The sequence below is a fragment of the Methylosinus sp. LW4 genome (genome assembly GCF_000379125.1).
Classification (GTDB): domain Bacteria; phylum Pseudomonadota; class Alphaproteobacteria; order Rhizobiales; family Beijerinckiaceae; genus Methylosinus.
Genome location: NZ_KB900627.1, coordinates 596,663 through 654,333 on the forward strand (window position 1 = coordinate 596,663; position 57,671 = coordinate 654,333).

Consider the following 57,671-nt stretch of genomic DNA (forward strand, 5'->3'; position numbering starts at 1 on the left):
ACCCGGCGGCCGCTCTTGCCGGCATGGGCGAGCGCGTTGCGCATGAAGTGCACCCGGCAACGCTGCCAGCCGGCGTGCATCACCTTGGCGACCGCGGCTTTTATTCCCTCGTGGGCGTCGGAGACGACGAGCTTGACGCCGCGCAGGCCGCGCCGCCGGAGCTTGCGCAGAAAATCGGTCCAGAAGGTTTCGGCTTCCGAAGGGCCGATGTCCATGCCGAGCACCTCGCGCCGTCCGTCGTTGTTGACGCCGATAGCGACGATCACGGCCACCGAGACGATGCGGCCGTTCTGGCGGACTTTGACGTAAGTCGCGTCGATCCAGACATAGGGCCAATCGCCTTCGATCGGGCGATCGAGAAAGGCTTTGACCTTTTCGTCGATCTCCTCGCAGAGCCGGCTGACCTGGCTCTTGGAGACGCCGGAGCCGCCCATGGCTTTGACGAGATCGTCGACGGAGCGGGTCGAGACGCCCTGCACATAGGCCTCCTGGATCACCGCCGTCAACGCCTTCTCGGCCACGCGGCGCGGCTCGAGGAAGCAGGGGAAATAGGTTCCCTTGCGGAGCTTGGGAATGCGCAGCTCCACCGTTCCAGCGCGCGTCTCCCAGTCGCGATCCCGATAGCCGTTGCGCTGGGCCACGCGATCGGGCGAGCGCTCGCCGAGCGTGGCGCCGGTCTTCGCGCCGACCTCCAGCTCCATCAGCCGCTCGGCGGCGAAGCCGATCATCTCGCGAAGGAAATCGGCGTCGGGGGACTTTCCCAGAAGCGCCCGCAGGCTCATCATCTCGTCGGTCATCGGTGGGTTCCTCGGTTGCGTTGAGATTCGCAAACCGACCCTAACCGGAGAATCGCCGGTGGCCGCCGCAAGCCGCTCGCTCGCTACCGCGCTGTGAAAAGCGCGCGTCGCGAGCGGTTTGCTCCCGAACTGCTACACCATCAGAGGGGACACGACCCCGATAGAAGCGCCGAGCAGAGTAGTCGCCGAGAAAATCACCTTGCAAAAGCGGGAGCATCCACACACGCCCCGCCGCGAGCTGTTCCGCAGACCTGAAAGCTGCGCTTTGCCAAATCGATCGCCAAGACCTGGACTTCCACCATAATGACATCCTTCGTCGCGCCCCCTTCCGGGCGCCCTCCGACATCATACGACGCCGGCCGAAGGGGGCATCCACCCCATCAGTTCAGATTATGTCCCGCTCTCGCCGTTTGCCCCAGAACCCATGCTGAAGCCGATGCCGCTATCATACTCGCTCAAATCGGATTAACTTACACGAGCTCACTCATTCATGGGTATGAAGTCGATGTCGTTGAAAGATCGTATTTTGTCTCCCGGACCCAAGAAGCTTCTCGCCATCGACGGCGGCGGCATTCGCGGTGTGCTGGCGCTCGAGATTCTGGCCAAGGTCGAATCCATCTTCGCAGCGGGGCGCAAAGACTATGTCCTGGCCAATGATTTTGACTACATTGCCGGAACCAGCACCGGCGGCATCATCGCCGCCGGGCTTTCAATTGGTATGCGCGTCAGCGAGATCATGGACTTCTACAATGTCGCCGGCCCTCGGATGTTCGAGAAGCAGTGGCTTTTGAAGCGTTTGAATGCAAATTACAGTAGCGAGCCGCTGGCTGAGAAATTGAAGGAGGTGTTCGGCGCCGGCACGCTTCTTGGCTCGGAAAAGCTGCGCACGCTGCTGCTCCTCGTCATGCGCAATGCGACAACGGATTCGCCTTGGCCGCTCTCGAATAATCCCTTCGCAAAATATAACGACCCTGAGCGCGACAACAGCAATCTCAAGATTCCGCTGTGGCAACTGGTCCGGGCCAGCACCGCCGCGCCAACCTATTTTCCTCCCGAGGCGATTGAGATCGGCGGGAAAATCCATCTTTTCGTCGACGGCGGCGTCACGGTCTACAATGATCCCGCCTTTCAAATGGTGTTGATGGCGACGCTCGATCGCTACTGGCCACGGGCACCGGAAGGACAGCGCGGCTGGGCGACAGGCGAGAACAACATGCTTGTCGTGTCCGTCGGTACGGGACTCGTGCCCATCGCCGACGAAAGTCTGTCGGCGGCAGGCATGCACCTTCTGTACAACGCGAGCCATGTTCCATCGGCTCTGATGAACGCCGCGCAGTTTGAGCAGGACCTGTTGTGCCGCGCCCTCGGAAAATGTCTTTGTGGCGATCCGCTCGATCGCGAATTGGACGATATGCACGGCGTCCAGGGGCTTGTTCCGCAAAAGCGCTTCACCTATGTGCGCTACAATGCCGAGCTGACGCGCGACGGGTTGGCCAGACTCGAGTGTGGCGACATCGATCCCGCGCCGATTTGTGATCTCGCCTCGGTGGCGGCCATTCCCCAGTTGCGTCGCGTCGGCGCCGCCGTCGCGGAGAAACAGGTGCAGGCAACGCATTTTGCTGGATTTCTGAACTAAGAGATCGCCGCGGAGCCTACCGCCGCTCGGCCGCGTTTCTCCCGGCGTTGCCCGTTCACCAGAATCGTGAGACGCAACGGAGCGTACAGTCTCCGCAGAGGCCCCCAGGCGACCACGAACGAAAGCGCTTCCTTCCCGAGGAGAGACCCTGCCGGCAAAAGTGAGCCCTGAGTGAAAGGACTGACTGGGCCTCAACCTATTCCGTGGACGATGCGCCAAGGCTAGAGGGTGGCCCGATGAGTCTGAGGCGGCGACGCTCTCAAAAGCTCTGCTCGGCCTCACCGCCGGATGGAAACTCTCTATCTAGACGGAGGAGCGGCCTGAGCCGCCGTGGAAAGGGTCGAGCCAACATGAGGGATACAAATCCTTCCCCTCCCAGAAAGGTAATCTTGTTCAGCGGCCACATGATCGACGCGCCCGGTCGCGAGAAGGCCCGCTTCCCCGCGGATAAGGAAGACATTGCGGCGCGCGCGATCGCAGCGGCTATGGACGAACTCGGCGTCAATTCGGCGGATCTGGCGATTTGTAGCGGAGCCTGCGGCGGAGATCTGCTTTTCGCCGAGGCCGCGTTGGCGCGAAAGGCGCGGCTGGAGCTCTATATTCCCTTCGAAGAAGCTACGTTTATCGAGAAATCGGTCGATTTTGCCGGGGACGACTGGCGAGTACGTTTTCTTGCCGCGAAATCACAGGCCGAGCTGCATACCGTGCCACTCGAGCACAAAATCAGAAATGACGCCGACCCGTACGAAGAAGTCAATTTATGGATGCTGGAGCGGGCGGAGCGGTTCGGCGCCGATAAGGTCGAATTCATTTGCCTTTGGAACGGCCAAGAAGGGGACGGTCCCGGCGGCACGCGCCATATGATGAACGAATTAAAGAAGAAAGGCGGGCAGACCCACTGGCTCGATACGACAAAGCTCTGGAGATAAATTCGCAGAGTTCATCCCGGAAGCCTGGATCCTCGAATAATTTGCCGCGAAACCGCATCAGCTTTACGGTCGTCACAGGATTATTGGCAAAAGGGGGAACGTTATGAATCCGCCGATATTGAAACCCATATGCTTCATGGTCATGCCGTTTGGCGAAAAGAACACGGGCGCGGAGCCGCCCGCTCCCGGCAAGATTGATTTCAACGCGCTTTGGGACGAGGTCTTTCGGCCGTTCATCGAGGATTTGGGCTACATCGCCGTCCGCGCCGACGAGGATATCGGCGGCTCGATCATAGCGGATATGTTGGAGCGGCTATATTTCTCCGATCTCGTGATCGCCGATCTCACGATTCCCAACGCGAACGTCTATTACGAAGTGGGCGTGCGCCACGCGCTCAAAAACAGCGGGTGCGTTCTGGTGAGCGCGGACTGGTCCCGCCAGCTGTTCGACCTCAATCAGATCCGTCAGGCGCGCTATCCTCTGCCGGACGGCAAGTTCACGGAAGAGGCCGTCAAACTGATCCACGCCGCGCTCGCCGCTGCGGTGAATCATCTCGCAAAGGGCGAAAACCCCGTCTATCAGACATTGCCGGGCCTGCCCTCGGCGGTGGACGAGAGCCGAGCGACCGTCATCCGGGAGCAACTCGACAGATTGTCGAAATTTCAGGCAAGCGTTCGGGCCGTTCGGGCCGCGCCGAGCGGCGAACGCGCCGTACAGGCGCGCGCGCTTGCAGCCGCGTTCCCGCCTCAAGGCGTGAAGCTCTCTGGAGTCGCTTTGGAGATCGTGCGGCTGCTGCGCGACTTCGCGGGCTGGAAGGAGACGGAGGACTATATTGAGGGGCTGCCGGCGGAAATGCGGGCGCTTCCCTATTTGCGCGAGCAATATTGTCTTGCACGCTCCGAGCAAGGCGATCGTATCGCGGCCGTCGGCGCGCTGGAAGAGTTGGTAAAGACCAGCGGCGACACCTCCGAACGTCAGGGGTTGTTGGGCGGTCGCTACAAACGTCTGTATCGGGATGCGAACTCAGAGGGTGATAAGCAGCGTTTCCTGGGAAAGGCGATCGAACATTACAATCGCGGCATGATGCTCAATCTCAATGACTATTTCCCCTCCTGCAATCTCCCGGTGCTTTATCGAGAGCGCGGCAGACGCGGCGATGACGCGCGCGCCAAGGCCGCTGCGACCCTCGCCCGCCTTGCCTGCGATCGCGCGATTGCCTTGGGCTGCGAGGACGAATGGACGCGACCAACGCTGCTCGTCGTCGCCTTTTTCGAAGGCAACCTCGACGAGGTTGACGAGCTTTGCGACAGGGTCATCGAGGACGGAGCCGCCAAATGGCAACTAGACACGGCGCTCAAGGATCTCGCGGCGACAATCGCTTCCACACCGGACGAAGACGTCAAGAAGGGATTGAGCGCGGTCTTAGATCGGCTCAAGGCGCTTTACAGCGAAGCGTAACTGTGAATGGGGGCGATCGAAGGGAAAGGGGGTTGCGGTGCAATTTTTGTCGATAGCTACGCGACGGGGTCCTTGCAGTTCGTTCGGATCAGGCCGCGAGCACCGCACTCCAGATTTCGAGCGCAGTTGTCCCCGCGGCTCTAAATCTGCTCAGCGCGAATTGATTCTTCCTGATGCGATGCATGAGTTCGACGCCGGCGAGCGTGATCGCCGCATGTCGGAATCGCTTGAACCCGAGCATCGGCCCCAAACGAAGCTTGATGGATCGGTGATCCTGTTCGATCAGATTGTTCAGGTATTTCGAAGATCGAATGCGAGTCCGTGCGCCGCCTCGATTCTGTGCGAGAAGTTCGCACGCCGCCCGATGTGACGCCTGATATCCCGGCGGCCGTCCGTGGCTCGCGAACGCGCGACGGAAAAACGCTTTGGCGGTGGCGACATCTCGCTTGGCGCTTCACGGCCGTTCGTGAAACTTGCACCACAGCCGGATCAACAACGCTGATTAAGCGGTCTATAGGGACCAAGGAGTTTATTCTTGACGAAAAATTCGTCTGCCATTTCTTTTCCTCCGAGGCAGGCGGCTTGCTCCGCCATGGCTGCCGCGCGTTGCCGTCTGTTTTCTGTTGAAAGATCAGCATCAAGATTTCCGATCAGGATATGTTTTGCATGCGCAATATACGAGCGCGGGTTTCCCCTTTGTTTTGCCTGTTCCAACAATTTTATCGCAGCGATCACGTCATCCCGATTTGTCGCTTGCCCATTTGATTCCAATAAACTTCCGGCAAGGTTTACCATCGCTACCGAATTTCCATTGTCGACGGCCTGCTTCCACCACTTTTTTGCCTCGTCTCGGCGTCGGTTCTCAAAGTAATTCTCGTCTGGAGCTTTGAGTTCGCGTCCGTATACCCCGTCGTAATATGCACCGAGCATGTTCATTGCATAAGCAGACCCGGATTTCTGCGCCGTCGACCAGTTTGCCAGCGCATCTTTCATCGCGACCAAGGCACCGCTCCGATCGCCGATATTCGCATATATTTCCGCTAACGCGGCGCTGGCTCGACCCAACTGAGCGAAAATCTGCCGGTGCCGCGTGCGCGAACCCGCGCCCTTGGCGGCGATCCCACAGACTCGGATGGCGTCCTGGATTTGCGTCGCCGTGAGCGCCGACATGTCGAGCGGTCCGTCGTGCGAACCGTTGTCGTCGTCGAAGCGATTTCCGGCCAGCCGTGTGCAATCGTTATAAGCGACCGCCTCGGTTCGCGGTTCCGTTTCCGTTGGTCGTTGGCTTTTTCGGGCGGGCACTTCCCGTAGCTCGCTTTCAACCGCATTCGGGGGAATCTTCGCCCGCACCGTATCGCGTTCCTTGATCGCGACTTCCAATGTTTCTTTCACTTTGTCACGTTCATGCTCGGCATTTTGCAATTTTGTGAGTAACTTCTCATTTTCGCGCCGTGCTATGTCGTCGACCGCCGCCTTCGTCACGTTCACCGCATTTTCAAATGATTGATATAAGTTATTTTTTTCTTTCTCGATTTTTTCTTTTTCTAGCTTCATCGCCGCAAGCTGTGTTTGGGCGTCGGACAGTTCTGATTTCATGTCGTTCGTGTTTATGTTGCAATCGGCATGAAAAAAAAATGAGCCAATGACAACCCCCGCAATACCTGTCATTCCGCCGGCGACGCCTAACCATCTCGATCGGACGGCGGACGCGTGGCGATCGGTGCGCAGCCGATCCAGCTCGACAAGAGCAGAATTGTAGTTTTTCTTCAAACTGTCGTTTTCGATTTCGAGGGCGTTCCGCTTCTCATCCATTTTGGATATTTCTGCGGCATAAAACGTTCCATCCAGAGACAATATCGATTTTGCAATACTTGGCCTATCGCCATAAGAGGACGCATTCAATTCATTTAGCCAGCTATTAAATAAATTAGCAACCTCATCGATCGCTTCCATTACCCTAGAAGTTGAGCGATTAAGAGCAGACTTGATTTCACTCTTTGTATTATTCAATTCTTTTTCGAACGTTAGCCGCTCGTTTGTTTTTACGTCTCCAACGATCGACATAACTTCGGGATCATCCGGATGCGATTGCACCCAAACAAGAAGGTCCTGATTACCTCCTAGCATTTTTGCAGTAAATAACTCTGAAATTCCCGGCCTTCCGATGCGTACAGAAATGGCAGAAAGAATTTTCTGCCACCCGTCATGCGGAATTGTACTGTCCCATCCGGACAAGTCTTCCGTCTGTTCATATTGAAATTGAATTGGGGGCTTACAAATTTCGAGGAAACAGGGGACAAGCTTGTCATGATCCAACGCATGACTCGCTTCCGCCTTGACCCATTTCGATTTTACGGCGGATGCACTCCAGCACACAAGAACAGCTCGCGACCTTCCGAGATGCTCTTCCAACTCCTCGTCCCAATGCGCGCCAACACCGATCCGGGCGTCGGACCAGACAGAAACTCCGAGTAGTCGCAGCGCATCGACAATTTTCCGAATGCTTTCAGCGTCTTCCCTCGCATAACTAACAAATACATCGTCCATTGCACTTCCTCGGGCGGAAACACAGAAGCATCACAAATCCGTCGTGTGGAATCAAGCGTAAAGCAACAACGCGGCAGGGCGATCGGGTGAAGATGTAGGTGACAAGACGCGTATGACCTGAATCTGTCGGAATCCTCTGATTCGATCTTTAGGGGATTGCGACGGACGCGAGCGGACGCGACTTCGAGGCTCTGGCCGAGATGACGGCTTTTCTAGCCTATTTCAAAGATCTGCCTGATCGTCGGCAGGCCGGGGAGGTCGTCTATCCGCTCGACGAAATATTGCTCTTGTGCCTGCTCGCCGTGCTGGCCGGGGCGGAGGCCTTCACCGATATCGCGCGTTTCGGCGAGAAGAAGCTCGACCTGTTGCGTCGCTTCCGCCGGCGATGTCCCGTAAACTCGATACAGGCGCGTTGACGCCACGCGGGCTGATTTCAAGCGGCCGTCGTCACGGGCTTCCACTCAGCCATCGCCCTGAGGCGATGCAGACGGACGGCAATGGCGGAACGCCTGGAAGGTCTAGATGGAACGAAGAGATTGCGCCCCCTTCTTCTGGGATCTCAGGGGCGCAAAATCAATAGCTTATATTGATGAGCCCACACCGATCGGCGTCCTGGCCCCGCGCCGATTTACAGCCCAGAAATCTGCGTAGATGGACAACCGCGCCGTCCTTGGGACCGAGTGGCCGATAGACCGTCTCGGCCAGCGGAGGCGCGCCCGTCCGTCCGTCGCGGGACACCCAGGACGCCGCCAGGCGTCCAGCCACTCCGGTTTGCCCGGCCGCAGCCGCCGGTTCGCAGCGCCACGCAACTCCGGGCGCAACCACGCCGTGGCGGCGAGCGCGACATCGCTGCCGGCCAGGCGAAAATTTCCGCCGCGTCGCGCTGCGGCGTCGACGGTGCCCGACTCCCGCGGAAAACATCGCGCCGGCGGCCCTGCCGATGACGGATAGACGCGGGAAATCATGTTGTTAGACGGCTGTTCCGCGTCGCCGCTTGGCACCCCGCGGGGTCCCGGCGGGCGGGCCGCGGTACCGGGGTTGATCGCGTAAGGAAAGTCGAATCGCGCATGTCGCAACGCAATCCATAACGGCGTTTTATCGTATCATTACGTATACAAACCGCCGCGCTTGTCGCCCCTATTCGACGTCCGATAATCTTAGCTTATCGGACATAGTGAGCGCCCCTTGGAAACCGCGCTTGTCATTCGCATTTCATGGCTGGACAGCCCCCGAAAGTCGAATTCAGGCGTCGGATCTGCGCGGTTCATTCGTGGACTGACACTGGCGAAGCCCGGATATTCGAGCATCGCCCTCTCCAAAACGGCGGGACGGACCCCGAGGTCGGCGGCCGCAATCGCCGCCGAAGCGGCGCGACAGGCTTTCGTTCGGGCCCGCCATCCCGGCGGCCACGGCGTCGTTTCGCACTGACCAGTAGACCGCCGCCCGGGTAGCGGCGTGGCCAGGCGGACCCATTTTTGAACCGCACGCCCCGCCGGCGCCTTGCATTCGGCTACCCCTTTGGGGTATTCATCGACTATGAATTCGCCCGCCCTCATCACCGTCGTTGAGACAGAAACCTATCTGGCGCGCGCGACGGAGATCATGAGCGAAGCCGAGAGAACGGCCGTCATCGATATGATCGCGGCCGACCCTCGAGCCGGTGATTTGATCCAAGGAACGGGCGGCATGCGGAAGGTCCGCGTTCCGCTGGGCGGAAAAGGAAAACGAGGCGGGGCCCGCCTCATCACATTTTTTCATGACGCCGACATGCCGTGCTTTCTGATCACGGTCTACGCCAAGGACGTGCAAGCAGACCTCGATCCCAGACAGCGCAAAGCGGCGACGGCGCTCACCGACGCGATCCGCGCCCAATTCCGGAGATAGGACGATGGACAGCAAAGATTTCGAAAGCATGATCTCGGGTCTCGAAGACGCTCTCGCCTACGCCAAAGGAAAGCCGAGCGCAGGAACCCGCGCGCACAAGCTGAAGATCGATCGGAGCTTCATCGCCGAGACGCGCCTCAAAGCGGGATTGACGCAGGAAGAATTTGCGAAGGTCACGGGCGCGTCGCTGGGAACCGTGCGTAAATGGGAGCGCGGCGAGCGCTCCCCTTCCGGCGCCGCGGGAATGTTGGTGAGAATTCTGGCGCGCGACCCGGCTCTGGTGATCCAGGAGGCCGGAATTGGCGAGAGAACGCCGCGCAAAGGACAGCGTCGCGCCAAAACAGCAGCGTGAAAGATGTCACGCTACTGAGCGCCACTGGCGCGAGGGCACGCTCCAGCGAACTCTTCGTCGAGTTCAGCCCTACCCGCGCCAAGGAACGATCGAGTGGCCCCACGATCCACACGGTCGGCCGAAACTGGGCCTCGCATTTGTCCGCCTCCGGCAGTCCGCTTGACGCAGAGGGGAGAAGGGGTCGTTTGCGGGAGGGGGCGGAATCCTACGCTAAGCCTGCATTGCACGTGAATGCCTTGGGATTAGTAGAAGGGCGAAGGGCAAATCAGAGCCGATCAGCCAGTTCATCGATCAATGTATGCAGGATGTCGTTCAGAGCGGCCGGCTTCTCAAATGGCACATAGTGCCCACATTGCGGGATGACGAACAGGTGCCCATCAGCTGCGGAGCGCGCCTGTTTGCCCATGATGAGCGGACCAGGTGCCACGTCATGGTCTCCTGAAATGCAGACGACCGGATATTTCAGGCGCGGCAGAAGATCATCCCTGGACGGCCTGGTATGAAATGCATCGACGCCCTTCGCGATCGCTTTCCAGTCCACATTCTTCGCCCACGACCTCGCTCGCATCCGCACGCCGGAAGGCGCAGAGGAGGAGATCAGCGGGTCCCAGTATCGATCCCATGCCGCCTCCACGCCGCTGTTGCGGAGTAACTCAATAGCCTCGGACCGCAGTGCTGGATCGCGGCGATGTCCTGCCTTGGCGCCTATCAGCACAAGGGCCGCGATGCGCTCGGGTGCAACAGCGGCCATCTCCAGGGCGCAGGAACCGCCGATGGAGTTGCCCACCACTATCAACCGATCACCACCGAGATCGCCGAGGATTTCCGAAGCCCATTGGGGCAAGGTTTCGCCGAAACCATACATCGTGGGAGTATGAGTGTGGCCCGGCAGGACGCCCCGCTGCTCTGTCCACATTGATCCGTCAAACGGCAGCGCATGCAAAAGCACGAGTTCCAACGGTCTCTCCTTCGGCAAGGTGATCCCGCCAGCTCCTGCCGGCTCAATCGGCTCACTACTATCACCTTGTCTCCAAGCCAAGGACACGTTTCCCATAATCCCTAAGTTCGCCCTTGGATCCGACGTAACGGTAGAGGAGAAGAGCGACGGCGACTAAGCCTTCGCCGGATCGGCCGGCGCCTCAGGTGCTCGCCACCGTCTCGAAGAGATACCGCGAGCGTTTCGCGCCGCTCTTCGAACGCGCGAGATGATCGCCTGCGCCGCCCCGCGAGTCTTCGGGGTGGCGCGCTTTCTTTCTGCGCAGAGTCCTAAAGTCGAGACGCCGATCGATGGCGGCGCAATCGCCTCGCTGGCGAAGATCCTCGTTGCTCATCGTTAGACAGCGCCTGCGGCGCCGCTCTGATCGCGCGAATGCGCCAGGGTCGGCGCGAAAAATTGCAGCGACGGGCTGATGGAAGCGTACAATAGCTATTGTAAATCAAGTCGATCAAACTTTTTGGAACCTCGGTGGCGCATCGTCGAAGACGATGGATCGAGGACACTAGGGCCTCGTCGGATCAATTCGCGCGCCGCCGAAAGCGCGGTACTCGGGCCCGGAAAAATAATTTCGCCGCCCGTCACATGGTCATGTCATCAGCGATATGCGCGGCCAAGCCGGCTTTTCCGGGCGCGACGTGATCGGACATCGTGTGACGATCGGGAAAGTCGCCGCCGTTTTGCGAGCGGAAGGGAATAGGGGCGTCGGTGAAGAGGCCGGCCAAGCGCTCGCGCCAGCCCACCTCGACGGCTCGGGCCCGTTCGGCGGTAGTGATATGCGCGGCGCCGTAGACTGCATGCGTCGGTAGGACGTCCATGCCCGGGTAGAACAATGCGCCATGGGTCAAGGGGAACAAGATCTGATCGATCGGCCCATTGACGCCGCGCGGACCATAGTCCTCCGCGGGGCCGCCCGTCATGACATTCACCAATGCGCGCTTGCCTTTCAATATGCCGTCGCCGAAGCGATAGTCATTGCCGCCGGTCTTGTAGCCATAAGCGAATCCGAACGCATAAACGCGCTCGATCCAGCCCTTGAGAATGGCGGGCGGGCTGTACCACCAGAGCGGAAACTGGAGAATCACCGCATCCGCCGCGAGCAGCTTGGCTTGCTCGGCGGCGACATCCGCACTCTGACGCCCGGAGGAATAGGCATGGCCAGACTCGAGGATGAAGGACAGCCGTTGCTGATCGACTCGGCTCGGAAAGTCGTCGGCGTCGAACACCGCCTTCCAGCGCATTCCATAGAGATCGGATTGCATGACCTCGCATCCTTCGCCCGTCAGCGTGGAGACCGTGACGTCGACAAGTCGGCGCGTGATCGAGGTCGGTTCCGGGTGAGCGAACACGACGAGAATTTTCTTGGCCATCCTAAGCGCTCCTGCTGGGGGCGGCTCGCCTACGCTCGCTCGGGATCTCGGAGCGGCTATCTGGCGTTGGGCGCCTTTCCGTCGCTTTGAACTTAGCGACCGAGCGAGCATGTTTGAAATCGATTGTATTACGTGTCAGCATAAATCACATGGATACCAGCCATCTCGACCTCAATCTGCTCGCCACCTTGGAAACGCTGCTCGCCGAGCGGAACGTCACCAAGGCGGCGGCGCGACTGCATCTCAGTCAACCGGCGGTGAGCGCGCAGCTCTCGCGGCTACGCGACATCTTCGACGACCCGCTGCTGCTTCCCGCCCGACGAGGAATGATTCCGACCGAAAGAGCCCTGCAATTGTCGGGGCCGTTGCGCGACGCGCTGGACCAATTACGGAATGCAGTCCAGTCACATCGGGATTTCGATCCGGCGTCGGCGGAGCTGACCGTCTCCATCGCCTGTTCCGACTATATTCAGGCGGCGGTGATCGCGCCGCTCGCGCAGGCGTCGAGACAACGGGCGCCTGGAGTCCGGATAGCGGTTCGGCATCTCGCGCCGGCGCTCATGGAGGCGCAATTGGCGAGCGGAGAAGCCGATCTCGCCATCGCGACCCCGGACGCGACGCTGTCGCATCTTCGGAGCCGTCATTTGTTCGACGAGACCTATGTGCTCGTCGGACGGCGGAATCACCCGTGCCTCGTGGAGGGTCTCACGATCGACGACTATGTCGCATTGGAGCATGTCGTCGTTTCGAGACACGGCGGCCATTTTCGAACGCCGATCGACGACGCGCTCGAGGCCCTTGGACGCAAGCGCAAAGTCGTGCTGTCCGCCGGTTCGTTCCTGTTCGTCCCGGAAATCGTCTCGGAGAGCGATCTCGTCGCGCTCGTGCCGCGTCGATTGGTGCCGCGGCGCGAGGAGCGGCTCACGATAATCGAGCTTCCGTGGCTCGGCGAGCGGTTCGACGTCGGCATGATCTGGCACGAGCGCAGCCATGGACATGCCGGCCATCGCTGGCTGAGAGATTTGATCGTCGAAATCGCCGGCGACAGGACCCGGATCCGACGGCCCGGCGCATAGGCCGTTCGACTGAGTCTGTTCGGCTCGGCGGCGCGCAGGCGTCAGCCCGTCCTCATGCGCCGTGCGATATTGTCGATCGCCATATCGATCGCGATTTTCAAAGGGACGCCCGATCGGATCCTCGTGGCCAGAAGCAGTCTACCTTGAACTGCGCAGAGCGTGGCAGTTGCCAATTCGCGCGGGTCGACGGCGGAGACGAGCGCGCCGCGCTTCCGCATCTTCACGAAGCCCTCCTCGATCGAGCCGCTCCACATCGAGAAGCCCGAGACAAGCCGCTTGCGAGCCGATTCGGAATCATTCCCGCCGTCGCCAGCGGTTGGCCCAAAGGTCCATGACGTAGTGCAGGTAGATATTGGCCAGGAGCGGTGAAATCACCGAGCCCTGACCCGTTCCCCTGTCGTCGACGGTCACGATCCCGTCTTCGAGGATACCCGCCTTCAACCATTTCCTGGATCACGCGGATGATGCGCTTGTCGCCGATACGGTGCTCCAGGAAGCGGATCAGCCAAGCTTGGTTGACGCTCCCAAAGAAGTTGCGGATGTCGGCGTCGAGAATCCAGTTCACCTTCCGCGTGCCGATCGCCACCGACAGGGCGTCCAACGCATCGTGTGGCCCTCGCCCGGAACGAAACCCATATGAGAAACCGACAAAGTCTCCTTCGTAGATTGCGTTGAGCACCATGACGGTCGCGCCCTGGACGATCTTGTCCTCCAGGGCGGCGATCGCCAGCGGCCGCCGCGTCCCGTCCGCTTTCGGTATATACGTCCGGCGAGAGGGTTGCGGTCGATATGCGCCTCGTTGGACCCGCGCGTGCAGATCGGTGAGCCGGGGCTCGAGATCGGCTTCGTAGTCCTTCCACGTCACGCCATCCACACCGGCAGCGGCCTTGCGTTTGAGCGCGTAGAAGCGAAGCCGGCCCGTTCGGCGATCGTCTCCACGTCGAGACGCGAGCCGATCAACAGTTCCCGCGCCAGCGCGACGCGCATGCGGTTCACATAATCGGTGACGCTCATGCCCGCATGCGCGTTGAACAAGCGGGAGAGGTTACGCGGACTCGTCGCCGATTCACGCGCCAGCGCCTCGACCGACCACTCGCGCGACGGCTCGGTCGCTATGGCGTCCTGCGCGCGGTGAATGACGGGATGGATGTGATTGCGGCCTTCGAGCCAGAGCGAGAGTTGCGGGTCATCGCCGCCGCGCCGCAGATAGACGATGAGATGGCGCGCCACGGCGAGCGCCGTCGCATGTCCGGCCATTTGCACGACGATGGGGAGCATGAGGTCGACGCCCGCCGTCTTCCGCTTGCCCTCCGCTCGGCGAACATAGTCCCAACCGACCCGCGAGAAAAATTCGCGACAGAGCCATCACGTGATTGTGAAACGCTGCGGCTCGAATTCGATTATTGACCCGCGCCGGCCTCGAGCGTCGTAATCGTGACTCGAACGCAGGCAACCGATGTTTCACGGCGCGCGGTCGATTGCCGTGTGATGGATGAGGACGCGCCTCTACGAAATCGAGAACAGAAAATGGATCGGACGGTCTCCATCGAGCAATCGATCGACAATGCCGCCATCGGCGGCCGCCAGCTGCTCGTCGTCGGGCTTTGCGGGCTGCTCGCCATGGTCGATGGATTCGATGCGCAGGCCATGGCCTACGCCGCTCCCGCCCTCGCATCCGAACTGCATATCCCGACCTCCGATTTCGGACTGGTCTTCGGCGCGAGCTCCTTCGGATCGCTGACGGGCGTCCTCGCGCAAGGGCCGCTCGGCGACAAATTCGGCCGCAAGACGGTCATGCTGGCGGCGTTCCTCCTCGTCGGCGCCGCGTCGCTGCTGAACGTCCAGGCGACGAAGCTCGACGAGCTGATCGCTCTGCGCTTCCTCGCGGGATTGGGGCTCGGCGGGGCTCTTCCAAATCTCTTCGTGATCACCGCCGAATATACACCCCGTCGGCGTCGATCGACTTTCGTCACGGCGATGTTCTGCGGCGTTCCTCTCGGCTCGATGCTGGGCGGCTTGATCGCTGCAAATATTCTGAAGTCACACGACTGGCGCCTGATATTTTATTTCGGCGGCGTCGCTCCCCTCCTCTTCGCCGCTCCAGCATGGTTCGTCGTGCCCGAGTCCGCGGCCTTTCTAGCGACTCGGCCAAACTCTCGCGAGCGTCTGCGCGACGCTCTCCGCCGCCTGAACATCGAACCGGCGCCGCAGCTCAATGCCGCCGCCACGCTCGCGGATGCGGGAGAGCGGACGACCGTCCTGCATCTCTTCGGACCAGCCTACATCCACGGCACGGCGTTGCTGGCAGTCATCGGCTTTCTCAGCCTGCTCGTGTCTATCTCGCTCACCAATTGGCTACCGCTCATTTTGAGCCGCGCCGGCCTCACTATCGGCATGTCCGTGATCGGCGGCGTTTTTCTGAGCGGCGGGGGAATGCTCGGGGCGCTTATTTTCGCCGCGCTCGGTGATCGCTTCGACATGTTTCGCGTGCTCGCGCCCGCCTATGTCGTCGCCGCTTTGTCGGTCGCGGCGATCGGCGCAGTCCCGGCCGACGAAATCTATGTGATGGCGGCGATTTTCTTCGCCGGATTCTTCTTCATCGGCTCACAAATGTGTCTGCCGACTCTCGTCACCGCCTATTACCCCAGCGCTCTGCGCGCCGCCGGAATCGGTTGGACAATGGGCGCCGGGAGGATCGGCGCAATCGTCGGCCCGGCGCTCACGGGCGTCCTAGTCGCGAAGCAGATCCCAACCAGCGAGCTCTTCTATATCGCAGCCGGCGTTGCATTTCTCACGGTCGCTGCGATCTTGCCACTCCCGTGGATGCGCGGCCGCGACGACCATCGATAGAGTCCGATGGCCGTCGCCCTTTTCGCCTCGCGACTTCCATTCTCGTGGACAAGACGTCGAGGCTCCCGTCGCGATCTTTGCGCGAAAAGCGTCAAATCAATAGCGTAGCGTGACTCCACCATAGATCCCAACGCCGTCGCCGGGATAGAAGACCGCCGCGTCCCGCCCATTGGCATTGAAGGTCGGATTGACGACGGCCGCGTATTTCACATTGGCGAGATTGCGGCCTTCGAGATAGGCCTCCCATTGAAACGGCGAGTCCACCTGCTTGGGCTGCAGATAGCCAATTCTCGCGCCGAGAATCGCGTAGGGCCGCGAGAATAAGCTGTTGGCGTAATCGACAGGATAGGAAATGAAATTCGATTCTACGTTCAGCCCGGCGTAGAAGCCCAGCCGGTGACGATATTCGAGCTCCGCCTTGTAAAAGTGAACGGGAATGCTCGGCAGACGATTGTCCCTATAGATCGGGTCGTTCCGATAATGAAAATCGTTCCATGTGTACGTCTGCCGCAAGACGAGCTGCTGGCCCGGCTCGACGCCCTCCGATTGCGTCAGCGCTTCGCGCGAGTCGGCGTCGGGTTCTGCACCGCCCGCCTTCGATCGCCATAGCAGCGTGTCGAGGCTCAGTTCGACACCTTGGTGGCGTGTTGCAGTGGCGTTGGTCGTAGCCGTCAACGCCGTTCCGGGAAGCGTGACGGTCAAGAGCTCATTGTCGATCCAAGAATGATAATACGCGAACTCCCATTTGGCGGGGCCGAACTTGCCCTTCAATCCGCCCTCGGCCGTCCAGGCGGTCTGTTCCTTCAAATTCAGATTGCCGAGCTGAGCGGTAGGAAACAGAATTTTGGGGAAGGACCAGTTGGTCGGCGGTTCGACCGAGCGGCTCACATTACCGAAGAGCTGGACATCTGGCGTCAGATAATAGCGCAGGCCGGCGCGTGGCGCGTAATTAAGATAGTCCTTCGTCAGCTTGCTGGAGATGGGATAGATGAACTCGCTCGTGCGCGGCGAATAGCTAAGCGCTATTCCCGTCGTTAGCCAGAGCTTCGACGTCAGCTCGAAATCGTTCGAGCCGAGCACGACGACGTCGGAGCCGGCGAGATTCACATAGTTGATGAGCGCGTTCTTCATCGCCGGAAAGAAACCGGGCCAACCTTCGAGCCGCAGATTCGTGTCGAGCGCGGTCGAGGAGAGCGCGGAGAGGGTGGTGTTGCTCGTATGTCCACCGAGGTCATCGCTACGCGTGTATTTCAGCGATGCGCTGATGTCGCTCGCATCCCATCGCACAAACGGGCCGCCGGCGCCCGATTGCGGAAAACGCTTGAAGGCGAAGGCGAACTCTAGCGCCGACATGTCGTTGAATCGAAGTCGCGTCTTGTTTCCGATGAACTCGGAATAGGGGAGGACCTTGTACCAGCTGTTGTTCAGCGCCGCCGCCGCGGCTTGCCGCGGATCGGCCTGAAGCTGTGCCCAGCTGATCGTGTTTGGAACCTGGAAATATTCATGCGCGAAGCGGAAGAAGAATCGCGTGTCGATATCGTCGCTGACCTTGTATCCGAGATTGGCGACGAATCGGACGCTGCTCGCCTCCGAATGCGCGCGATATCCGTCCTGACGAAATCCGGAGGCGCTGATATAGTAATCGAAGGGTCCGATGACCTCGCCCGAGCTCACCTGCCCGCGCCAATAGCCGAAGCTGCCGGCTTCCGCGCGCGCCTGGAACGGCTGCGAGTCATAGCCGGTGTGCGACACGTAGTCGATCGCGCCGCCGAGGCTCTTCGCGCCAAATTCGAAGGCGTTCGCTCCACGCAGGATCGTAATATGATTGGCGGCGAGCGGCTCGACGAGTTCCCAAGGCACGCCTGTCGACGTCGTGATCGGAATTCCGTCGAGCAGGACCGATACGCCAGCGAGATAATTGAGCGGGCTACGTTGAATTCCCGATCCGCGGATCGACAGGCGTATGGCCTCGCCTCCGGATGTGGACTGCGCGAACACGCCGGGCTCGCGCGACAAGATGTCCGCCGGATTGGAAACCCGGCCGCGCTCAATCTCCTCCGATGTGACGAGGCTCGCGCCGCCGGGAATCTTTTCGAGCTTTTCGGCGGCCTTCAGCGCCTCATCTGCCGCTCCGCGAACGACGACGTCCTCGACTGTCGCCTGCTCCGGCACGGGCGTCGCTGCGTCGGACTGCGCACGCGGCGCTGCAGCCGCCGCGCTCGGCAAAAGGGAAACGACGAGCAACGGCGTCGCGAACATTGCGGCAGGGAACCGGGAACGCGAATTTCTTGGCGACATGTTGACCCCGATGCGATGCGTCGAATGATCGGCGAGAGCTTCGCCGCATTCTTCGACCATAAGCCTACTGAGTAAGTAGGCTAACGTACGGGGATGACATGTCACGAGCCGAAACGGAAACGCAGCGTTCCGCATTCCGCATCGATGCGGTGAGAGCGAAAGTCGTCAGAAGGCGCTAAGAAAGGGAACGCCTATGCGCGATCGCCGTGCGGCAGCTCGTCGATGAGAAAATCGAGAAGCGCACGCGCGGCCGCCGACAGACCGCGTCGCGACAGATAAGCGATGTGAATGTCGTTGATGGGTCCGGCCCATTCCGGCAGGACGATGGCGAGCCTGCCGTCGTCGAGTTGCCGCTGGCAGAAATGCGCCGGCAGCAATGCGATTCCAAGCCCGGCTTCCGAGGCGGCGCGGAGCACGGCCAGCTCGCAAGTCGCGAGCCGCGGATCGACAGGAATGACGTGAATGCGCCCGTCCGCATGCCACAAGCGCCAGATCGACGGGCCTTGCGCGGGCGGCGCTCCGAGCAGCGGATAGCCTGGAAGATCGTCTGGCGAATGCAGCGCATCGAGAGCCGGGAGACCGGGCGAGGCGACGAGGATATTACGGCTCTCGCCGATGCGACGAATGATGAGATCGGAATCGTCCAGCGGCGTCGGGCGAATGCGGATTGCGAGATCGATCCGATCGGCCATCAGATCGACGTTCCAATTGCGCGCGTCCAGCTCGAGCGAGATCTCCGGATGGCGCGCAAGGAATTTCGGCAGGATCGGAGCGAGCCAGTAATTGGCGAGCGGCGCCGGCGCGCTCACGCGCAGAGCGCCCCTCGGCCGGCTCTGCGCCTGGACAATGAAGGCCTTCGTCGCCTGTGAGCTCGCCAGCGTATCCCGGCATCGCTCATAAAAGGACTGACCCAGATCGGTGACCACGAAACGACGCGACGAGCGGTGAATGAGCTGCACCGCATAGCGCTCCTCGAGCGCCGCGAGCCTTCGGCTCAACCGGCTCTTGGGAATGCACAGGCTGCGGCTCGCGCCGGCGATCCCGCCCCGCTCGACGATAGCGGCGAACAGCAGAAAATCGGAGAGGTCCTCTATGTCTCTCGAATTCAACGCAGACGACGCAAGCTGTTCGTTCATGGCAATCGCTCGGGGTTTGGCGTGGCGTCACACGGGCGCGGTCTCCGTCGAGGACGCCTCCTCGGTCGCCGACGCGCCTGCGAGCAAATGTCGAAGCGCCCTGACCAGGGCTCGCGTCGGATCGCCGGGTAGGCGCCGCGACCGAAATGCGACATGCCCGTCGGGGCGGACCAGAACTGCGCCGTCGCTCTCGACGCTATAGGCTTCCGTGAAGCTCCGCTCGCCCGAGCGCTCGACATAATCGCCGCCTGCGCCGATCAGATAGGCCGTCGCGCCGATCGTGCGCTCAGCGGCGGCTTCAGCGGTAGCGCGAAGCCATTGGCTTCCGTCGGGGCCGGCGAGAAGCACGAAGCCGTCGTAGAACAGATCGATCGTCGACAATTCTCGCCCATCGCGGTCGCGCAGCCACAGATGCGGCGCCCGGGCTCCTGGATGCGCTGTTGGACGATAGAGGCTCACCGTCGAGAGCTCCGGCTCGGTTCCGTCGAGAAGGACCGCCGCCGAACGATAAATGGTTCCGAATTGTTGCCCTTGAGAATAGAACTGCTCCCGCTGACGCGGGATCGCCGCAGCGATGCGATCGCGGACGGAATGGCCGCGCGGCGTTTGTTCTTCGATCGCAGCCAGATGCGCCGTGTCGTGCAGCAGCCAGCCGGTCTCCTCCATGCGGCGCGTGTTCTCGAGACACTGCTCGCCATTGAATTCGGCCACGGGCTTGCGCTCTTCTTGATAGGTATCGAGCAGCGAATCGGCGGCCGCGCTGCTCAGCACGAGGTCGAGCTTCCAGATCAGATTGGCGCTGTCCTGCACGCCGGAATTCATGCCGAATCCGCCGTGAGGCGGAAAGCGATGCGCAGAATCGCCGACGAAGAAGACGCGCCCGACGCGCCATTTGTCGGTGACAGCCTGATCGTGCTTCCAATGCAGGATGCTGAGAATCTCGATTTCGACCGACAAATCGCCGACGGCTCTGCGAATGATGTCGCGACAACGATCCTCGGTGTACGATTGGGGATCTTCGCCGGGCGCCGCTTCAAAATTATAGGACCAGCGATCGGCTTGGCGCCGCCAGCTCAAAGCGCCTTGCGTGTCTGGATTGACGATCCAGAAGAGGCCGTATTGGCGTCCCGCTCTGTGTCGTTCGAGATCGGCGCGAAATTGGACATTGACGGAATCGCCGAAGGCGCCGAAACCGCTCTCGCCTACTCCGAGCGCATGACGCGTTGGGCTGCGCACGCCGTCGGCGGCGATCAGATAACGCGCGCGCACATGCTTTTCGATGCGGCCGGTCTCTTCATCGCTCACCTCCACCTCGACGCCCTCGTCGCCCAGCGCGGAGATCGTCGCGCGCTTGCCGAATTGCGCGCGCACAGAAGGATATTTTGCGAGAGCCTCGAACAGGATCGGCTCGTAGAGGTCCTGCCCGCAAAAACACGGGCCTTCCGGCGAATAGGTCGCCCAGAGCTCGCGATCAGCCTGCGAGCCGAAGTCGATGCGTCCGAGCTCGACGCCATTCAATCGGGTGAGCCATGTAAAAGCCGTGGGAACGGCGCCCGGCTGCAGCAAGCCGCGGCCGACCGCACGTATGTCGTGGGCGAGGCCCCATTGACGGAAGATCTCCATCGTTCGTGCATGGATGCCGCCCGCTTTCGGATGACGCGACAGACCAGACCTGCGTTCGAAGAGAGCCGTCGAACGCCCGGCGCGGCCGAGCTGCAGCGCGGACGCGCAACCTACCGGCCCCGCTCCGATCACGACGACGTCCACCTCTTCCGTCGACGGAGAAATCTTCGACAGAGCATCGACCATGACCGCCCTCCCCGAGGCATCTCGGCGCAAAGCGGCGAGATGATATCCAATTCTCGACAACTTAGCTAGGAATATGCACGTCTTCGAGCGCGCATGTCGCAACGCTGCGTTCTACCCGGGCTTCTCCGTTAGATCGCGGCAGATGCGGTAGTTTCACCTTCACACGTGGGCTGTCGGAAACACGCCGCGGATAGGGGTCTGGGAAAGCTCGTCAAATGTCAGAGATACATGTTCTTGCTATAGCCGGCTCTCTCAGAAGAGCCTCCTACAATCGCATGATTGCGGAGACGTTACGGTTTATGGCCCCCCGAGACATGGTCATTTCCGTCTATGACGGTCTCGGCGAATTGCCTCACTACAACGAGGACATCGACAATCATTCTCCTCCCTCGTCGGTGCTCGCGCTACGTCGACAGATCGCCATGGCGGACGCCCTTTTCTGGGCCTTTCCAGAGTTCAATCATTCGATACCGGGCGTGCTGAAGAATCTCGTCGATTGGACGTCGCATCCGCTGGACGTCGCGCCGCTCGTCGGAAAAGTTTCAGGAATATCCGTTGCGACGCAGGGACATGGCGGCTATCGGGGAATGGCCGATCTCGCGCGCATTCTCCGCGATCTCGGGGGCTATGTCGTTCCTGCGCCAGAGGTCTGCATCCAGCATGTACAGAACAAGCTGGCCGTCGATGAATTCGGCCGTATCGAAATTCTCGACGCGAGCACACGCTCGTCGCTGGAGCTGCTGCTGCGCGCGCTCGACCGCGCCGCCCGAGACAAGGTCGGCGCTCAGACGGCTGCTCCGTGGCAGGAGCTCTTTGCTCTGCGGCGCAGGAAGGAAGAGGCCGATCGAAAATAGACGGCTCTATAGGCCGCGCGTTCAAGTAAGAGCCGTCTCAGCTGTCGACAAGCGGGCGGTTTCCATGCGCCGCTGCGGAACACAGAAATCAACGATGTCATTCGGCGCGGCCAGTTGAGCGCCCAATCGGTGTGGAGGCGACAAGAATATGGTTCTTCCTCACTTCCTGTTCCACAGCGGTTAACTGGATACATGCGCGCACGAAGGAGTTCTGGCCCCGCTCGGCCTACATCGTTCGTTTGAGTGCTTTTAGGCGATAGATTTGTCTTTCCGTCTGGCAGTGGTTGCTCCACGGCTCGGTGATCACATTTCTCCCCGCGTCGATGTCTCTCTGCTCCATGCGAGCGAAACGTTGCATCGCGCACAAGCCCGACTTCCGGGCATGTTTCAGCCAAGCGCCGAGCAGGCCAACTCTCTTGCTCTCGAGCTTGCCCCTAAATCGCATGGCGAGTCGACGCATTGTCGCGAACTCGACTTTTGTAGCTTGATCGACGGTCGACAATACACGCGGCTTGATTCAGAGCGCCGAACGTCCAGTTGCGGGATCGACAGGACGCGGACTCGGAACAGCCGAAATAATCTTCGCCGTCTTGCGTCGACTTGGCTGCTGATGGATCGCTACACGCCGTCGACCTTCTTCGACTTTCCCGCCGAGCATTTCGCACATCTGTGGATGTCGAACCCGATCGAGAGCGTCTTTTCGACGGTGCGGCATCGCACGGTTCGCATGAAGAGGCGCTTTCGCAGGACGCGGCGCGCCCCATGATTTTTAAGCTCCGTGATGGCGGCGTCAAAAACTTGGCGGCGATTGAAAGGACAAAATCAGTTTCCGAAACTCATCGAAGGCGTCACATTCCGCGACGGAATCGAGATCGCTCGCGAAACCAAAACCGCCGCTTGATCCGCCCCGTCGCCTACAAGCCGGCATAGCTCTCGCAGCGGCTTTGAACATCCCCGATCATGCGGCCTTTGTGTTCTGCGCGATGCTCACGAGCGCCCGCGCAGCGCTTCCAGCCACTTGCGCGTAACTGGCGTCTCGATGCACCAGCATGGCGGAGAAGGCGCCGTCGATCAGGACAGCAACCTGCTGGGCGAGCGATCGAGCCTCGCCTATGCCCGCCTGTCTGAATTCGTCTTCCAACCACTGCTCGGCCTTTTTCTTATGCAGGGCGCCGATTTTTCGCGCGGGATGGCCGGGCAGGTTCGCGAGCTCGGCCGTCGTGCGTAAAAATCCGCAGCCCTTCCATTTCGGATGACTGGCCGCCTCGGCCATCCTTGAGAAAAAAACTTCCATCTTCTCCGGCATGGTCCCGCGCGCCTCGCTGAGCCAACGCGAGAAGACTATCAGATTGGGCTGATCTCGCTGCGCAAGATAGGCCGCGATCAGTTCGTCCTTGCTGGTGAAGTGATAGTAGAACGTCTTTTTGGTCACTCCCGCGCGTTCGGCGATCGCGTCGACGCTGATCGAGCGAATCCCCTCGAGATAGAAAAGTTAGGTAGCCGCCTTGATGATCCGCTCGCGCGCTGGGCCGACTTTCGCGTTCATTATGTATACCGACTAGTGAGTTTGTTAGAAGACCGAACTTGCTACAGTTCTCGTCGCCTTACAAGGACAGGAGAGGTCATGAACGATACGGTCCTTTTCGAGCTGCGCGGCGACATCGCGTTGCTGACCCTGAACCGCCCGAAGAAGCTCAATGCGCTCGACTACGCCACGAACGATCGGCTGCTGGCGCTGCTCGACGCCATCGAGGTGGACGCCGCCGTTCGAGCTGTCATCATCACCGGCGCCGGGGAGCGTGCGTTCTCGGTGGGCGGCGACATCCACGAATTCTCCGCCAGCGTCCGGCTTGGGGTCGACGAGGCCGTTGGTGCGTTTTGTCGCCGCGGACAGGCCATGACCGCGCGCTTCGAGGCGTTTCCCAAGCCTGTCATCGCGGCGGTCAATGGCATTGCATTCGGCGGCGGGTGCGAGATCACCGAGGCGGCGCATCTTGCCGTGGCCTCGGAACTGGCGCTCTTCGCCAAGCCGGAAATTAATATCGGCATTCCACCAACATTCGGCGGCACTCAACGCCTCCCGCGTCTGGTCGGACGCAAGCGCGCGCTCGAACTCCTGCTGACAGGTGAAACATTTACCCCCGCACGCGCCCTCGAGCTCGGTCTTGTCAACAAAATCGTGTCGCATGCAGATCTCTTGTCGAGCGCCTTCGATTTGGCCTCTCGCATCCTGCAGCATTCGTCACTGGCGGCGGCGCGCGTCATCACAGCGGTGACGCGCGGGCTCAACATGAGCATCGCGGAAGGGCTCGAGATCGAACGGGAGCAGTTTGCCCGCATGTGCGCCACACACGACGTGCGCGAGGGTCTCGACGCCTGGATCGCCCGGCGCAAGCCGGTCTACACCGGAACTTGAAGCGCCGCCGCGGGACCACAGTCCACAAAAGGGACCGTTGGCGATAGTAGCTTCGCGGACCATTGATTTGCACACCCTGCCCCGCACCGTCCGTCCCTGTTGAGGGAGCTGTCGCTTGCTCGAGCATGTCAATCTCTTGCTCGAGCATGTTCGGACAAAAGCCGGCATGCAGCGGGTGCCCATGCAGACGCTCCGGCGTCCCGGGCGACCGCCTGAGGCGGAGGCGCCGTTCTCATCGACACGGCCGACCGCCACCCGCCGGATGCGGGAAGTTTTCTTTGACGCCTCTGGGGGAATAGCAGTCGGCGTTTACACCAAGGCCAAAAAGGGGCAAGGCCGCACGAGAGGGACGTGCCGGCTAATGCGACGATGGCGACGATGAAGAGACGTTTGCGCGCGAAGCGATCGCCAGCCGCCAAGAGGACCGTCGCCACACCGATGGCGTAGGTGTTCCGTCCACTGGAGTTCCTCGAAAATCGGCGTGAAGGACTTTGTCCACCGTCCGCAGGATTGCCGGCACGCTTGATATTTCGAAGCCGAACATCAAAACCGACAAGCAGATGGCGGCCAGGACAAGGTCCAGCAAATTCTCGAAGCGCGAGATCGGCGACTGCGAGGCGAACTCGCGCTCGGACGGCGCGACGCCTTCCACCATCTTGAAGATCGGATCACTGCGCAGAGCCGAGGCGTCGTTGCCGTCCTCATAGCTGGCGCCAAATCATGAGGCAGGCAAAAGCGAATGGTGTAGGCGACGAGATCGGGATCGCGCGGATCGCGGATGCCGCCGGCGATGCGGCAGGGTAAAATCGTTGATGGCGGGCGTGGCGGCTTCGAAATGACGCGAGTTGGATTCGACACCCGAATTCTACGCCAAATCAGAAGGCTGTACCACTCCCGCCAACTTACACTGAATTTCCCCCTGGCTAGAGCTTCACGCGAAACGCGCCGCCCCAGGTTGCATCCCAGCGTGCAAGACCAACTCGCGCCGGCGTCGAGGCCGTCCCCTGGTCCCAGGAGGTATAAGGCCTCTCATTGCCGATATTCTTCGCCCAGAAGCTGAGATTGTATCGATCGTCCTCGGTCTTGATTCCTATGCCAGCGTTCACGATCGCGTAGCTTCCCTGCCAGTATTGCACTATCGACCATGGATTCGTCAGCTGCGTCTTGTCTTGCCAGCTAACGTTGAAATAGCCGTACGCGGTGATCGGCTTCGCGGTCCAGTCTTCGAAACTTCCGAGGTTGGAGAGATCGCCGAGACCAGAGAACACGCGCCCGATGGAATGCTCGTAGTTCGCGCCAATACTGAAGTTCCAGAGCGGAACGCCCGTCCAGCGCGTATTGGAAAGCGACAATTGCTGGGGCGCGGGTACGGACCCGGTCGACCAATTCCAATCCGGCGGCGGTCCGGCGTCCGGCCAACTCACCCAACGTGCGTCAGTGAAGGCGCCATTGAAGGTGATCCACAATTTTTCGACCGGGCTCCATCGCCCGTCGAACTCGACCCCACGGATGCGCGCGTGCGCGGCATTCCCCAGGGTCGTGAGGCCAAGAGGGGCGCCGAACTGGTCGCGCGCGGAGCCGTCGACCACTTGCGTCTGGAAGTTGAAAAAGTCGTTCCAATAGAGGTTCACGTTAAAGAATAAATGGTTGTCGAGCCAGTTCGACTTGAAGCCGATCTCGTAATCCCATGAATATTCCGGCTTCGTGATCACAGTCGGGTACGAATCGAATGTGTAAACGCCATTCTTGAGAACGTATCGAGGGTTCGCGCTAGTGTTGACGGCTCCGGCCTTCTCGGCCCTGCCGACCAACGTGAATATATTGATATTCTCATTCAGTTTGTATTGAGGATTGAATATCCCCGTCAGGAAATTGAGAGGTTTTTGGCGGCCGCCCGTATCGCCCAAACCGCGGCTTCCCGCAGCAATGACCGCCTGATCTTGCGCGAAGATCGATGCATTCGGATAATAGCGGTTGATCTGACTGACCGAACCCTGCCGAATCTCGTAGCTCTCACGCAGTCCAAGCGTCGCCGACCATTGGTCGTCGATATGATAGGTGACTTGGCCGTAGGAGGCGGCCTGAAAGTCTCGCGCGTGGGTGTAATCCCACACCGTCACGCCGGGAAGCGCGCCAGGTCGATTCAGGAATCGCGCGGCGTCCACACCGAAGTTCGTATGATGCATCTGATTCGTCGCGTCGTCGTAGAAGAGGTACACGCCAGTCGTCCATTCGAGCGGCTGGTCCTTGGGCGACGTCAGACGAAATTCCTGCGACCCCTGCCCGAGCGCGGTGTTCATACCGCCGCGCCACAGCTCGAGGAGGTTCGTTTCCTCGAAATAGCGCATCTCGTTTCGGTTGAAGCCATAGGCCGTAATGGACGTGAAGATATTTTGTCCGACGCCGATGTTGAGCTCGTTCGAAACGGTGATCGTTCTCGTAGGGTCGACACCCTCTCGCGATATTGAAGGCTTGTAAGGATCCCAGGACAAAATAGGCTTGCCAAGTCGAGCCGCGACATTCTGCGCGAAGGTCGCGCTGGGACGCGTTCCATTGGCGTAGACGAGGGTCGTATCTGAGTAAGGCCCGAGATTGTAGCCGTTGTATTCGTCGGACTTGTTGTAATTGAAAATGAGCCGGTCCGTGATGTCATCGCCGACGTAGAAAAGCTGCCCGCGAACGCCCCAACGGTCTGTATTCTTGTAGCCAGCGCCGCTCACCTGATCGTGTATCCAGCCGCTGCCCTTGTCCATGAAAAAGCTCACGCGGTAAGCGAGCTTGTCGTCAATGAGCGGGCCGGTGGTCGTGACTTTCTCGATGACGCGGCTGTGATTTGCGAAATTGGTCTCGACTGTCGTCTGTGGCTTGAATGAGGGCAGTCTATTATTGATGATCAGACTGCCGACAGCGGTGTTTTTCCCCCCTGCCGTCCCCTGCGGGCCATAGGTGACTTCGAAGGACTTGACGTCGAACAGGTCCATCCATTGGAAGCCCCAATATTTCCAGAAGACATTGTCGACGACGTAGCCGGTCGGGGACTCCGTGCCGACACCGGTGCCGGAGGCGCCGATTCCAACCCAGCGAATCGTCTGGCGCGAGGACTGCAAGGTGGTGCCATTATTGGCGCGATAGTTCGGGATCAACTGCTGTAATTCGTCGAGGCGATTGATGTTCTGGTCATCGATCGTCCTCTCGTCGACGACGACGATCGAGCGTGGCTTATTTTGCGCCTGAATGACAGAACGCGAGGCTTCCGCCCGATCGTCTGATCCGTCGACGAATACATCTCCCACGTTCGCGGCCTGTTCAGCTTGCTGAGCGCGCGCCACTTCGGCGGAGACTATTGCGGCGCCTGTGGCGAGGATCGAGGCGCCACGCATGAGTACAGACACAGATCGTCGCTTGGCGACACCCATTTATCGGCTCCCAATTTACGGGCTGCCGCCGCCCCGATCGTGGCCCATTAATCCTATAAACTCGATAGCATTAATGCTGTCAAGCTGACGCTATTGGCGAATGAACGAGTCCGATGGGCGCGCCGGCCCCTCCCAATCGATCCCGCATGTCGCGGTAGGCCGACTGATTCCGCCTTCCCCGGTTGTTTTGAGGTGGGCGCTTTGCCCCAACGTTTCGGTCCGATGAGCGAGGAGCCGCCCCTGCAAGCGATGACGCTTTTTCCTCGAAATCGGCTTATTTCCTATCGCTATGATAGGTTTTTGGTGTATATCGCCCCGTGCGCGATCGTAGCACGACGTGTGGTGACAAATTCGGTTCGCATAAAAGCGCGCGCGTCTCATTGAACGCCATACCATGGCACATTTTGCTCGGTTACGGCGCAAGAAGAGAATTCCTGTGAGCCCGCTCATCACAATCAGTATCGGGGGTGAAAGAAATGCGGAAATCGTTGAAGAGAGCTTATTTTACACTCCTGCTGAGCGCTTCCTGGGCCGCGGTTACCCTCGCGGCCGAGACCAATTCCATCGAGGCTCCTGCCCGAACCGGTAGCTCCACGCGACCGCATTGGTCCTATCTTCCCGTCCATCCGCCGGCGTCCCCCTCTGTCGCAAACAAGAAATGGGTGCGTTCGCCGATCGACGCTTTCATTCTCGCGAAGATAGAAGCAGCGAAGCTCTCTCCTTCGCAGGACGCCGATCGCGCATCTTTCATTCGCCGCGCGACACTGGACGTCTGGGGTCTCATCCCCGAGCCGGAGGAGGTCGCGGCCTTTGTGAACGACGCGTCGCCGGACGCCTATGAGAAGGTCATCGACCGGCTGCTCGCCTCGCCGCGCTATGGCGAGCGGCAGGCCCGCCGCTGGCTCGATCTCGCTCGTTACGCGGATAGCGCGGGCTTTCAAGGCGATGTGACGCGTCCGAATTTCTTCCGCTACCGCGATTATGTCGTGCAGTCCTTCAATGAGGACAAGCCCTATTCGCGGTTCATTCAGGAGCAGATCGCGGCGGACGAGATCGCGCCCGGCGATCAGAAGGCGCTCGTCGCCACCGGCTTCCTTGCGAGCTACACGGATAATCCCAACGCACGTGATCTCATCGGCCGCAAATATCAGATCACGACCGACATCACGGACACGATCGGAACGGCGATCCTCGGCACGACGGTCGGCTGTGCGCGCTGCCACAATCATAAGTCGGACAAAATATCGCAGAAAGATTATTTCTCGCTGCAGGCCTTTTTCGCCAACACGGCCTTCGACGAGAAGATCCCCGCCGCCAAGGGCGAGCAGGAGATCGCCTATCAGAAGACTCTCGCCAAATACGAGACAGCTGCCAAAGATATTCTCGACAAGCAGAAGGCGATCATCGAGCAGATTCGCGAAAAGGCCAGCTTCTATTACAAGGAGCGCTACAATCCCGACGCGCGCGCCTCGATCTTCAAGCCCAAGAGCGAGTGGAACGCGCTCGACCGCTGGGTCAATTATCGAGCGGACATCGTCACCGATCAGCCGGCGCTGGCCAATTATCTGCGCGACATCGCCAATGATTTGCAGAGCCCCGACCATACGCCCGAGGCGGTGGCGAAATGGGCCGAATATCAGAAGCTCACGGAAGAGCTGAAGAAATTCGAGAAGCTCAAGCCGACGCGCGGAGCCGATACATTCACCGCGGCGACCGAGCTCGGACATTCCGACGCCCCTCCGACCTACATCTATTTCGGCGGCAATCACGAGCGTCCGCTCGATGAGGTGCAGCCGGCCTTCCCGGAGGCTTTCGCCAATGGCGAGACGCCCGCCATCACGCCGACGGCCACCTCCTCCGGCCGCCGCACGGCGCTCGCCAATTGGCTCACCAGCCCGAGCAATCCCTTGACCGCGCGCGTCTTCGTCAATCGCGTGTGGAACGAATATTTCGGCAAGGGCATCGTCGGCACGGTCAGCGACTTCGGCAAGGCCGGCGACAAGCCGAGCAATCCCGAGCTGCTCGACTATCTCGCCAGCAGCTTCGTCGACGGCGGCTGGAGCATAAAGAAGCTGCATCGCGAGATTCTGCTGTCGAGCGCCTATCGGCAATCGTCGGCGCATCGCGAGGATGTCGCTGCGGCCGATCCCGAGAACAAGCTGCTCGCCGTCTTCCCGCGCAAGCGCCTCGACGCCGAGCAGATTCGCGACTCCTTCCTGCAGGCGTCCGGCCGTCTCGAGGGCGCGATCGGCGGGCCGGCCGTCTATCCGCCGCTGCCGGCCAATCTCAATGTCGGCCCGGCCTGGGAGGCGTCCAATGATCCGCACGAGATCAATCGGCGCAGCCTCTATATTTTCGCGCGGCGGAGCGTTCCCTATCCGCTGCTCGAGACCTTCGACCTCAACAATCCGCAGCAGGCGCACAGCAAGCGCGACGTCACCACGACGCCGCTGCAAGCGCTGACGCTCGTCAATAATGATCTCGTCTTCCAATGGTCGCAGGCGCTCGCCGGCCGCGTCATTCGCGAGGCGGGAGCCGACGAGGGCGCGCGCATAGAACGGCTCTATCAGATTCTGTTCTCGCGCAGCCCCGACGCCTACGAGAAATCGCTGCTCCAGGCCTTTCTCGACGAGCATGAGAAGCTCATCGGATCCAAGCCCTCCGACGGCAAGTTCTCGATCGCCGTGCCGACCGGAAAGGACGTGAGCATCGCCAATCCGATCCGCGCCTCCGCCTTCGTCGACCTCGTGCATACGGTCGCGAATTCGAACGAGTTCATCTACCGCTTCTGAAAATCGCAAAGTTCATCTCGAAGAAAGGGAAAGACATCATGAGCAAGACGCGACGAGAATGGCTGTTCAACGCCGGATATGGCCTCGGCGGCGTGGCGCTGAACGGCTTCATGCCGGGCGGCGGCGTGTTCTCGGTTCCCCTCGCGCAGGCGGCGGCGACCTTCGTGGATCCGCTGTCCAAGAAGGAGCCGCATTTCGCGCCCAAGGTGAAGTCGGTCATTTGGCTGCATATGGATGGCGCGCCGAGCACGCTCGATCTCTATGATTATAAGCCCGAGCTCGTGCGCCTCGCCGGCCAGGAGGTTCCCGAGTCCTTCCTCAAGGGCCTTCAGGTCACCACCTCCGGCGGCGCCGGCAAGCTGTTCGCCTCCAAGCGCACATGGAAGCAATATGGCCAGAGCGGCGCGTGGTTCTCGGACCTGCTGCCCAATCTGGCGCAGCACGCCGACAAGATCACCTTCGTCAAGTCGAGCGTCACGGTCGGCGCGACGCATGACATTTCGATCTTGAAGCTCAACACCGGCGACGTCACGCCCGGCCGGCCGTCGCTCGGCGCCTGGATCACCTATGCGCTCGGCTCGGCGAATCCCGATCTGCCGCCCTATGTCGTGCTCTATAGCGGCAAGCGCGAGCCGCGCGGCGGCTCGGTGAATTGGAGCTCGGGATTCCTGCCCGCCGTCTATCAGGGCACCGCCTTCCGTCCCGGCGCGTCGCCGATCCTCAATCTCGACAAGCCGGAGCTGATCGCCGCCGCTCAGCAGCGCGACAATCTCGATCTCTTGCAGAAGCTCAACGAGCACAAGTCCGGCGCGCTTCCGTCCGACACCGAGCTGCAGGCGCGCACGCGCTCCTATGAGCTCGCCTATCGCATGGAGAGCTCGGCGCCGGAAGCGGTCGATCTCTCCAAGGAGACGGCGGCCACCAAGGCGCTCTACGGTCTCGATAATGACGCCACCAAGGACTATGGCACGGCGCTGCTGCGCGCCCGTCGTCTGGTCGAGCGCGGCGTGCGCTTCATCCAGGTCGTGTCCGGGCCGGTCGACGGCATCGCCGACGACAATAAGAACTGGGACGCGCATCGCAAGCTCGAGGAGAACCACGGCGCCAACACGCGGGCGATCGACAAGCCGATCGCCGGCCTGCTGGCCGATCTCGCGGCGCGGGGGCTGCTGGACGAGACGCTGATCGTGTGGACCTCGGAATTCGGCCGCACTTCCTATGGCCAGAGCGGCGACGGTCGCGATCACAACCCGTGGGGCTACACGCAATGGCTCGCCGGCGGCGGCTTGAAGCATGGCCTCACCTATGGCGCGACCGATGAGATCGGCCTGAAGACGGTCGAGAATCCCGTGGACACCTATGATCTGCATGCGACCGTGCTTCAGCTGCTCGGCCTCGATCATCTGAAGACCGTCTATCTTCGCGCCGGCCGCGCCGAACGGCCCACGGTCGTCTACGGCAAGGTCGTCGGCGACATTCTGGCCTGACGAACGCTTCTGAAATTGCGGACGTGAGGCTCTCGATCCTCCGGGATCGCGAGCCTCATTGAGACGTAGCAATGCTACTATCCATCTGTATTATATAAATATGGACTGAGAGATGTCTCAACGTTTTCTCGGATTGTTGTCGGGCGGGTCGGTAGCCGCCTATGTCGCCATCACGGCCATTCCCGCAACATCGGCCATGGGACAGGAAGCGCAAGTCGAGGACGTGAGGGTCGGCGCCCACCAGGACGGGCTGACGCGGCGGGAAGAGAGCGTGCTCTTGAAGACGCCTCGTTCGGCGGGCATCGTCAATGCGGAGACGATCGTAGAGCAGCATCTCGAACGTTTGTCCGACCTATCGCAGTTGGTTCCCAACTACAGGCCGAACATTTCCAATCCGCAGACGTCGACTCCGGCAATCCGCGGCGTCGGCGTGGGCGCCGGCACGGGGCTGGGAGCGGAATCCGACACCGGCTTCATCATCGACAATGTCTTCTACAAGGCCGTCGGATTTCAGTGGGGCGACTTCAACGATGTCGAATCCTTCGAGCTCGGTCTCGGCCCCCAGGGAACGGCGGGTGGAAAGAACACGACCGTCGGCAACGTGAATATCCGGACGCAATTGCCTTCGTTCGAGCGCAAGGCGACGTTCGAGACGTCCTTCGGCAACTACCGCCACATCATCGAAAAGGGGAACATCACCGGTCCGATCATCGACGACAAGCTGGCCTACCGGGTGGCCTTTTATCTCGACCAAAGCGACGGTTGGGTCCACGACCAGGTCACTGGCGCCGGCTATTTGAACAACGATCGCTGGGGCGTGCGCGGACAGTTGTACTATGTCGGGGACGAAATAACCGACCGCGTGATCTTTTTTACAGGGGAATCACACGAGCGGAAGTGGGGCACCGGCGCGGTCGGCGATTCCCTGGCAATCTACGCCAACGGAACCCTCGGGACGCCGTTTTCGCGGACGCTTTTCCAAAAACTCGGGCGTCCGATACTGACTTTCGATCCCTACAAGCCATTCGTAACGGGCGAAGGCGCGCATCAGGCGCAGGTGTCGGGAGCTTCGAACGAATTGAACTGGCAGATCGGCGAGAACACGCTCACCTCGATTTCAGCATGGGGCGCATTCACCAATCATCCGCACAACTCGCGAGGCGAACAGGAAGTCGAGCTTTCCGACAGCCACGGAAATGGCACGGCGGTTCAACTGTCGCAGGAAATTCGACTGGCGTCGCCGAAGGATCAGAAGTTCGAATGGATAGGAGGCCTATTCGCCTTCTACGAAAAGGTCTGGGCCTACAGCGAGCTGATCTTCGGAACAGACGCGGCGCGTTGGTATAACAATCCCGCGCTTCTTCCCGGTTTCAACCAGCATACGGACGGGAAGGCGCGCACGTTCAACATCGCGGGTTTCGGCCAAACAACCTATCATTTCGACGATCGAGCGACGCTGACATTTGGCCTTCGCAACGGCTATGAGATTAAAGAGGGGTCGGACTTCGCATGGGAGCAGGCATGGAGCACGACCTATTCGTCCTCCCAAGTCGACAAGGCCATACGCGGCGGTGGCGGCGGCGGCTTCTTCGATACCGGCGGCCAGAGCGTCGCCCGCAATATGCTCACCGGGATCGTTAATCCGTCCTACAAATACGACGACAACATCCTTCTCTACGGCCTTGTCGGTCGCGGCGAGAAAGCCGCTGCGGTCAACACTGGAGCCAAACCGATCCTCGGCAGCCAGTCGAATCTCCTGGGATGGCAACCGCTTCTCACGAAGGCGGAATACAATTGGGACTATGAATTCGGCGTCAAGACAAACTGGTTCGACAACAAGCTGATCGCCAATTTCAATCTCTATTGGACCGACATCTTCAACTGGCAGGCCAACCTGACGGATTCAAGCTACCGCGACGCCAACGGACAGCCATTGGCCCAGACGTATGTCGGAGCCGTTCCGCACGTCCGTCTGCGCGGTTTCGAATATACGGGACGATGGAATCCGGTCGAGCGGCTTTCGTTCACATTCAACGGCGCCTACACGGAAGTTCGCTACGTAAAGTTTCCGAACGGACCGGTTCCCGTGGACTGGAACTGGTCGACGCCGAGTTCCGCTCCCGCGGGATTCCTTGCGGCGCCCTTGTCATTGTCCCGCTCCAACACGCGCCTAGAAGGCCTTCCGATGTGGGCGTTCAACGTCGGAGCGAACTACACGCACCCCTTGGGATCGTTTCTGCGCGATATCGGTCCCTGGTGGGATAGACCGGTATCAGGGTTCGGTTACATAAACCTCGCTTGGCAGGACAAGACGAGACTGACCAATCCATGGTCCGTGTTCCAATATTGGCAGCCGGCCTATTCGCTCGTTAACGTCGGCGTTGGATTGCGATCGGACGACGAGAAATACAGCATCTCCGCATGGGCCAAGAACGTCTTCGATGCGAGATACATCTCGGGATGGGCTGCGTTCAGCTCGACGACTGGCGCGACGATCACGCCGCAGCTCCAGCCGAGATACTTCGGCTGCACGCTGTTGGTGAGGCTGGATTGATGCGAGGTTCTGCCTCTCACCCTCACGTGTAAATCGTCTCGGCCCATGCCGCGCCGAGTGACGCCCCACGACCGACCACAGTGAGCCGTCGAGTGGCCTGAACACTTGGCGCGGGCATCGACGAACCTCTGTAATTTGGCCGCCCGATGCAAAAGAAAACAAGGCCTCCGAGAAGGGTCTACCGCATCTTCGCGTGTGACTCGGCTCGGCGCTTTGACCCTCAATCGGGGGGACTCCCCACCGTTTGTAAAGCCCCATCATGGGGCGGGGATTGGCGATTTTCGTGGGGAGACTCCATCCAGGAGAGTAGTTCGAACTCGGTCTTTCGGGCGCGCGCGGTTGGACGCGCTTTGCTGCGCTACGCTCCGCGTCGCGCTCCCGACCGCGCGCTACTCGTCATGAACCTTGGAAACAGTGGAGCGCCTCAGCCGGGCGACTCGAGAGCGCAGCCAGCGGCGGAGAAGGGATCACTGATCGCTATTTCCGATCGATTTTATTAATTGACTGACGAGCCGGATTTCTTATGCTGTGCCCGTTCGAATGAGGTCGACACAGCATGTCGTCGCTTTTTTGGGCGACTTGCGTATTCCAGGAGGAAAAACGCAATGCGGTCAAAAAACTTGCCTACCGGAATTTTTTTCGTCGCCGCGACGATTTGGACGTCATCGACCTCGGAAGCGCACCACGCATTCGCGGCCGAATACGACATTGATCAGCCCATCACCATCAAAGGCAAGCTGACCAAGCTCGAATGGACCAATCCACATGGCTGGGTCTATGTCGATGTGACGAACTCCGATGGAAAAGTGGTCAACTGGGCGGTCGAGTTCGGCGCACCAAATGCGTTGCTGCGCCGTGGCGCGCGCAAGGATGACTTTCCGATTGGCGGCGAAGTCACTGTGAACGGCTATCGCGCCAAGAACGGCAAGGAAGTCATCGCGGGGAGCACGGTGAAGCTTCCCGACGGGCGCGACTTCTTTGCTGGAAGCGAAGGCACTGGAAACCCGGGTGAGGCTGCATATCGTCCGCAAAATTAGTGAGCCGCGCAGCGCCGACCGATGGTGAGTATCAAATGACCCGCCTTTCCTCTGTTCGTTTTGTCGTCCGCAAATCGTTGCCGGCGGCTGTGGTGGTTGCGGCGCTATTTTGCGGCGCGCCGACGCTTTCATTCATGATGACGAGCCCGGCGCGCGGCGCGGAGACAACGGGAGCCATTCCGAGAACGCCCGGAGGCAAGCCGGATTTTTCTGGATTATGGCAAACGCTCGGCTCAGCCGACTGGGATCTCGAGCCGCATAGCGCGCGCAAGGATGCGCCCGCCGGTCTCGGCGTGGTCGTCGGCGGAGAAATTCCCTATCAAGCGTGGGCGGCCGAGAAGCGCAAAGAGAATTACGAGAAGCGCGAAGAGCTGGATCCGCGCAACAAGTGCTATCTTCCGGGCATTCCACGCGCGACCTATTCGCCCTTTCCGTTCCAGATTTTCCAGGGCGATGGCGGTCTCACGCTGTTGTACGAATATGCGCATACGGCGCGCACGATCCATACGAACGGCTCCAAGCATCCAGATGGCCACATCGACTGGTGGCTCGGCGACTCTCGCGGCCAGTGGGAGGGCGACACCCTGGTCGTCGACGTGATCCATTTCAACGACCAGACTTGGCTCGACCATTCCGGGAATTTCCACAGCGACGCGTTGCATGTCGTCGAGCGCTACGGATTCATCGATCCAGATCACATCCGATACGAAGCCACGATAGAAGACCCCAAGGTCTTCACGCGTCCATGGGCGATCGATCTCGTTCTCTATCGACATGTCGAGAAGAATTTTCAGCTGCTGGAATACGAATGCTACACGTTCGGCTACGAACGTTTCTACCCCTGATCCGGAGGCGGTGTCATGACGCGGAACAGAATATTCGCTCTCGTCGCCAGCGCCAGCTTCGCGATTTCCGGTGCAGTTTGCGCAGAAGACTGGACGCCGAAACGGCTTCCCGATGGGCAGCCCGACATCCAGGGGTTCTATCGGCCCGAGATCGCCGGAACCTATTCGCTGGTGCGCCCACGGCGCGGTGTAGGCGTCCAAGAGCAGGACGCTTACCAGAAGCGAAAGACGGACAATGATTTCAGCAATTCGCGGATCGTCGATCCGCCGGATCGACAAGTGCCTTATCAGCCCTGGGCGCGTGCCAAGCAGTTGGCTCTCGAGGCGTCGGCTTTCTCTTGGACTTTGCCGGAGCACATCGAGCCGCAGGCGCGCTGCGTCCCGGGCGGCGTCACGCGAACGATATTCTGGACGCAGGACTTCGAGATTCGTCAATATCCAAACTACATCGTCTTCCTCCACGATCAGAACCATACCAGCCGGATCATTCCCCTCGATGGAAGACCGCATATTTCTGAACGGATCAAGCTGTGGATGGCCGATTCGCGCGGCCATTGGGAGGGGACGACGCTCGTCGTCGATGTCACCAACGACAACGCTAAGCATCGGCTGAGCAATGAAGGTGATTTCTCGAGCGACAAGGTTCATATCGTCGAGAAATATATCTTCACAGGCCCGGGCGCTTTTCGGCTCGAACAGCTTTACGACGATCCGAGCGTCTACACGCGGCCCTGGACGCTCGCTTCCAACTTCTCTCGCGCGCACGCTAAGGATCCGAACTACGAACTCTGGTTCAACGAGTGCCATGAAGGCGAACGTGACGTCGAGCATTTGTATCTCGGCGACAAGACGAAGCCTTATTGATAGACGATGCGCCCGAGGGGCAGACCGTGTCCACACTCTATGATCTTGCCCAAGCGCTCTATGACTCGGACTTCGGAACAGCGCTGCGCGAGTCTCAATATGCCTTTCCGTTCGTGGAAGGCATTCATCTTCTGGGGCTCTCATTTTCGGTCGGCCTGCTGGCCATCGTCGACCTCCGACTTGCCGGCATTCTGTTACGGGATGTCCCCGGTCTCTATCTTTTGCGCCAGCTACGTCCCTTCATTGTCGGGGGATTCATAGCCACTTTCGCAACCGGCGTTCTGCTGTTCTGGGCGATGTCCATCAAGCTGCTGTCCAACCCCGCGCTGCCCGTCAAATTCGTCTTCATTCTGCTCGCCGGGATTAATTTCCTGTGGTTCGAACGCCGGCTGGCTCCGAGCGCTGGCGATTGGGCGGAGCGCGCTATCCTGCCGACCAAGGTCAGGATCGCGGGTTGGACGTCGCTCGTTCTCTGGTCTGTCGTGGTGATGGCCGGCCGTCTCATCCCCTATCTCGGTTAGCCGCCCGATCTCGAAACCGGAGCCTGACATGACAGTCCTGGAATTTTTGCGTTGGCTACAGGATACGGGCGTCGGCATTGCATTGCGCAAGTCGGACCACCTCGTCGGAGCGGGCTTTCAGCTCGTTCACATCTTTGGCTTCATTCTCCTGCTCGCTTCGGTGACCTTCGTCGATCTGCGGCTTCTGGGCCTCGCTCTGGCGAAGCAGGCGCCGGTCCGCGTCATCGGCGCCGCAAACATTTTGCTCGCCACCGGTCTTTCGGCAGCGATCGTGAGCGGCGTGCTGATCTTTTTATCTGGGCCGGTCCGCTACTATTCCAACGAATTCTTCCAGATCAAAATGCTCTCGCTGGTCGTGGCTGTCCTGTTCCAGGCGAGCGTCTTTCGAGCGATAAGTAAGAAAGTCGAACAGAGACCCCTCGCCGGCAAGGCTGTCGCGATCGTATCGCTTCTGCTTTGGTTCGGCGTCGGTGTAATGGGTCGAATCATCGGTTTCGTCTGAACAACTCCCGGAGAGCTGGCGATGTGGCGTAGGATGGCGGCTCTGAGCACGGCGCTCATAATCGGAATCGCGACCTCGGCCAGCGAACCAGCCGCGTATCAAAGCGCCGAAGATGGCCAAGAGGCGATCGCGTCGATTCAAGACATCATGCGGGAGATCGTCGATCCCTCGGCGGACGCGTTATGGGCTGCGGTTTCTAGCACTGTCACCGCTTCGGGCACGGAAAATCGGCAGCCGCGAACAGAAGACGAATGGAAGGCCGTGCGGCGCAATGCGGTGGCGCTAACCGAAGCGCCCAACCTTCTGCTCACGCCCGGTCGGCGCGTCGCCCCTCTTGGCGGAAGTCTGGAGGACGCGCAGGTGGTGGGCATTCTCACACCAGAGGAGATCGCAAAGAAGATCACGAGCGACCGTTTCGCATTCACCGAACGCGTCAGAGCGTTACGCGACGCCGCAAAGGACGCACTGAGTGCGATCGACGCGCGCGACGCCGCACGTCTGTTCGAGGCCGGCGCCAAGCTCGATCAGGCTTGCGAAGCCTGCCATGTGAGATACTGGTATCCGAACGACACACGGCCGCCACCGCCGGCGAACGCCAAACTCGCCCCGAGAAAGTAGCGTTGCGATCCGAGCGAGGTGAGGCCCCGCCAACACGACACGGCCTCTGCAGACGATACCAGAGGTGGCTGATAGTCCAGCCAGAAGAGGGGCGACTTCATTCGAAGCCATATCGAGTCAACAGCTTCGAAACTGTTCCGTTCGCTTTCAATCTCGCCAATGATCCGTTGATCTTCTGTAGCAGCGCGGTGTCGCCCTTGCGAAGTCCGAAGCCTGCGGGGCGAATGTCGTGCGAGACATAGGCTTTCGCGACGCGGATATTGGCGAAAGCGCCGCCGCGGACGATGAAAGCCAGGGTAGGAGCCGTGCCCATCGCGGCGTCGACCTTGCCGTTGTCGACGCTCTCAGCTGCGCCATCGAGGGAGCCGCCGACGACCGGATCGGCGCCCACCCGCTTCGCGATGTCCACATAATTCGATCCGGCGATAACGGCGACCTTCAGATTCTTCAAGTCCTCGGCCGTTTTGAAATCCCGTTGGTCATTCTTACGAATGACCAGCGTCTCGCCATAACTCACGACGGGGTCGGAGAAGTCGAACAGCGCCTGACGCTCCGGCGTGATCTGGTAGGTATTGGCGACGATGTCGATCCTTCCGTCCGCGATCGCCTTTGCGTAGGGAACGGTGCCGGCTCCCGTGACGACCACATATTGCAGATCGACGTCGATGTCCTCTGCGATCGCTTGCAGAATCTCGACGGTCGCGCCGGAGGCTTTCTTGGTCCCGGCATCGAAGCCCGCGAATACTCCGGGCTCAGCCGCGATGCCGACGCGCACGACCTCGCGCGCTGCGCTCGCGCAAATCCCCGCCAGGGTCGCTGCTGCGAGGGCGATGAAGAACCGCGTCGCGTGGATTTTCGCGCCACGGGGGAAGTGTATCGAAGGCATCTGATCTGCTCTTGCAGGAGGGTCTGGCGTCGGGTCGTGAACAGTCGAGACGATGGCGTGTCTCAGCCATGCGAGCAGGGATGGAGGCCGGCGCGCGGTTGGGCAAGATTTTCGTCGGGTTGGCGCAGATGCTTCTCGAAGGGCAGGATTCGGAGAGCTTCCAGGTCCGCGGTCAAATCGAAGAGCGCGCGATACCCCGATGTGAGATAGAGATAGGCCGCCTCCGGCTGACGGCAGCCGGTGGTCAGGAATATGCGCGCATAGCCCTGGCGAAGAGCTTGGGCCTCGAGTTCCTGGACCAAGACGCGCGCCAGCCCTTGTCGGCGCAGGTCACTCCGCGTCCAGATGCGCTTGAACTCCGCGGTCGTCTCGTCGTAGCGGCGGAAGGCTCCGCCCCCGATCGTTTCCTCTCCGCGCAAGAGCAGCAAGAAATTTCCCTCGGGCGGCGCGAAGGCTTCGGGCGGATAGCGATTGACCTCGCCCGTTCCGCCTTCGGGGCCGAAAAAATCGCCGTAACGCGCGTCATATTCTCGGACCAGATCGTCGAGCAGCGGCGCGGCGCGAGGATCCAGCGGAGAGGCGTAGAGAAAACGATCCGTCATGCGGGCCGCCTTTCAAGAGAGAAAGCGCTCAGCGAGCAGCGCCCAATAGACAGCCGCAGGCGCGAGGCTCTGGTCGTTGAAATCATAGCCGGAATTGTGGAGGGAGCAGCTGTCGCCATTGCCGAGGAACAGGAACGAGCCCGGCCTCGCATCGAGAAAGAAAGCGAAATCCTCACTCGCTGTGCGCGGCGGAAAGCTCTCTTCGACGCGTGTCTCGCCGAATGTCTCCAGCGCCGTGAGCCGCGCCAGCTCCGTTTCGGCGGCGTGATTGACGACCGGCGGAAAGCCGAGCCGATAGCGCACATCCGCGACGGCGCCGAAGCTCTCCGCCTGCGCGCGCACGAGGGCCGGGATGCGCTCCTCGAGCAGCTTGCGCGCCCGCGGTCTGAATGCGCGGGCCGTGAGCTTCATCTCGACGCTCTCGGGAATGATGTTGGATGCGGAGCCGCCATGGATGGAGCCGACGGTCACGACCGCCATGTCGAGTGGATCGACATTGCGCGAGACGATCGTCTGGAGAGCCGTGACGATATGGGCGGCGACGACGATCGGATCGATGGCATCCTGCGGTTCGGCCCCATGGCCGCCCTTACCGCGCACGGTGACATGCGCCTGGTCGACGGACGCCATTGCCGGGCCGGGGACGAAAGCCAGCCTTCCCGCCGCGAGGCCGGGCCAATTGTGCAGCCCGAAGATCGCGTCGCAGGGAAAACGCTCCAGAAGGCCGTCGTCCAGCATGCGCCGGGCGCCGGCGCCGATCTCTTCGGCCGGCTGGAAGATGACGTTGAGCGTTCCGCGAAAATCTCCCGCCTCGGCCAGCTGACGGGCGGCGGCGAGCAAGATCGTCGTATGTCCGTCATGTCCGCAGGCGTGCATCACGCCTTCGCGGATGCTGGCGTAGGGCAGTCCTGTCGTCTCGGCGATGGGCAGCGCGTCCATATCCGCGCGTAGGCCGAGGCTGCGCGGCCCCTCGCCGCGCTTCAGCGTTCCGACGACGCCGGTCCCGCCGAGTCCCCTCGCCACCGCGTAACCCCAGTCGGCGAGACGTTCTGCGACGAGTTCGCTCGTGCGACGCTCCTGGAAGGCGAGCTCGGGATGGCGATGAATGTCCCGGCGCAGCGCGACGAATTCATCTGCGCGGCGGACGACCGCCGCGGCGACGGCCTCGGCGCGCTCGGAAAGGGTTTCGATCGAAGCCGTCATCGGGACACGCTCCTCTGTTCGTCGGTCGCGACGAGAGCGTAGCGGCTCTCCTTGCGCGGCAGGCCGAGATGATCGCGCAGCGTCCGTCCCGGCAGATCGCGCGAGTAGCGCCCTCGCGCCTCCAGCGCCGGAACGACAAGACGGACGAAATCATCTAGCCCTTCCGCCGTGACCGGGAAACCAAGAATGAAGCCGTCGGCGGCGCCCTCATCGATCCAGCGCAGCATTTCGTCGGCGATTTTTTCGCCCGTCCCGATGAAGGTCGGCTTCGGCGTCGCGACGGAGAACGCGACCTCGCGTAGCGTCAGCCCCTCCCGCCGCGCCCGCGTCTTGATAGCATCGGTCGTCGAACGAAACCCTTCCTTGCCGATGTCTCCGAGATCCGGGAAAGGCGCGTCCGGATCATATTGCGCGAAATCGTGGTGGTCGAAGAAGCGGCCGAGATAGACGAGCGCCTCCTCTATGCCCAGAAGATCGCGAATGGCCTGATATTTCGCGTCGGCTTCCACTTCGCTCTCGCCGATGATCGGCCCAGCGCCGGGGAAAATCAGGACATCGTCACGGCGACGACCGTGAGCGACGGCGCTTTCCCTCACCTTCTCGGAAAAAGCGCGGGCCTCTTCGAGCGACGCCGCCACCGTGAACGCGGCGTCGGCATATTTGCCGGCGAGCGCTATTCCGGCGTCCGACGCGCCGGCCTGGAAAATCACCGGCTGCCCCTGCTCCGAGCGTCCCACATTCAGCGGACCGGCGACTTTGAAAAAGCGTCCCTCATGGTCGAGCCGATGAAGCATTTGTGGATCGAAGAAACGTCCCGTCACGCGGTCGCGCACAAAGGCGTCGTCGTCCCAGCTGTCCCAGAGACCTTGCGCGACGGCGAGATATTCGTCGGCGATCTGATAGCGCAGCGCATGCTCGGGATGAGATTTCCCATAGTTCTTCGCGCTGCCCTCCAGCGGCGAGGTCACGACATTCCAGCCGGCGCGTCCGCCGCTGATCAAATCGAGCGAGGCGAATTGCCGGGCGATCGTGAAAGGTTCGGAATAGGTCGTCGAGACGGTGCCGGCGAGACCGATCTTCGACGTGCGCGCGGCGAGCGCGGAAAGGATCGTCAGCGGCTCGAAGCGGTTGAGGAAATGCGGCAGCGACTGTTCCGTGATGTAGAGGCCGTCCGCCACGAAAACGAAGGCGACGCCATTGTCTTCCGCCTTCTGGACGGTCTCGATGGTGAAATCGAGATCGACGCTGGCGTCTGCTGGTCCACTCGGGTGACGCCAGGAATTCATATTGGCGCCGGCGCCATGCAGCATCAAGCCGAATCTGATGGGCTTCTCGCTCATGCGGTCTCCGGGCTGGAAGAGAACGTCCCGGCGATCAGCTCGATCGAGACGAGGCGCTCGTGGAAATCCGCGATCGGCGTATCCAGGATGAATTCGTTCACGCCGTAGCGATCGGCGAGGGCTTCGAGCTCGCGCCGCACGCGACCCGGCGCCCCGAAGACGACGAGCGGGTGAATTTCCTCGGCGCGATAGTCCTGCTCGGAAAGCCCCGCCTGGCGAGCGAATTCGGCGGCGAGTTCGAGCGACGGCAGATTGACGGATCGTCCGTCGGCAAAATGAACCTTGTAGAGACTCGGGGCGCCGACGCGACACTCCGCCTTTTCCTGCGTCTCGGCCGCGAACGCCTGGATGGCGAGCAGAGCCTGCCGCCCCGCGATGCGGCGGTAGGCCTCGAGCGAGCGCGCGAGCGTCTCGGGATCGCCGTTGAAATGGCCGGCGTAGGCGAAAAGCCAACCACGTCGCGCGGCGAGTTCGGCGCTCGCGGGGCCGCCGCCGAGCAGAATGCGCTGCGGCGGCTCCGGCGGAACGGGCGTTGCGAGGAGGCCGGCGAACGCGTGATCCTCCGGCAGCGCGCCGTAGAGACATGCCTCCAGCTCGATGAGCCGGGCCTCGAAATCGGCGTCGTCCGGGCGCTGCTGCAAGGCTCGAGTGGAATAAGGCAGGCCGCCGGGCGCCTTGCCGACGCCGAGATCGACGCGCCCCGGCGCCAGCGCCGCGAGTGTTTTGAAAACCTCCGCGACCTTATAGGGACTGTAATGCTGGAGCATCACGCCGCCGGAGCCGACGCGGATACGCGAGGTGTGGGCGAGGATATGGGCGGCGACGATCTCCGGCGCGGAGCTCGCGAGCAATTTGGCGCCATGATGCTCGGCGAGCCAGAACCGATGATAGCCGAGCTCATCCGCGCGCTTGGCCATTGCGATCGTGTGGCGAAGCGCTTCCGCCGTCGTCGCTCCCTCGGCGACGGGGCTCTTGTCCAAAATGGAGAGTGAATAGGACATGGCGATGAAGAGCCGAAGCGGGCGGGGCGCTTCCCGATAAATCCATATTATCGACCAGATTAATATATTCAAGGTCCGGCGGCGCTGTCCAGCGCTCGGGCGAGATCGTCGAAAAGATCGGAGGCGGCTTCGATGCTCGTCGAGAGATCGTCTGGAACCGGCGTTCCCGGTGCGCACCGACGACGAGCGCTACTGCCTCTCGATCTGGTCGAAGAATCTGTTCGACCAGCGCTACATCACGGGCTGGTCGCCGGGCAGCTCGACGACGGCGACCACCGTCACTCTGCAGGATTTTCCGCGCACGATAGGCGGAACCTTGCTAGTGAAGCTCGATTGAACGGGGCGTCCGATGCGTGACTCGGCCGCCGCCGCTATGAGCGGCTCACACCATAAAGCCGCCGGCTTTGTCGGGGGATACTTACTAAGATAGATAAACAGAGGGAATTCGAGGATGCCGTGCCACAAGATCTGACGCAGGCTTCAGCGAGCGAGCTGATCGCCGCTTATCGTTCGAAGGCCGTCTCGCCTGTCGAGGTCGCAACGGCGACATTGACGCGGATCGCCGATCTGCAGCCTCATTTCAACGCCTATCGCGCCGTCGACGTGGAGGCGGCGCTGGCGCTGGCCAGAGCTTCCGAGGCGCGCTGGCGGACAGGCGCGCCACTCGGGCTCCTCGACGGAGTTCCCGTCGGTTTCAAGGACCTGCTCAATGTGAAGGGGTTTCCGACGCGTAAGGGAAGCCTCGCGACGCCGGACGCTGTCCAGCAGGCCGATTCCCCGCCTGCAGCGCGCCTCCGCGAATCGGGCGCCGTCATATTGGGCAAGACCCAGACAGCCGAGTTCGGCCTCAAAGGCCTCACGGAGACGAAGCTCGCAGGCGTGACGCCCAATGCCTGGGATCGGCAATATGTGAGCGGCGGCAGCAGCGGCGGCGCCGGCGTCGCGGCCGCTCTCGGCCTCGGGCCATTGCAGGTGGCGACGGATGGGGGCGGCTCCATCCGCAACCCGGCGGCGATCAATGGCGTTTTTGGGTTCAAGCCAACCTTCGGCCGCGTCGCCGGCTATCCGCACAATGGTTCGCTGTTCCACATCGGCCCCATCACGCGCACGGTGACCGACGCCGCCCTGCTGTTGAATGTCATCGCCCAGCCGGATGCGCGCGATTGGACGAGCCTGCCCAGCGACGGGCGCGATTGGACCGCCGGCCTCGACGGCGGCGTGAAGGGACTACGGGTCGCCTATAGCCGCACGCTCGGCTATATCCAGGTCGATCCGGGCGTCGCCGCCGTCGTCGACCGCGCGGTGGCGCGCCTCGCCGAGCTCGGCGTTATCGTCGAAGAGGCCGATCCTGGCTTCTCGGACCCGTCGGCGATCATCGACGCGATCAACGCCGAGCGGGCGATCCGCCTGCGCCGCGATATCGGCGACGCCGGACTGGGCCTCATCGATCCGGGGATCCGCAAGCGCGTCGAGCGGCTGGAGCGCCAAACGCTCGCAGAGATCGTCGAGGCCAATGAGCGGCGCACCGAGCTCGGCATTCAGTTGCGCCGGTTCCACGAGAAATACGATCTGCTGGTGACGCCCGTGCAGTCCAAGCCCGTTCCGCGCGTCGGGACGGCGCCGGAGACGCCCTTCGCCTTCCCGTTCAACATCACGCAGCAGCCGGCCGCCTCCGCGCCCGCGGGCTTCGACAATAATGGCCTGCCGGTCGGGCTCCATATCGTCGGGCCGCAATTCGGCGACGCGACGGTGCTACGTTTCGCAAGGGCGTTCGAAAAGCTCCAGCCTTTCCCGACGCCGCATCTCGAGTCGCTGGGCCGTCTCTGAGGCTAGGCGGATCAGCGTGCGGAGGAGTCGATGAGATGGATCGACCAGCGGGCAATCTTGCGCACGTCGGGGTCCGGATCCTCGGCCAGGCGCCCGAGGATCGGCAGGGCGTCGGCGTGGCGGATTTCGCCGAGGGCGGCGGCGACTTCCTTGCGCAGATTGCTCACGGCATGCGTCGCCAGCGCGCCGAGCGCCGCAATCGCTTCGACCGCCGCCGCGCGCCCGAGAGAGCGGGCCGCCTCGAGGGCGACCTGCCAGCTTTCGTCCGACAGCGCATGAATTAGCCCGGCCTCGGCGCCCGTGGCCCGGACTTTTCCGGCGAGAGCGGCGGCCGCCTCTCGCACGCGCCAATGCGAGTCGTCGAGGCCGGCGAGTACCGCCTCGAGAATAGCAGGGGCCGGCGCAAAGGCGAGCGACGCCAGAGCGGCCCGCCGCACGTCGAAATGATCGTCGCGGACGGCGTGGATCAGCGCCGGCGTCGTCGTCTCGTCCTTCAAATAGGCCAGCGCGCCGATCGCCTCCCGCCGCACCTGGGCGTCCTCATCCTTGAGCGCGCGTAGGGCGGGCGTCAGCGTCGCCGCGACGCGCAGACCGCGCAAGCCCCGCCAGGCTGCAGCACGAACATCCGCCCGCTCATGACCGACGAGCGCGAGAAGGGGCGCGGCCGCCTCCGGCGCACGAAACTGACGAAGGCTGGAGTCGGCCACGGCGGCGACCTCGGCGTCCGCGTCGAGAAGGGCGGCCGCCAGAGCATTCGCCGCCGCCGCCCCGTCGAATTGCTCGAGCCCCCCGGCCGCCGCCCGCCTCACGCCCGGATGCACGTCGCGCAACGCTTGGATAAGCAGCGCTTCGCCCGCCGGCTCGCCGCTCTCGGCGAGATCCATGATCGCGATGCGTCGCTCATCCGCATCCTCGCTTCCGAAGCGCTCGGCGATGTCGGCGAGATCGATTCCTTGCTCTTCGAAAATGCCGTCGCGCGCCATCGCCGTCACCGCAGAAGATAGGGAATCGACACGGTGATCGCCTTCGTCGGGCAGTCGAGCTCGCAGGGCAGGCAATACCAGCATTCGTCATATTTCATATGCGCTTTTCCCGTCGCCGGATCGATGCGCAGAACGTCGAGCGGACAGACGTCGACGCAGATGGTGCAGCCCTTGTCGGCGATGCATTTCTCAAGGTCGACCACGACGGGAAATTCGGAAGGGTTCTCGGCGAAAGACATGGAAGGCCTCAGCTTCGCGCTTCTATGCGCAGACGGTTATAGGCGTCGCGCTCCGTCGCCTCCACCGGCACGACATAAGGATCGACCGCACGCCTGCGACAAGCGATGGCGCCCTTCGCATCCTTATAGAGCTGCACATGGCAGAACCAATCCTCGTCGTTGCGATCCGGATAGTCGAGACGATAATGATACAGTCCCCAGCGGCTCTCCTTGCGATAGAGCGAGGCGGCCGCCGCCATCTCCGCGCAATCGAGGATCGAATGCACCTCGAGCGCCCGCATGAGCTCATGCGCGTCGCGCGCGACGATGCGTTGCAAATCCGCGCGAATTTCGGCGAAGCGCTTTTGCGCGATCTCATATTTGCGCGGGGACTTAGGGGGCTGGAGATAATCGTTGACGAAGCGCCGTATCTTATATTCGACCTGATTGGCCGGCAGGCCCTTCTCATTGCGCAGCGACGCCCGGGTGCGTAATCGCTCAGCCTCGATTTGCGCCGGATCGCAATCGGCGAGATCGACCTCGCGCGCATATGCCGCCGCATGTTCTCCCGCGATCGCGCCATTGACGAAGGCACCAAGCATGTAATTATGCGGCACGCTCGCCATGTCGCCCGCCGCATAAAGTCCCTCGACCGTCGTGCGCGCGAATTCGTCGACCCACACGCCCGAAGCGCTGTGGCCGGAGCAGAAGCCGATCTCCGATATGTGCATCTCGACCATGTCGCGGCGATAATCCGTGCCGCGCCCCGCGTGAAATTGCTTGCGTGAGGGACGTTCGACCTCGTGCAGAATCCCTTCGACCTCGGCGATGGTCTCTGGCGCGAGATGGTCGAATTTGAGAAATACGGGGCCGCTCCCGCTCTGGAGCTCGCGATAGAACTCCAGCATCATCTGTCCCGACCAATAGTCGGATTCGATGAAGCGCTCGCCGCGGCTGTTCGCCGTGTAGGCGCCGAACGGCCTTCCGACATAGGCGCAGGCGGGGCCATTATAGTCCTTGATGAGCGGATTGATCTGGAAGCATTCGAGATTGGTCAATTCGGCGCCGGCGTGGAACGCCATCGCATAGCCGTCGCCGGAATTGGCGGGGTTCTCATAGGTTCCCCAGAGATAGCCGGAGGCCGGCAGGCCGAGGCGCCCCGCTGCGCCGGCCGCGAGAATCACCGCCTTGGCGCGTATGACCAGCAGCTCGGCGCTACGGCTGTTGACGGCGATCGCGCCCGCGACGCGTCCGTCCTTCGCCGTGAGCAGGCGCGTCGCCATGAAGCGGTTGGAGATCAGCACCTGCGCCTTGCGCAATTGCCTGTAGAGAATCTTCTTGACCGAGCCGCCTTCCGGCATCGGCAACACATAGGTCCCCAGATGATGGACCTTCTTCACATCGTAATCGCCATTCTCGTCCTTGAGGAATTTGACGCCCCATCGGTCGAGCTCGCAGATCATGTCGAAGGAGCGCTCGGCATAGGCGAGCAGCGCCTTCTGATAGACGATCCCATCGTTCGCTATGGTGATCTCGCGGACATATTGCTCGGGGCTGGCGAAGCCCGGGATGACCGCATTGTTGAGTCCGTCCATGCCGATTGCGATGGCGCCGGAACGTTTCACATTGGCCTTCTCGAGCAGAACGACCTTCAGCGCCGGATTTGCCGCCTTCGCCTTATAGGCGGCGAGCGGCCCGGCGGTTCCACCCCCTATGACGAGCACATCGGCCTCATAGACAGCGTCGGCGTCGTCGATATGGCTCACTCGCCCCCCTTCTCGTGTTTTCCGCCCGCCTCGGGCGGTTTGCTTTTTCTTCGCCCTTTAGTTTATATTTTTTATATGCTTCAGACCAGCGGCAATCCGAGACCGGCCGACGACGCCCGACTTTCGTCGCCGCAGACCGGGGCGGGAAGGGGGCGGGTCGAATTGCGAGGCGTCTCGATCTCGTTCGGAGCGGGCGCAGGCCTCTCAGAGCTGAGCCTCACGATCGAGCCCGGCGAATTCCTCTGCCTCCTCGGCCCTTCGGGCTGCGGCAAATCGACGGCGCTCAATGCGATCGGCGGTTTCGTCGCTCCGTCCGCCGGCACTGTCTCGGTCGACGGCGCGACCGTGCGCGGGCCAGGGCCCGACCGAGGCATAGTGTTTCAGCACTATTCGCTTTTTCCGTGGAAGACGGCGCAGGACAATGTCGCCTTCGGCCTGCGCATGCAGGGCGCCTCGCGCGTCGAAGCGCGCCGCGCCGCGCGCGACTATCTCGCCGCCGTCGGGCTCGCACGCTTCTCTCAGGACTATCCGGCTATGCTCTCCGGGGGCATGCAGCAACGCGTCGCCATCGCCCGGGCGCTCGTCAATCGCCCGGCCGTGCTGCTCATGGATGAGCCCTTCGGCGCGCTCGACGCGCAAACGAGAGCCCTCATGCAGGAGCATCTCCTCGAGCAATGGCGCGAGGTCGGCAACACAGTCGTTTTCGTCACGCATGATGTGGACGAGGCCTTGTTTCTCGGCGATCGGGTCATTGTCTTGAGCGCGGCGCCGGGGCGAGTCCTGCTCGATATGAGGGTCGAGCTGCCGCGACCCCGGCCACGAGAGATTTATGCGAGCGCGGACTTCATCGAGGCCAAGGCCCGCTGTCTCGAGCTGATCCGGCGGGAAAGCCGCCGCGCCTTCGAGAAATCGGACGCGCTCCCATGACCGATGCGCGCACACTGTCGCACAGCGCGCCGAAGGATGGCGGCGAGGCCGGCGCAGCCGGGTCTTCCCGCGCGTCTCGTCCCTCGCGCCGATGGGCCTTGCGCATCTCGTCGATCGCCGCTCTCGTCCTGCTCTGGCAATTCGCGTCGGCCGCCAAGCTCCGGCTACCCTTCGTTTCCTTCGCCTTCCTTCCCGCGCCCACCGAGGTCGCGGAGGCGTTCCTCGAGCTTATTTCCTCGGGAAAGCTCCTGTCGCATATAGAGGCGAGCGTCGCCCGCGTGCTCGCCGGCTATCTGCTGGCGGCGGTCGTCGGAGTGGCGCTGGGCGTGGTGATCGCGCGCAAGCGCATGTTCGAAGACCTCTTGCTGCCGGCGTTGGAGCTGGCGCGGCCCATTCCCGCCGTCGCCTGGATACCGCTCGCTATTCTGATGTTTCCGTCGTCGGAAGCCTCGATGATCTTCATCACCTTCACCGGCGCCTTGTTCCCGATCCTGCTCAATTCCATAGATGCGATCCGCGAGGTGGATGGCCGGCTGATCGCTTCGGCGCGCTCGCTCGGCGCGCGCGAAGCGACCATCATCCGCGAGGTCATTCTACCAGGCGCTCTGCCCGGCGTCTTCACCGGGCTCTCGATCGGCATGGGAACATCCTGGTTCTGTCTGGTGACCGCGGAAATGATCTCGGGGCAGCTCGGCGTCGGCTACTACACTTGGGAATCGTACACGCTTCAAAATTACCCGGACATCGTGGTCGGGATGCTGATCATTGGCGCTCTCGGCTGGGCGAGCAGCGCCGCCGTGCGAGCCCTCGGCGCGCTCGCCATGCCGTGGCGTCGCGAGCATTGAGAAACGCGAGGCGCGCGGACGCGCAAACGAAGGAACGAGACCGACATGCGGATATTGCGCCTCTGGCTGCTGCCGACTTTCCTCGTGGCGCTGTCGAATCCGTTGGCCGCAGAGACGATCCGCATCGCGATCGGCGTGCAGGATACGACGATCAATTGCGCGGCCGGCGGACTGCTCATTCGCGAGCTCGGCCTTCTGGATCGCTATCTGCCACGCGAGGGAAAGTACAAGGGCGCGACCTATGACGTTCAGTGGAAGAACTTCACAAGCGGCGCGCCCATCACCAATGAGATGGTTGCGGGCAAGCTCGACTTCGGCGTGATGGCGGATTTCCCCGGAGCGCTCAACGGCGTCGCCTTCAAGAAGGCCGGCAAGCGCAGCAAGTTCATCGCCGTCTTGTCGGGCAGCGTGCGCGGCAGCGGCAATGGCGTCGTCGTGCCGACCGGGTCCCATGCACAATCTCTCTCCGATCTGAAGGGAAAGACGATATCGGTTCCCTTCGCCTCGACCGCGCATGGCATGCTGTTGCGCGCGATCGCCGATCTCGGCTGGAATCCGGACAAGGACGTGAAGATCATCGCGCAGGCGCCCGAGGTGGCGGGCGCGGCGTTGCAGAGCGGGCAGATCGACGCCCACGCCGATTTCGCGCCCTTCGCCGAGCTGTTTCCCTATCGCGGTGTGGCGCGAAAAATCTTCGACGGCGCGCAGGCGGGCGTGCCGACGTTTCATGGCGCGCTCGTCGACGCCGATTACGCCGATCGCTATCCAGAAGTCGTGGTCGCCTATCTCCGCGCCGTGATAGAAGCGACGCGCCTGCTCACGGCGGAGCCGGAGAGATACAGCGAGCTGATCGCCAAGGTGACGGGCGTGGACGCGCCGGTCGTCTATCTGTTCCACGGTCCCTTCGGCTTGCAGACGCGCGCCCTCGCATGGAAAAAAGAGTTTCGACAGGATGTCGCGACGTCGATCGACACGCTGCGGCTGCTCAAGCGCGCCGACTCGGGGCTCGATCTCGATACGTTCATCGACGACGTCTTCATCCGCCGAGCGTCGAAGGAGGCCGGCGTCGACTATGAATCGCTACTCGCGGAGGAAGCTCCTTCGCCGATCTTCACGGACTCGTCGACAGGAAAGCAGATCGACGACGTCTCGCGTTCGGCTGAGCTCTGGCTGAGAGACGAAGCCAGAGCTCGCAGATACGCCTCCCTTGCGAGCGCATTGCGCGCGCTCGGCGATTTCGAGCGACAAGGGAAGGCCGCGCGCGCGGTCTACGCTTGGGATCGCGTGAGCGGCGCCAAGATCTTTGCGGATCGCGCATGGTTCGTGAGGGAGAGCGATGGTCGATTGAGCGCCTATCTGTCGAAAGACGCAGCCTCCGATTTCGCCGCCCGCGCGAACGCCGCCGTGTTGGATGTCACCGAGGCGAAGTCGAAGGTAGTCGGGGTCCAGAACGCGCGTTGAACGGCGCCGCGCGCCAAAATCGATCGACCATCGACTAGGTCGATGGAGAGGTTTCCGCCAAGCGGAAATTCAAAGCCTATCCGATCGCCAATTTTCATATCGACATCGCCGAAGTGCGCACCGCCGAAGGCAAGCTTTACATGTTCGTGGCGATCGACCGAACCTCGAAGTTCGCTTTCGTCGAACTGCGGGACAGGCACAATGCGAATCGCCGCCGACTTTCTGTTCGCGCTGATCAAAGCCGTTCCTTACAAAATCCACACGGCGCTCTCCGATGAATTCATTTCACCGATCCGGCCGGCGGGACCTGGACCCCGCTTGAAATTCGGCAAATGCTCGCCGACGGGAAGCTGTTCCGAGCGCGTGAACCGCACGATCAAGGATCGCGACGATGAAGCGTTCCTTCTATGAAACACATACCGAGCTGCGCACGCACCTCGCCGACTTCGTCGCAGCATACAATTTTGTGCGCAGATTGAAGACGCTCAAAGGCCTCACGCCTTACGTATTCATCTGCAATCTCTGGACGAACGAGCCGGAGAGATTCGTCCTCGATTCGCTCCACCAGATGCCGCACCGTCGCCTCGAGACCGAATCGACGCAGAATCGGCTGCGCGCAGTGATGTCCGGCGCGCACGGCTATGCCGTCGTGATTGAGAGCCTTCCCAACGTCCTCGACGCGATACCCATCCAGAACGAAGGAAAGCACGCTCGCCTTCTCGGCGGCCGTTCCGATGAGGATCAGCCCGGGAATCGAGCGCATTCGCTCTGTAGCGAAGCTCAAGAGCTCTTGCTCGTAGTGCTCGATAAGCGCCAAGCCGATCGCGTCGACATAATCGATTGCGGCGCCGAGGCCGACTGCATCGGCTATCGAGCCGGTGCCGGCTTCGAAGCGGTCGGGAGATCCTCGGTAAATCGTGCTCTCGAAAGTCACATCGGCGATCATGTTGCCGCCGCCCTGCCACGGCGGCATTTGTTCGAGAACGTCACGCTTTCCATAGAGAGCGCCAATCCCCGTCGGAGCGAAAAGCTTGTGGCCGGAGAACACATAGAAGTCGCAATCGATTTCCTGCACGTCGACCGCCATGTGTGGAACGGCTTGCGCGCCGTCGACGAGCACTCTCGCGCCATGCCGATGCGCCATCGCGGTCATCTCGCGTGCGGGCGTGATCGTTCCGAGAGCGTTCGAGACCTGCGAGACAGAATCGATTCGCGTGCGTTGGCCGAGCAGGCTTTCATATTGGTCGAGGATGATCTGCCCGCGATCGTCGACCGGAGCGACACGCAGCTTCGCGCCTTTCTCTGCGCAGAGCTGTTGCCACGGCACGATATTGGCATGATGCTCGAGCCATGTAATGACGATTTCGTCGTCCTCTCTTATATTGCGCCGTCCCCATGATTGCGCGACGAGATTGATCGCCTCTGTCACGCCGCGAACGAAGACCATATCTTCGACCGACGGCGCGTTCAGAAAGCGTCGCACCTTCTCACGTGCGCATTCGTAGGCGTCGGTCGCGCGCGCGGCGAGCGCATGTGCGCCGCGATGAATTTTGGAGTTCTCATATTCATAGAAATGAGCCAGCCGATCGATGACGAACTGAGGCTTCTGCGTCGTCGCGGCATTGTCCAGCCAGACCAGCGGCCTGCCATGCACCTGCTGCTGGAGAATTGGAAAATCGCGTTTGATCGCATCAGGGTCGAACGGATGCGCCGCTGGAGCGGGATCCGGCGCAAGTCGTGGCTGAAAGCTCGGCTGCTCGCCGTTGTGCGCCGAGACCTCTGGAGTGGCCCAGAGGCGCTCGACGCCAATGGCTCGGCTGTCGGCATGCTCGAGAAAATAATAGGCGTCGTCGCCGGTCGGGCCAGCGGGGCCAGAGCCCGGGATATGCGGCACTTCGGAAGCGGTTTGCCCCGGCGCAGAGGGCGCGCCGTCGAAGCGACGTCGCAACGATGGAGCGGATCGACGGCCGATCGAGTCGACGTACGAGGAGTGTCTAGCGCCGTATAGGATTGGCGATAAGATGCAAGGACGTCAGTCGCGGGGACATCCGCGAATGACACGCCCGACGATCCGAATGGCGCCGCCGCCGGGAGCGCCTTCGGATCGACTAATTTAGTCGAGTTCGGCGCGCGCGACGACGTCAACGCGTCGATCGTCCCCGGCGCAGTATCTTCACCCGGAAAATTCGCGGACGTCATCCTCTCGCCCGGAATGGCGCCGGGGACTATCCCGATCGACAGCGGTGTGACGTGAGTCGGCGGGACGCGCTCGACGAGGTCCGGGAAAAATTGTCGAACGTCGAAGGAATCGGATTCGAACGCGCCGACCGAGGCTCCCGGCTGCAGCGCGTCCGGGACGCCGGGATAAATCGCCGTAGGATCGAAGCGAGCGTGGGCCGGCGCGATCGAGACGTTCGGCGTCGGAACGACCGATGGAATGGTGGTAGGCGGCAAATCGGGCGGCCCGTAGGGCGGACGCGCAGGGATGAAAGGCGCAACTGTCGTCACCACCGAGGGCGCCGGCGCAATCGTGGGATCTGGAGGCGCCACAGGGATACCGGACGAGCGATCCGCGTGATGCTCGCTGATCGGCTTCCCTTCAAAGAAAATGTTGGCGAGTTTCGCGATGACGCTCGCATCGGGCAAGAAAATCGCCTGATCGCCGAGCGCGTCCCGATCGGATGGGCCTGGGAACGGCGCATTCGACGTCATCGCTGCGCCTGCTCACGCGTAAGTAAAGGGATATTCGTGGTATTTGCCGACCTCGACGTCTTCGAGCACGCCGAGCGCGTCATGAGTGAGCACCGCCGCCGAGCAATAGAGCGAGATCAGATAGGATGCGATGGCCTTGCGGTTGATGCCCATGAAGCGCACCGACAAGCTCGGCGCCACTTCTCCCGGAATACCCGGTTGGAACAGACCGATGACGCCTTGTTTCTTTTCTCCTGTGCGCAGCAGCAGAATATTGGTCTTCCCCGTGCCGTCGATGTAGAGCTTGTCGCTCGGCACCAGAGGGATTCCACGCCAGGTCACGAACGCCGAACCGAACAACGTGATCGTCGCCGGCGGAACGCCGCGGCGCGTCGCTTCGCGGCCGAAGGCCGCAATGGCGCGCGGATGGGCGAGGAAAAAGGCCGGCTCTTTCCACACCTTCGTGATCAGCTCATCGAGATCGTCCGGGGTCGGCGCGCCGGTCCGGGTCTTGATCTTCATCGATGGATGCGCGTTTGCGAGGAATCCGTATTCGAAATTGTTGATGAGCTCGCTCTCCTGCTTCTCCTTCACTTTTTCCGTGAGGAGCCGCACCTGCTCTTGAATTTGATCATAAGGGTGATTGTAGAGGTCGGAGACGCGGGTCTGCACGTCGAGTACGGTCGTCACGGCGTTCATCGAATATTCGCGCGGAGCCTCTTCATAGGGGATATAGGTTTCCGGCAGGTCCTCATCCGTATCCCGACGCGGGCTGCACTCGACGTCGGCGTCGGTCAGGGCGATCGCCTCCTTGACGCGGTTCAGGCGATAAATGCCGGCTTCGACCGGAGTCCATGGCAGGAGAGACACCAGCCATCGCGGCGTGATGCCCGACCATTGCGCTCGCGTCTTAGTGGCGTTGGCGAGCTGGCGTGCGGCGGCTTCGCTCAAAGTTCGCCGAGCATCGTGTTCGTCGTTCATGTGACGCGTCCCTATTTAATGAGAACCGCACGATCGTCCAATTAGATCGCAATCCGAGGACGGCAATCACTTTGCATAGCCTCGCAACGTCGACAGCCATGTGAAGCTGACAGCTTCGTCTCAGTCCGCGCCCGCAGATTTTGGAACGACGCGGACGGACAGAACGCCGTCCAGCCGTCTAATGGCGTCCAGCGTCCCGGTCGGAGTCTCTGCGTCGAGATCGACGAGCGTATAGGCATATTCGTCACGCGACTTGTTCAAGAGATTTTCGATGTTGAGGCTCGCCACGGCAAGAGCGGAGGAAATCTGGCTCACCATGCCCGGAGTGTTTCGATTGGCGATCGCCAAGCGCGAACGACCCGCGCGCGGCAATGTGACACGCGGAAAATTCACGGAATTGCGTATCTCGCCGTTTTCCAGAAAGTCGACGATGGAATCGGCGACGGACGCAGCGCAGTTCGCCTCGGCCTCGGCGGTGGCGGCGCCGAGATGAGGCAACGCGATCGCGCGCGGTCGATCTAGGATGGCGCGCGTCGGAAAGTCTGTGACATAGGCGCGCAGCGCGCCCGAATCGAGAGCTGCGCAGAGCGCCGCCTCGTCTATGACGCCCGCTCGCGAAAAGTTGATGAGGATCGCTCCGCGGTTCATCAGCGCGAGACGCGAGGCGTCGATGAAGTGGACGTTGTGCTCGTCCAGTGGGATATGAAGCGTGACGATGTCCGCTCTCGCCAAAAGATCGTCGAGGCTCATGACGCCGATCACATCGGGGGAGAGCTTCCACGCGCGATCGACGCCGAGCGATGGATCAAAGCCATAGACGCGCATCCCGAGAGCGATCGCGGCATTTGCGACCAGGCCGCCGATAGCCCCCAATCCGAGAATGCCAAGCTTCTTGCCTGTCAGCTCGAATCCGTCGAATTGGGCTTTTCCGCTTTCAACCTGCTTCGCGAGGCCCGCATCGTCGCCCTCGAGATTTCGAGCGAAATCCCACGCGGCGACGATATTGCGAGAGGCGAGCAGAATGGCGGCTATGGTCAGCTCCTTGACGGCGTTCGCATTCGCGCCCGGCGCGTTGAACACGGGAATGCCGCGCCGCGAGCATTCCTCGACGGGAATATTGTTCACCCCGCTCCCCGCGCGGCCGATCGCGAGAACCGAATTCGGGATCGGTGCGCCGCGCAAATCAAAGGAGCGTAGGAGAATAGCGTCCGGCCGAGCGCTTTCCTTCTCGATATGGTATCGACCCTGTGGCAGCCAGGGGAGAATATCGGCGGCGACGCCGTCACGAGCCAATATTTGGAACATGGGCTATCCCCATCGCTTCTCGAAGTCGAGCATGAACGAGATCAATGTCTCGACGCCTTCCTCGGGCATCGCATTGTAGATGCTCGCGCGCATTCCGCCGACCGAACGATGTCCTTCGAGAGAGACGAGGCCGGCGTCGGCCGCGGCGGCGAGGAAGCTCTTGTCGCGGTTCGCATCGGCGAGACGAAAAGGCGCGTTCATGCGCGAACGGACCGCCGGATCGATGAAATTGGAATAGAATGGCGACGCGTCGATCGCGGCATAGAGCCTCGAAGCCTTGCGAATGTTGCGCCGTTCGATGGCTTCGACTCCGCCTTGCTCGGCGAGCCATTCCAGCATCAGGCCGGCCATGTACCAGGCATAGGTCGGCGGAGTGTTGACCATCGATCGCTCGTCCGCTTGCCGACGATAGTCGAATATCGATGGCGTTCCAGGCAGCGGCCGGCCGATCATATCCTCCCGCACGATGACGACGGCGAGACCGGCGAGACCGAGATTTTTCTGCGTGCTCGCATAGATCAGCGCGAATTGAGTCACGTCTATCGGGCGAGATAGAAGATTCGACGACATGTCGACGACGAGCGGCACGTCG

The 57,671-nt window shown here is 61.4% G+C and carries 44 protein-coding genes and 10 pseudogenes (1 of these 54 cut by a window edge); 26 read left to right on the plus strand and 28 right to left on the minus strand.

Features of this window, described 5'->3' with window-relative positions:
- A partial coding sequence (locus METLW4_RS0122175; protein WP_018268431.1) for an IS256 family transposase occupies window positions 1-797 on the minus strand: 797 nt, incomplete at its 3' end.
- 490 nt (window positions 798-1,287) lie between these two features.
- Between METLW4_RS0122175 and METLW4_RS0122180 the strand changes: the two genes are divergently transcribed.
- The 3 genes from METLW4_RS0122180 to METLW4_RS0122190 all read left to right on the plus strand — a co-directional run bounded on the left by METLW4_RS0122180 (window position 1,288) and on the right by METLW4_RS0122190 (window position 4,821).
- Entirely contained in the window at window positions 1,288-2,433 is a 1,146-nt protein-coding gene (locus METLW4_RS0122180; protein ID WP_198290246.1) for a patatin-like phospholipase family protein, read from the plus strand.
- Between the two features lie 404 nt (window positions 2,434-2,837).
- Window positions 2,838-3,362 (plus strand): hypothetical protein, encoded by a 525-nt coding sequence (locus METLW4_RS0122185; protein WP_198290247.1) that lies wholly within the window; start codon window positions 2,838-2,840, stop codon window positions 3,360-3,362.
- Between the two features lie 103 nt (window positions 3,363-3,465).
- Window positions 3,466-4,821 carry a TRAFs-binding domain-containing protein gene (locus tag METLW4_RS0122190; protein WP_157235592.1) on the plus strand — a complete coding sequence of 452 codons (1,356 nt, stop codon included), beginning with the start codon at window positions 3,466-3,468 and terminating at the stop codon, window positions 4,819-4,821.
- Window positions 4,822-4,909: 88 nt separating this feature from the next.
- Here METLW4_RS0122190 and METLW4_RS27205 read toward each other — a convergent pair.
- Window positions 4,910-5,272 (minus strand): annotated as a pseudogene (locus METLW4_RS27205) (DDE-type integrase/transposase/recombinase); the annotation flags it as partial.
- A gap of 38 nt (window positions 5,273-5,310) precedes the next feature.
- Window positions 5,311-7,368 carry a toll/interleukin-1 receptor domain-containing protein gene (locus METLW4_RS27210; protein WP_083919365.1) on the minus strand — a complete coding sequence of 686 codons (2,058 nt, stop codon included), beginning with the start codon at window positions 7,366-7,368 and terminating at the stop codon, window positions 5,311-5,313.
- A 200-nt stretch (window positions 7,369-7,568) separates the two neighbouring features.
- Between METLW4_RS27210 and METLW4_RS25835 the strand changes: the two genes are divergently transcribed.
- On the plus strand, window positions 7,569-7,784 hold the full coding sequence (locus METLW4_RS25835) for a transposase family protein (RefSeq protein WP_018268438.1): 216 nt from the start codon (window positions 7,569-7,571) through the stop codon (window positions 7,782-7,784).
- A gap of 17 nt (window positions 7,785-7,801) precedes the next feature.
- Here the strand turns inward: METLW4_RS25835 and METLW4_RS29020 are convergent.
- A pseudogene (locus METLW4_RS29020) lies at window positions 7,802-7,909 on the minus strand (IS6 family transposase); the annotation flags it as partial.
- Between the two features lie 995 nt (window positions 7,910-8,904).
- On the opposite strand from METLW4_RS29020, the gene METLW4_RS0122220 reads away from it, so the two are divergent.
- Both METLW4_RS0122220 and METLW4_RS0122225 read left to right on the plus strand, forming a co-directional pair.
- The gene (locus METLW4_RS0122220) at window positions 8,905-9,252 is read left to right on the plus strand and encodes a type II toxin-antitoxin system RelE/ParE family toxin (RefSeq protein ID WP_018268439.1); all 348 of its coding nucleotides are present in this window, start codon (window positions 8,905-8,907) and stop codon (window positions 9,250-9,252) included.
- Between the two features lie 4 nt (window positions 9,253-9,256).
- Window positions 9,257-9,604 carry a helix-turn-helix domain-containing protein gene (locus tag METLW4_RS0122225; protein ID WP_018268440.1) on the plus strand — a complete coding sequence of 116 codons (348 nt, stop codon included), beginning with the start codon at window positions 9,257-9,259 and terminating at the stop codon, window positions 9,602-9,604.
- A 265-nt stretch (window positions 9,605-9,869) separates the two neighbouring features.
- Here METLW4_RS0122225 and METLW4_RS0122230 read toward each other — a convergent pair whose 3' ends face one another.
- Together METLW4_RS0122230 and METLW4_RS0122245 are read right to left on the minus strand one after the other, a co-directional pair.
- Window positions 9,870-10,553 carry an alpha/beta fold hydrolase gene (locus METLW4_RS0122230; RefSeq protein WP_245258549.1) on the minus strand — a complete coding sequence of 228 codons (684 nt, stop codon included), beginning with the start codon at window positions 10,551-10,553 and terminating at the stop codon, window positions 9,870-9,872.
- Between the two features lie 626 nt (window positions 10,554-11,179).
- Window positions 11,180-11,968, minus strand: coding sequence for an NAD(P)H-dependent oxidoreductase (locus tag METLW4_RS0122245; RefSeq protein WP_018268444.1), 789 nt, complete (start codon window positions 11,966-11,968; stop codon window positions 11,180-11,182).
- Window positions 11,969-12,117: 149 nt separating this feature from the next.
- On the opposite strand from METLW4_RS0122245, the gene METLW4_RS0122250 reads away from it, so the two are divergent.
- Window positions 12,118-13,044, plus strand: coding sequence for a LysR family transcriptional regulator (locus METLW4_RS0122250; protein ID WP_018268445.1), 927 nt, complete (start codon window positions 12,118-12,120; stop codon window positions 13,042-13,044).
- Window positions 13,045-13,085: 41 nt separating this feature from the next.
- Here METLW4_RS0122250 and METLW4_RS28950 read toward each other — a convergent pair whose 3' ends face one another.
- From METLW4_RS28950 to METLW4_RS0122265, 3 genes and pseudogenes are all read right to left on the minus strand, one after another.
- Window positions 13,086-13,397 carry an LmrA/YxaF family transcription factor gene (locus METLW4_RS28950; RefSeq protein WP_371212340.1) on the minus strand — a complete coding sequence of 104 codons (312 nt, stop codon included), beginning with the start codon at window positions 13,395-13,397 and terminating at the stop codon, window positions 13,086-13,088.
- Window positions 13,345-13,951, minus strand: a pseudogene (locus tag METLW4_RS25850) (reverse transcriptase domain-containing protein); the annotation flags it as partial. The pseudogene METLW4_RS25850 and the gene METLW4_RS28950, both read right to left, overlap by 53 nt.
- Window positions 13,906-14,340, minus strand: a pseudogene (locus METLW4_RS0122265) (helix-turn-helix domain-containing protein); the annotation flags it as partial. The pseudogenes METLW4_RS0122265 and METLW4_RS25850, both read right to left, overlap by 46 nt.
- Before the next feature lie 231 nt (window positions 14,341-14,571).
- Here METLW4_RS0122265 and METLW4_RS25855 point away from each other — a divergent pair.
- On the plus strand, window positions 14,572-15,894 hold the full coding sequence (locus METLW4_RS25855; protein WP_018268449.1) for an MFS transporter: 1,323 nt from the start codon (window positions 14,572-14,574) through the stop codon (window positions 15,892-15,894).
- A 96-nt stretch (window positions 15,895-15,990) separates the two neighbouring features.
- Here the strand turns inward: METLW4_RS25855 and METLW4_RS0122275 are convergent, their stop codons facing one another.
- The 3 genes from METLW4_RS0122275 to METLW4_RS0122285 all read right to left on the minus strand — a co-directional run bounded on the left by METLW4_RS0122275 (window position 15,991) and on the right by METLW4_RS0122285 (window position 21,137).
- Complete coding sequence (locus tag METLW4_RS0122275; RefSeq protein ID WP_198290248.1) at window positions 15,991-18,138, minus strand: TonB-dependent receptor family protein; 2,148 nt, start codon at window positions 18,136-18,138, stop codon at window positions 15,991-15,993.
- A gap of 245 nt (window positions 18,139-18,383) precedes the next feature.
- Window positions 18,384-19,328 (minus strand): LysR substrate-binding domain-containing protein, encoded by a 945-nt coding sequence (locus tag METLW4_RS25860; protein ID WP_083919368.1) that lies wholly within the window; start codon window positions 19,326-19,328, stop codon window positions 18,384-18,386.
- A 27-nt stretch (window positions 19,329-19,355) separates the two neighbouring features.
- Window positions 19,356-21,137 (minus strand): FAD-dependent monooxygenase, encoded by a 1,782-nt coding sequence (locus tag METLW4_RS0122285; protein WP_018268452.1) that lies wholly within the window; start codon window positions 21,135-21,137, stop codon window positions 19,356-19,358.
- A gap of 215 nt (window positions 21,138-21,352) precedes the next feature.
- Here METLW4_RS0122285 and METLW4_RS26745 point away from each other — a divergent pair, with 215 nt between their 5' ends.
- Window positions 21,353-21,991 (plus strand): NADPH-dependent FMN reductase, encoded by a 639-nt coding sequence (locus tag METLW4_RS26745; RefSeq protein ID WP_083919369.1) that lies wholly within the window; start codon window positions 21,353-21,355, stop codon window positions 21,989-21,991.
- 185 nt (window positions 21,992-22,176) lie between these two features.
- Here the strand turns inward: METLW4_RS26745 and METLW4_RS28650 are convergent.
- Window positions 22,177-22,508 (minus strand): annotated as a pseudogene (locus METLW4_RS28650) (ISL3 family transposase); the annotation flags it as partial.
- Window positions 22,509-22,625: 117 nt separating this feature from the next.
- Between METLW4_RS28650 and METLW4_RS28655 the strand changes: the two are divergent.
- Window positions 22,626-22,892 (plus strand): annotated as a pseudogene (locus tag METLW4_RS28655) (IS256 family transposase); the annotation flags it as partial.
- Window positions 22,893-22,949: 57 nt separating this feature from the next.
- Here the strand turns inward: METLW4_RS28655 and METLW4_RS25870 are convergent.
- Window positions 22,950-23,471, minus strand: a pseudogene (locus METLW4_RS25870) (TetR/AcrR family transcriptional regulator); the annotation flags it as partial.
- 144 nt (window positions 23,472-23,615) lie between these two features.
- Here METLW4_RS25870 and METLW4_RS0122315 point away from each other — a divergent pair.
- A complete protein-coding gene (locus METLW4_RS0122315) occupies window positions 23,616-24,407 on the plus strand; it encodes a crotonase/enoyl-CoA hydratase family protein (protein WP_018268458.1) in 792 nt (263 codons plus the stop codon).
- Between the two features lie 332 nt (window positions 24,408-24,739).
- On the opposite strand, the pseudogene METLW4_RS28660 reads toward METLW4_RS0122315, so the two are convergent.
- Together METLW4_RS28660 and METLW4_RS0122325 are read right to left on the minus strand one after the other, a co-directional pair.
- Window positions 24,740-24,951, minus strand: a pseudogene (locus METLW4_RS28660) (MFS transporter); the annotation flags it as partial.
- Between the two features lie 379 nt (window positions 24,952-25,330).
- The gene (locus tag METLW4_RS0122325; protein WP_026191736.1) at window positions 25,331-27,823 is read right to left on the minus strand and encodes a TonB-dependent receptor; all 2,493 of its coding nucleotides are present in this window, start codon (window positions 27,821-27,823) and stop codon (window positions 25,331-25,333) included.
- A gap of 476 nt (window positions 27,824-28,299) precedes the next feature.
- Here METLW4_RS0122325 and METLW4_RS0122330 point away from each other — a divergent pair, with 476 nt between their 5' ends.
- The 9 genes from METLW4_RS0122330 to METLW4_RS0122370 all read left to right on the plus strand — a co-directional run bounded on the left by METLW4_RS0122330 (window position 28,300) and on the right by METLW4_RS0122370 (window position 39,043).
- Window positions 28,300-30,615 carry a DUF1549 and DUF1553 domain-containing protein gene (locus METLW4_RS0122330; protein ID WP_026191737.1) on the plus strand — a complete coding sequence of 772 codons (2,316 nt, stop codon included), beginning with the start codon at window positions 28,300-28,302 and terminating at the stop codon, window positions 30,613-30,615.
- Window positions 30,616-30,653: 38 nt separating this feature from the next.
- Window positions 30,654-32,102: a DUF1501 domain-containing protein gene (locus METLW4_RS0122335; RefSeq protein WP_018268462.1), complete on the plus strand. Its 1,449-nt coding sequence runs from the start codon at window positions 30,654-30,656 to the stop codon at window positions 32,100-32,102.
- 112 nt (window positions 32,103-32,214) lie between these two features.
- Window positions 32,215-34,656 (plus strand): TonB-dependent receptor, encoded by a 2,442-nt coding sequence (locus METLW4_RS0122340; protein ID WP_026191739.1) that lies wholly within the window; start codon window positions 32,215-32,217, stop codon window positions 34,654-34,656.
- A gap of 605 nt (window positions 34,657-35,261) precedes the next feature.
- Entirely contained in the window at window positions 35,262-35,693 is a 432-nt protein-coding gene (locus METLW4_RS25875) for a DUF6152 family protein (protein WP_051079707.1), read from the plus strand.
- A 134-nt stretch (window positions 35,694-35,827) separates the two neighbouring features.
- Window positions 35,828-36,538, plus strand: a complete 711-nt coding sequence (locus METLW4_RS0122350; protein ID WP_018268465.1) for a hypothetical protein — start codon at window positions 35,828-35,830, stop codon at window positions 36,536-36,538.
- A 15-nt stretch (window positions 36,539-36,553) separates the two neighbouring features.
- Window positions 36,554-37,402, plus strand: a complete 849-nt coding sequence (locus METLW4_RS25880) for a hypothetical protein (RefSeq protein ID WP_018268466.1) — start codon at window positions 36,554-36,556, stop codon at window positions 37,400-37,402.
- A gap of 26 nt (window positions 37,403-37,428) precedes the next feature.
- Window positions 37,429-37,923, plus strand: a complete 495-nt coding sequence (locus METLW4_RS0122360; RefSeq protein ID WP_026191741.1) for a DUF6644 family protein — start codon at window positions 37,429-37,431, stop codon at window positions 37,921-37,923.
- A gap of 28 nt (window positions 37,924-37,951) precedes the next feature.
- On the plus strand, window positions 37,952-38,425 hold the full coding sequence (locus tag METLW4_RS0122365) for a DUF6644 family protein (protein ID WP_018268468.1): 474 nt from the start codon (window positions 37,952-37,954) through the stop codon (window positions 38,423-38,425).
- A 33-nt stretch (window positions 38,426-38,458) separates the two neighbouring features.
- Window positions 38,459-39,043 (plus strand): cytochrome c, encoded by a 585-nt coding sequence (locus tag METLW4_RS0122370; protein ID WP_018268469.1) that lies wholly within the window; start codon window positions 38,459-38,461, stop codon window positions 39,041-39,043.
- Window positions 39,044-39,140: 97 nt separating this feature from the next.
- Here METLW4_RS0122370 and METLW4_RS0122375 read toward each other — a convergent pair whose 3' ends face one another.
- The 5 genes from METLW4_RS0122375 to METLW4_RS0122400 form a co-directional block, all read right to left on the minus strand.
- Window positions 39,141-39,818 (minus strand): substrate-binding periplasmic protein, encoded by a 678-nt coding sequence (locus tag METLW4_RS0122375; RefSeq protein ID WP_018268470.1) that lies wholly within the window; start codon window positions 39,816-39,818, stop codon window positions 39,141-39,143.
- 173 nt (window positions 39,819-39,991) lie between these two features.
- On the minus strand, window positions 39,992-40,531 hold the full coding sequence (locus METLW4_RS0122385) for a GNAT family N-acetyltransferase (protein WP_018268472.1): 540 nt from the start codon (window positions 40,529-40,531) through the stop codon (window positions 39,992-39,994).
- Between the two features lie 12 nt (window positions 40,532-40,543).
- The gene (locus METLW4_RS0122390) at window positions 40,544-41,734 is read right to left on the minus strand and encodes a M20 aminoacylase family protein (protein ID WP_018268473.1); all 1,191 of its coding nucleotides are present in this window, start codon (window positions 41,732-41,734) and stop codon (window positions 40,544-40,546) included.
- Window positions 41,731-43,074 (minus strand): LLM class flavin-dependent oxidoreductase, encoded by a 1,344-nt coding sequence (locus METLW4_RS0122395; RefSeq protein WP_018268474.1) that lies wholly within the window; start codon window positions 43,072-43,074, stop codon window positions 41,731-41,733. The genes METLW4_RS0122390 and METLW4_RS0122395 overlap by 4 nt, the downstream gene beginning before the upstream one ends.
- Window positions 43,071-44,075, minus strand: coding sequence for an LLM class flavin-dependent oxidoreductase (locus METLW4_RS0122400; RefSeq protein ID WP_026191743.1), 1,005 nt, complete (start codon window positions 44,073-44,075; stop codon window positions 43,071-43,073). Before METLW4_RS0122400 ends, METLW4_RS0122395 begins: the two co-directional genes overlap by 4 nt.
- Before the next feature lie 169 nt (window positions 44,076-44,244).
- Between METLW4_RS0122400 and METLW4_RS28095 the strand changes: the two genes are divergently transcribed.
- On the plus strand, window positions 44,245-44,412 hold the full coding sequence (locus tag METLW4_RS28095; protein WP_018268476.1) for a hypothetical protein: 168 nt from the start codon (window positions 44,245-44,247) through the stop codon (window positions 44,410-44,412).
- Window positions 44,413-44,531: 119 nt separating this feature from the next.
- Window positions 44,532-45,902, plus strand: coding sequence for an amidase (locus tag METLW4_RS0122410; RefSeq protein WP_018268477.1), 1,371 nt, complete (start codon window positions 44,532-44,534; stop codon window positions 45,900-45,902).
- Window positions 45,903-45,913: 11 nt separating this feature from the next.
- On the opposite strand, the gene METLW4_RS0122415 is transcribed toward METLW4_RS0122410, so the two are convergent.
- From METLW4_RS0122415 to METLW4_RS0122425, 3 genes are read right to left on the minus strand one after another with little or no spacing between them, the layout of a single operon-like run.
- A complete protein-coding gene (locus tag METLW4_RS0122415) occupies window positions 45,914-46,885 on the minus strand; it encodes a HEAT repeat domain-containing protein (protein WP_018268478.1) in 972 nt (323 codons plus the stop codon).
- A gap of 5 nt (window positions 46,886-46,890) precedes the next feature.
- A complete protein-coding gene (locus METLW4_RS0122420; protein ID WP_018268479.1) occupies window positions 46,891-47,124 on the minus strand; it encodes a 4Fe-4S dicluster domain-containing protein in 234 nt (77 codons plus the stop codon).
- Window positions 47,125-47,132: 8 nt separating this feature from the next.
- Window positions 47,133-48,869, minus strand: coding sequence for a fumarate reductase/succinate dehydrogenase flavoprotein subunit (locus METLW4_RS0122425; protein WP_018268480.1), 1,737 nt, complete (start codon window positions 48,867-48,869; stop codon window positions 47,133-47,135).
- Between the two features lie 75 nt (window positions 48,870-48,944).
- On the opposite strand from METLW4_RS0122425, the gene METLW4_RS0122430 reads away from it, so the two are divergent.
- From METLW4_RS0122430 to METLW4_RS28665, 4 genes and pseudogenes are all read left to right on the plus strand, one after another.
- Window positions 48,945-49,796 (plus strand): ABC transporter ATP-binding protein, encoded by an 852-nt coding sequence (locus tag METLW4_RS0122430; protein ID WP_026191745.1) that lies wholly within the window; start codon window positions 48,945-48,947, stop codon window positions 49,794-49,796.
- The gene (locus tag METLW4_RS0122435) at window positions 49,793-50,641 is read left to right on the plus strand and encodes an ABC transporter permease (protein ID WP_018268482.1); all 849 of its coding nucleotides are present in this window, start codon (window positions 49,793-49,795) and stop codon (window positions 50,639-50,641) included. The genes METLW4_RS0122430 and METLW4_RS0122435 overlap by 4 nt, the downstream gene beginning before the upstream one ends.
- Before the next feature lie 45 nt (window positions 50,642-50,686).
- A complete protein-coding gene (locus tag METLW4_RS0122440) occupies window positions 50,687-52,102 on the plus strand; it encodes an ABC transporter substrate-binding protein (protein ID WP_018268483.1) in 1,416 nt (471 codons plus the stop codon).
- 41 nt (window positions 52,103-52,143) lie between these two features.
- Window positions 52,144-52,688, plus strand: a pseudogene (locus METLW4_RS28665) (integrase core domain-containing protein); the annotation flags it as partial.
- Here METLW4_RS28665 and METLW4_RS25885 read toward each other — a convergent pair.
- The 4 genes and pseudogenes from METLW4_RS25885 to serC form a co-directional block, all read right to left on the minus strand.
- A pseudogene (locus METLW4_RS25885) lies at window positions 52,674-53,813 on the minus strand (SufS family cysteine desulfurase); the annotation flags it as partial. The pseudogenes METLW4_RS28665 and METLW4_RS25885 overlap by 15 nt on opposite strands.
- Window positions 53,814-54,826: 1,013 nt before the next feature.
- The gene (locus METLW4_RS0122455) at window positions 54,827-55,774 is read right to left on the minus strand and encodes a family 2A encapsulin nanocompartment shell protein (RefSeq protein ID WP_026191747.1); all 948 of its coding nucleotides are present in this window, start codon (window positions 55,772-55,774) and stop codon (window positions 54,827-54,829) included.
- Between the two features lie 120 nt (window positions 55,775-55,894).
- Window positions 55,895-57,079: a phosphoglycerate dehydrogenase gene (locus tag METLW4_RS0122460; protein WP_018268487.1), complete on the minus strand. Its 1,185-nt coding sequence runs from the start codon at window positions 57,077-57,079 to the stop codon at window positions 55,895-55,897.
- Window positions 57,080-57,082: 3 nt separating this feature from the next.
- On the minus strand, window positions 57,083-57,671 hold the 3' portion of the coding sequence (serC, locus tag METLW4_RS0122465) for a 3-phosphoserine/phosphohydroxythreonine transaminase (protein WP_026191748.1). The gene runs 494 nt beyond the window's last position; the window shows 589 of its 1,083 coding nt (coding positions 495-1,083); its start codon lies off the right edge, out of view; it ends in the stop codon at window positions 57,083-57,085.

Excerpts from the sequence above, each read along its gene's own strand:
- METLW4_RS0122180 (WP_198290246.1), top strand. The coding sequence starts at position 1,288 with ATGGGTATGAAGTCGATGTCGTTGAAAGATCGTATTTTGTCTCCCGGA.
- METLW4_RS0122185 (WP_198290247.1), top strand. The coding sequence starts at position 2,838 with ATGATCGACGCGCCCGGTCGCGAGAAGGCCCGCTTCCCCGCGGATAAG.
- METLW4_RS0122190 (WP_157235592.1), top strand. The coding sequence starts at position 3,466 with ATGAATCCGCCGATATTGAAACCCATATGCTTCATGGTCATGCCGTTT.
- METLW4_RS27210 (WP_083919365.1), bottom strand. The coding sequence starts at position 7,368 with ATGGACGATGTATTTGTTAGTTATGCGAGGGAAGACGCTGAAAGCATT.
- METLW4_RS25835 (WP_018268438.1), top strand. The coding sequence starts at position 7,569 with ATGACGGCTTTTCTAGCCTATTTCAAAGATCTGCCTGATCGTCGGCAG.
- METLW4_RS0122220 (WP_018268439.1), top strand. The coding sequence starts at position 8,905 with ATGAATTCGCCCGCCCTCATCACCGTCGTTGAGACAGAAACCTATCTG.
- METLW4_RS0122225 (WP_018268440.1), top strand. The coding sequence starts at position 9,257 with ATGGACAGCAAAGATTTCGAAAGCATGATCTCGGGTCTCGAAGACGCT.
- METLW4_RS0122245 (WP_018268444.1), bottom strand. The coding sequence starts at position 11,968 with ATGGCCAAGAAAATTCTCGTCGTGTTCGCTCACCCGGAACCGACCTCG.
- METLW4_RS0122250 (WP_018268445.1), top strand. The coding sequence starts at position 12,118 with ATGGATACCAGCCATCTCGACCTCAATCTGCTCGCCACCTTGGAAACG.
- METLW4_RS25855 (WP_018268449.1), top strand. The coding sequence starts at position 14,572 with ATGGATCGGACGGTCTCCATCGAGCAATCGATCGACAATGCCGCCATC.
- METLW4_RS25860 (WP_083919368.1), bottom strand. The coding sequence starts at position 19,328 with ATGAACGAACAGCTTGCGTCGTCTGCGTTGAATTCGAGAGACATAGAG.
- METLW4_RS0122285 (WP_018268452.1), bottom strand. The coding sequence starts at position 21,137 with ATGGTCGATGCTCTGTCGAAGATTTCTCCGTCGACGGAAGAGGTGGAC.
- METLW4_RS26745 (WP_083919369.1), top strand. The coding sequence starts at position 21,353 with ATGTCAGAGATACATGTTCTTGCTATAGCCGGCTCTCTCAGAAGAGCC.
- METLW4_RS0122315 (WP_018268458.1), top strand. The coding sequence starts at position 23,616 with ATGAACGATACGGTCCTTTTCGAGCTGCGCGGCGACATCGCGTTGCTG.
- METLW4_RS0122325 (WP_026191736.1), bottom strand. The coding sequence starts at position 27,823 with ATGGGTGTCGCCAAGCGACGATCTGTGTCTGTACTCATGCGTGGCGCC.
- METLW4_RS0122330 (WP_026191737.1), top strand. The coding sequence starts at position 28,300 with ATGCGGAAATCGTTGAAGAGAGCTTATTTTACACTCCTGCTGAGCGCT.
- METLW4_RS0122335 (WP_018268462.1), top strand. The coding sequence starts at position 30,654 with ATGAGCAAGACGCGACGAGAATGGCTGTTCAACGCCGGATATGGCCTC.
- METLW4_RS0122340 (WP_026191739.1), top strand. The coding sequence starts at position 32,215 with ATGTCTCAACGTTTTCTCGGATTGTTGTCGGGCGGGTCGGTAGCCGCC.
- METLW4_RS25875 (WP_051079707.1), top strand. The coding sequence starts at position 35,262 with ATGCGGTCAAAAAACTTGCCTACCGGAATTTTTTTCGTCGCCGCGACG.
- METLW4_RS0122350 (WP_018268465.1), top strand. The coding sequence starts at position 35,828 with ATGATGACGAGCCCGGCGCGCGGCGCGGAGACAACGGGAGCCATTCCG.
- METLW4_RS25880 (WP_018268466.1), top strand. The coding sequence starts at position 36,554 with ATGACGCGGAACAGAATATTCGCTCTCGTCGCCAGCGCCAGCTTCGCG.
- METLW4_RS0122365 (WP_018268468.1), top strand. The coding sequence starts at position 37,952 with ATGACAGTCCTGGAATTTTTGCGTTGGCTACAGGATACGGGCGTCGGC.
- METLW4_RS0122370 (WP_018268469.1), top strand. The coding sequence starts at position 38,459 with ATGGCGGCTCTGAGCACGGCGCTCATAATCGGAATCGCGACCTCGGCC.
- METLW4_RS0122385 (WP_018268472.1), bottom strand. The coding sequence starts at position 40,531 with ATGACGGATCGTTTTCTCTACGCCTCTCCGCTGGATCCTCGCGCCGCG.
- METLW4_RS0122390 (WP_018268473.1), bottom strand. The coding sequence starts at position 41,734 with ATGACGGCTTCGATCGAAACCCTTTCCGAGCGCGCCGAGGCCGTCGCC.
- METLW4_RS0122395 (WP_018268474.1), bottom strand. The coding sequence starts at position 43,074 with ATGAGCGAGAAGCCCATCAGATTCGGCTTGATGCTGCATGGCGCCGGC.
- METLW4_RS0122400 (WP_026191743.1), bottom strand. The coding sequence starts at position 44,075 with ATGTCCTATTCACTCTCCATTTTGGACAAGAGCCCCGTCGCCGAGGGA.
- METLW4_RS0122415 (WP_018268478.1), bottom strand. The coding sequence starts at position 46,885 with ATGGCGCGCGACGGCATTTTCGAAGAGCAAGGAATCGATCTCGCCGAC.
- METLW4_RS0122420 (WP_018268479.1), bottom strand. The coding sequence starts at position 47,124 with ATGTCTTTCGCCGAGAACCCTTCCGAATTTCCCGTCGTGGTCGACCTT.
- METLW4_RS0122430 (WP_026191745.1), top strand. The coding sequence starts at position 48,945 with ATGCTTCAGACCAGCGGCAATCCGAGACCGGCCGACGACGCCCGACTT.
- METLW4_RS0122435 (WP_018268482.1), top strand. The coding sequence starts at position 49,793 with ATGACCGATGCGCGCACACTGTCGCACAGCGCGCCGAAGGATGGCGGC.
- METLW4_RS0122440 (WP_018268483.1), top strand. The coding sequence starts at position 50,687 with ATGCGGATATTGCGCCTCTGGCTGCTGCCGACTTTCCTCGTGGCGCTG.
- METLW4_RS0122455 (WP_026191747.1), bottom strand. The coding sequence starts at position 55,774 with ATGAACGACGAACACGATGCTCGGCGAACTTTGAGCGAAGCCGCCGCA.
- METLW4_RS0122460 (WP_018268487.1), bottom strand. The coding sequence starts at position 57,079 with ATGTTCCAAATATTGGCTCGTGACGGCGTCGCCGCCGATATTCTCCCC.